Genomic DNA, 57,671 nt, shown 5'->3' on the forward strand with positions numbered 1-57,671 from the left:
CAAGCCTTCCCTTTAAACCACTATAAACCACTTTAAACCACTATAAACCATAAAGTATGATGATGCAGATTGAATCACAACTCACCCGCCTGCGCCTGCATGGCATGAGCCGCAGCTGGCAGGCCCTTTTGGAAACACGAAAGAGCCACGAGCTGAGCTTGAGCGAGGGGCTGGCACTATTATTACAGGCCGAGGAAGAAGACAGATCCGACCGGCGTTTTGAGCAGCTAAAGCGGAATGCCCGCTTCCGCTATCAGGCCTCTGTGGAGGAGCTGCGGCTGGAGGCTGCGCGGGGGCTGGACAAGGGGCTGATCCTGGGCCTGGCCACCGGGGAGTACCTGGCCAAGGCAGAGTCCGTGCTCATTAGCGGGGCCACTGGCTGCGGCAAGAGCTTCCTGGCTTCGGCGCTGGGGCACCAGGCCTGTGCCCAGGGCTACAAAGTAGCTTACTACAACGTGCAGAAGCTGCTGTTGCGCACCAAGATGGCCCGCCTGGACGGCACCATCTATAAGTTCCTGGAGAAGCTCTCCAAGACGGACCTGCTGATACTCGACGACTTTGGGCTGACGCACCTGGAGCAACAGCAGCGCCTGGATCTGATGGAGATCATCGAAGACCGCCATGCCAAGGCCTCCACCATTATTGCCAGTCAGTTACCGGTCGCCAGCTGGTATGATGTAATTGGAGAAGAAACCATAGCCGATGCCATTCTCGACCGGCTGGTGCACTCCTCTTACAGAATCGAGCTAAGAGGTGAAAGTTTAAGAAAAAAGCAGTAAAATTGTCAGTCCATCGGACGCTAAAAACAAAACCTATCTCGTGGGGTCAGTATGCCCGGATTGGGGGTCAGCATCACCGGAATATCTAGTTATCTCACAAAAAAATGCAAGTATTATGTGATGTTTTATATTTGCCGCACCTATATTAATACTGCACTAAGTAAAAATAGCCATTGACATAACCTCATTTAATAACCACCAACACAGCACTAGAATTCAGTCAACTAAAACGCCTATATAGTTAATTACTAATGGCTTATACTAGTACATAGAGATATGAAAAGAGGGTTAGTAGATAATCTTTTTAGAATTAAGGCCTTGGGTCGGCTACTGTTAAAAATACTTACACCTAAAACAAGAAAGGGCTGCAGTTTCCTGCAGCCCTTTCTTGTTTTAGGTGTTATGACTTGGCTAGCGCTTCATCAACTTAAAGGTATACTTTGTATCATTATCCAGTACATGTAGTATGTATATGCCTTTAGTTCTCACGCTTCGCATATCGACTGTAATGGAGTTGCCCGATGTCTCCTCAGTGCGCTGTTGCAGCACCTTGCCCATCGCGTCCATTAACACGACCTGTACATTGCGGGCTTCTGTACCATTGAGCGTTACGATAACGGCATCATCAAATGGGTTCGGATATACTGAAACTGTTCCATTACCTGCGTCCAAAGCCACAGCTCTGATGGGTGAGTAGGAAGTAGTACCATCAAAGTCCATTTGCTTCAGGCGGTAGTAACGGGTGCCAGACACTGCTTTTGTATCCAGGAAGTTGTAGTCCTGGCGCAGAGAAGTGGTTCCTACCTTGCTTTCCACAAAACCAATCTCCTTGAATTCTCTGCCATTGTTGGACACCTGCACTTCGAAGCCTTTGTTCTCCAACTCTGAAGCAGTAGCCCAGGTCAGGCTCACGCCTTGGGTCTGCGCTTGTGCTTTGAAGAACATAAGTTCAACCGGGAGAGGCGTGATGGACTCTGTAGTTGCTATAAATGAATTTTCAGTATAGCAATAAGATCCGTTAGGTATTAAAACACATTGGAAGACTACATCTCCGTTGGGTACTACTGCCAAATTTAATTCATATGAATTCTCTCCGATGGAAGCAAAAGCACTTCCGTTGACACTTATGGACCACTTATACTCAGCAATTAGATTATTGTCCCGCAACGCTGAGTTTAATGTAAGTGTTGCGGATTCACCTGCTTCTAAAGTTGGATATATAATTTCAGTTAAAGCATCTTGCCAATCTAGAATCTCAACTTCAGTTTCTACCCTAGCACTTTCGCAATTTGTTCCATTTACAATAGCAACATAGTATTTTCCTGCTATTGAAGTGGAATAGGTAGCGCCGTTTGCTCCTGCAATAGCTGTACCGCCTGTAGGTTGGGTATACCAGCGGTAGCTTTGGCTTGCAGTGGCTCCCGAGGCAGTTAAAGTTGCTTCATTATTTACACAGCTAATTACTTTTGTATCTCCTACCGTTGGAGCAAAAGGTGGATTTAAGGTAACTTGGATAGTTACAGGTGCACTCTCAACCGAACATTCAGAAGCGGTGTTAACTTTGGTTACTCGATAAGTTCCAGGCCTATTTGCAGTATATGTTGCTCCAGTTTGGCCGCTAATTACATTACCATCTGGATCATACCACTTATATTGCTCCCAGCTACTAAGGTTGCCAGTCGCTGACAATTGAACACTAGCGTTACAACTAGTTACAGTTCTGTTCTGAACTGTTGGAATAGAGGGGGTTATACAGGTACGTGTAACAATTAAGTCGTCCAATATCATTGAGATTGGACTAGAGTAAATCGCAAGTCTATTTACAAGCAAAGATAGGTATAGAGGCTGCTGACTAGTAACTCTAAACTTACTAGATGTAAATGTTGTATAACCTGAAGACACAGGGACATTATTATTTGAAGGATTCAAAATTCTATTTCCTCCAGTAGCATTCCTCGCAGCAGCAGCGCTAGTACCTTTTCTTATTCTGAGTCTACCATTCACTCCACTAGTTCGTGCTTTTACTGCCACTTGATATTCATATCCCTCTTGTAACGTAAGAGATGGATTCAAGTCTATAAAACCTGAATATTCGTATTGCCAGTAGATGAATATGTCAAACCCTTGCCCTTGCACTGTTAACCTTTCATTACTAATGCTTGCATTACCTACTGTGAGATTTTCAGAGCTCACATGATTATTATAAGTGCCATCAAACTTATTATCATAAATCGTCTTTGTTTGAGCTGAAGCTGCAATTATTAAGAAGTAGAATATACTTGTAAATATAAACGTAGTTAAAGATTTACCTTTCCAAGCAATTCCTAAGACTTTGTCAACTGACTGGTTTGCGATACCGGCATGAATTAAATTGTAGATGTGTTTCATATCGTATATATTAAGGTTAGAAGATTCAGGATAGTTAGTGGCTTGACCAAAGCCCGAGTAAAGGCATAGCAATCCCAGCAATACTTTTTTCTAAAGTATTTTTTTAGTGCTCTATTTAGAGAGCGCTAACCTTATAGGTATATCTTGACTAACTATGAGACAATATGTGGCATATCAGCTTATAGCACCCTTTTACCTATTAAAACATTTATAGAAATTATTTTGCCCTTGAGGTATATATGTATAATTAACTATTTACATAAAACAATATTAGTTATAACATTGATAAATACCCACACAATTATTATTATTTTTTCAATAAAAAATACATAAATTGTACTAATGATTAATACTTTTGGCATTTGCCTTAAGTATAAAGTAGTTCCTACTTAAATATAAGCTATTGGCTATCAGGGATTTATACACAAAAGGCAAGCATAGATTAAATTTCACCAGATATTCTGGGTTTTGCCACAACAATTCTGCTCGTCTTTATATACTTGAATACGCTCTTACAACACCTGAACTATCCCAAATTATGGGTACATTTTGTTAGGCTCATTACTTTAGGTATCACCTTGTAAAAGATCGAGTATAATTGCGCTATTGGTGCTTATCCGAAATCGGCATTTATTTATTTTATAATTCGGATTATTTAGTGCTCTTTTAATTATGATATGCTCTAAACTACATTCATAACTAACTATAATGCTTTGGTGTTAATAAATCATGAGCAGAAGTTATAACAAGAAAGGGCTGCAGTTTCCTGCAGCCCTTTCTTGTTTTAGGTGTTATGACTTGGCTAGCGCTTCATCAACTTAAAGGTATACTTTGTATCATTATCCAGTACATGTAGTATGTATATGCCTTTAGTTCTCACGCTTCGCATATCGACTGTAATGGAGTTGCCCGATGTCTCCTCAGTGCGCTGTTGCAGCACCTTGCCCATCGCGTCCATTAACACGACCTGTACATTGCGGGCTTCTGTACCATTGAGCGTTACGATAACGGCATCATCAAATGGGTTCGGATATACTGAAACTGTTCCATTACCTGCGTCCAAAGCCACAGCTCTGATGGGTGAGTAGGAAGTAGTACCATCAAAGTCCATTTGCTTCAGGCGGTAGTAACGGGTGCCAGACACTGCTTTTGTATCCAGGAAGTTGTAGTCCTGGCGCAGAGAAGTGGTTCCTACCTTGCTTTCCACAAAACCAATCTCCTTGAATTCTCTGCCATTGTTGGACACCTGCACTTCGAAGCCTTTGTTCTCCAACTCTGAAGCAGTAGCCCAGGTCAGGCTCACGCCTTGGGTCTGCGCTTGTGCTTTGAAGAACATAAGTTCGACTGGGAGAGGGGTGATTGGAAGATCATCAATGTAAAATGAATTTGCTTCGAAACCATTTATACCTAGATTACCAGTACTGCTGGCTAAACTTGAAAAACAGAATTTACTAGGATCTTTCACACGCACAGCAACTCTAAATCCATCGATATTTCCTTCCATCTTACCAATTTCCCAGTCTCTAGTTATTGCTCCTGTCTCCCAATTAGTGGAACCTACTCTTCGTACAAACCACTGGACACGCTCAATTTCTTCTTCTTCTGATGGAATGTTGGTTGTAAATTTAAATACCGCTGGCTCATCAAGTGCTAAAACAGGTGGCTCAATAATTTCGCCCGTGGCAATATTATTATTAGTCGCTCGTACAGCTAATTCTTCAGTATAGTTACTACATGAGTTTGAAACAGTAACTTTAATTGTTGCTCTGTAATCTGTAGAAGGATAATTAATAGTTATTTGATTTGTAGCTGCACCATTTATAATTGGGGTTGCTGTAAACCCTACTTCAGGAGTCACTGTCCAAGCATAAACTGCACCTGCAACGTTGGGCACACTATAAGTCACTCCTGTAGCTCCTCGGCACACTACAGCGTAACCATCTATATTATTAGAAATTAATTGAGGCAAAGCATTGACTGTTGCAGCCGCTGTTGTAGAACTTTCACAACGGGTAGCTATATTAACAGTACTAAATTGAATCGTCGAAGTAGCACTCGTAGGAGTGAAAGTATATGTTAATCCATCCACTATTGCTCCGTCATGATACCATCTGTAAACCATACCTGGCCGAACCACAGGAGAAAGTGTAACTGGATTTCCTAAGCAACCTTCTACCGTATATGCATTTGGAGCTGCAGGTAACTTATTACCATTACTAGGAACTTCGAAATCTCGTTTATCACTCTCGCAACTATTGTCTTCTTTTGCAATAGATACATAATAAATTACTGGGTTACCTGCTGTTTCTACTATTAATGTTGGTCCCGTATTAGATAGAGGAGTATTGCCTCTATACCATACATACTTTTCTCCTTCTCCAGCACCACTTGCATAAAAAGTTATCACTTCTTTTCCCTTAGAGTTACAATCCAAATTAGAAGAAATGCTTGGAGTTTGAAGTTTACCTCCTGTCGCAGTCACTTTAACCTTTTCACTTTCACACCCTCCACCAGGGGCTTTAATAGTTACATAAAATTCTTTTGTTTGACCTACAGCAACAGTAGTACTAAATGTATTACCTTGAGCGACTTCTATAGCTCCATTTAAATTAGAGTCATACCAATGATATGTTGCATTTGTTGGAGCTCCTGAGGCCATCATTTCTATACTGCCACCCGCACAACTATAACCATCTATTACAACAGGTTTCACACTCCCAATTCTTGCCCATACTGGTATGCGATTCGTTTCATATCCTGACACTATTCTACTAACATAGTATACTCGGTCCGAGGTCAAATTTCCTGTAGTTAAAGTGCCGTTTCTTTGTCCTTCTACAAAAGAGTTATCGTTACGATACCATCTATACCCGCCCGGTTCACCGCCTGATGCAGTAAGAGTAACTGAGCCCCTATCGCAACGTTGCCCTGATTCTGCTGTGAGAATTACACCTTCAATAGTAAATAAATTCGAAAAGCTATCTTTATTACCAGTTACTTTCCGCACACTTATATCCATACTTCCTAGTAATAATCTATTACTAGGAATTACAATGCGGATGTAATTATTTTCAACTTCAACTGGCTTAATATAGTCTGTACTATTCCCAATTCTAATACTTAATGGGTTACCATTGTTATCCTTAAAATTTGTCCCATTTATTGTTAAGGTTACATCATGACCAAACACAACACGACGTGGTATAATTTCGGAAATTGCAGGTACCTGCTGTCCCACGCTTTCCCCGCTCACTAAGAAGAAAAAGCTTAGCAACAATAATGAGAAGATTTTACTTACCGCAGCAGTTCCCGAAACTTTGGTAGATAGTCGCTGGGTGTAAGCGACCTTAGTTGGATTGTAGATGTGTTTCATAATGATAAAAAAATTAGAAGATTCAGTTTAGCGACTTGACCAATGTCTAGGTATGGACACAGTAATCCAGCATATACTTTTCACAGTATTTTTTAGAACTCTAATCCTAGAGTACTAACCGGGTAGGTATAGTTTGATAGCTATAAGGCAGTAACCATATACTGCCTTATAGCTATCACTTATTAACCATTAAAATATTCGGAAGAATTATTTTGCCCTTTAACCAAATTGGTCTAAATTATTATTACTATAAAGCAATATTAATTAGAGAACAGGGATTTTCAATACAATTATTGTTATTTTTTTTATTGAATATTTACAAATTGCACCGTAATTGAACACATCTTATCTTTTATTTCACTCTAATAGTAATGATATTTAACACCATGAATCATTCACTATCAGTGATTTATAATCAATATTGATCGAACTTGGGAATTGCACGAAATATTCAATTTAATAGTGCACGAATCCATTTTTAAATTCGATCAGCTTGCTTTCTTTATTGCACCTGAGTTTGCTATTAAACAGATCACGGACGATTCAATTATTGGGATATAACTGTACTTTCATGACTTTTGACCATCAGAAAGCATATTCCTGTACAGAATGAGTTAGTAGATTATAAGCAAATTTCTTTTAAGAAAGGGCATGATTTATATAGGCCCACATACATTAGTAAGCCACATAAAAAGCTTAAAAATCGTTGCATAAAAAAGGGCTGCAGTTTCCTACAGCCCTTCATGTATTGTTACGACTTTGCCTGCCTATCGCTTCATGAGCTTGAAGGCGGACTTCTTGCCTTTGTCGTACACGTTTAGAATGTACATTCCACTGGTGGTGATGCCCCCGATGCTCACACTAATCGAGTTGCCCGCCGTCTCTTCCACTGTTTCGAGTAGAACCTTGCCCATCGTGTCGGACAGCACGGCTCTTATTTGACGCGCTTCTGCACCCGTCAGCTTCACAGTTACTACATCATCGAATGGGTTAGGATAAGCCGATACAGTTCCGTTGTCGCCTTCCAGGGCCACCGAGCGTACAACCGAGAAGGATGAAGTACCATCAAAGTCTATTTGCTTGAGGCGGTAGTAGCGAGTGCCCGAAACTGCTTTGGTATCTATAAAGCTATACTCTTGGCGCAGGGAGGTGGTTCCTACTTTGCTCTCTACAATGCCGATAGCTGCGAAGTCTCTGGCATTAGAGGACACCTGCACCTCGAAGCCCTTGTTATCCAGTTCTGATGCCGTTGCCCAAGTCAGTTTAACTCCTTTCGTATCGCGCTGTGCTTTAAAAGATATAAGCTCGACTGGCAGGGGGACAATTGGGGGGCCTGCTATAGTGTATAGACCATTACCTAATCCTGTCTTAATAAATGTGTTGCCGCTACGGGTATAATCCGTTGATAATGCAAGACTTGATGCTTGGTCTCCATTATACATTTTGTAAACAGATATATCTTGCGTAATCTCGTGATTCAAAAACATCAAGTTTGCAATTATATTTGCTCCCGTACTACCGCTTACCTGGTAAATGCGTTTTGCACTTTCATTACCTTCAACATTTATTGGATTTACCCCAGTCGTACGAACAATAGTAATAGTTGCACTACTAGTCGAGTTATTAGCAATAACAGCTCCCATTCCAAAGTTCCCTGAACCGCCTGCAGGAATAGCTCTTACAGCCCGCACATTTCCCGTGATATAATTGTCTTTGTCTTCTGTTGTCGCAATTTTCGCTTCCTCTGCCAATGTCAATACATAAGGTATAGCTGGAGTGACAGCAGTATTATTCCCTATAGCAAGTTTACCTCCATTAACTAGTGATAAGTTTCCATTTACTGTAACATTTGTATATAATGTTGCTGCAGCAGTTCCTGTACCTATATCTCCATCTATAATGAGATTTTGAAAAGGTTGTGGAGTCGTAACAGGAGTGTTGCTACCAACAGTAAAGCTTCTAGGTGTTATCACATTAACACCTAGGCCATACCTTACAGTACTTGCAGAACCGCAAATGAAGTTTAATTTCCCAGTTTCTGTAGCGGATGTTGTAACAACTAGATTACCATTCACTGTTACGTTCATAGAGGCTTGATTACTTTGATTTGATGCGTTAAGAGTAAGAGTAGCAATTGTGAGGGTGCCATTAATAACTATACTTGGGTTTACGTTTCCTTGTGCAAAGTCCATTGATAAAGCTTTACAATGAGCAATGAAATCAATTGGCACTGTTACGATATAGCTGTTTCTAATAATTACATCATCATCAGCTCCTGGATAATGAATCCCAGCTATAAGCGGCTGACCTACTGCGGGAGCAGTGACACCCCAGGTAGATGGGCTATTCCAATCACCAGAGGCCTTATTTTGTGTTGTTGCAGTAAACGTAGCAGCAAACCCCTCCCCACTCAATAGCAGGAAAAATCCAAGCAACAAAAATAAAATGATCTTACTGCTAACCGCCGTTCCCATGGCTTTAGCATTTGGCTGCAAAGCAGCAGTTGTGTTTGAACTGTAGAAGTGTTTCATAAAAAGATAATTGTTTAGAAGATTCAGGTGATATCTGCCGTTAAAAGCAGGAAAGTTTAGGCAAAGCGATTCCAGCATGCTTGTTCAAGCAATTAATTGCATCTGCAAATTTTAAAGCCCATTTCTAATTTGTCAGAGAGCAAATGGACTTGCTACAGCTAACCAAATCTGATTAAAGCCTAGTTAAATATTCTGGAATTTTGTGTTGCCTTATAGCTACTGAGTATAAAAAAGTATTTATATAAAGCAATATTAAGAATTGCATCATAAAAACACACATTATTTATGTTAATTATTTTATTGGATTTTCACAAATTGCACCGATTCAGCGAGGTTTAATGCAGAAATACATCTTTAAATAACAAACCTAAAGTCATTAAATATTGCATATAACGATTTAAACAATTAATTATCAACTCTTTCTGCGTACGCCATAAGGACGATCTAAATTGCACTGAATATTCAATAAATTAGTGTCTAAATCCAAGGAAATTAGATTGCCATAGGCGGCGTTTTTGTAGTACACACAGCCTGCATCGAGGTTGATACGGGCATCCTGGTGTGCAACACTTTTCTTTAGGGTATGAAGGGGTGTTGGGGTATGGCCGTGCAGGAGTCTCTTGTTATGCAGCCTATTCCGGTCGATGTCATAGTGCCTGATGTTGAGCATGGCTTCTTTGTCTCTGAACAGATCATCCTGATGAAAGTCAAAGCCGGCGTGCACCAAAAAATAATCTGGTAATTCGAGGTAATAGGGGAGAGAGTCCAGGAAGTTGGCGTAGGTGGTGGGGAGTTTTTTGAAGTCATGCATTCCGAAGCTTTGGAGTACTAAACCTTTTTCCTGGTCTGACAGGTTCAGCGCCGATTCCCCTTTGGAGGCAGCTTTAAGTAGCATCTGGTCGTGGTTACCGCGCAGGCAGTGCACCTGGTATTGCTGCTTCTGTAGATGGATGATAAAGTCCAGTACACCTTTGCTGTCGGGTCCCTTGTTTACGTAGTCGCCCAGCAGGTATAGTTCGTCCGTTTTTTTGAGCTGCAACTGCTCGAGCACGAGTGCTTTAAAGGTACGGGCACAACCGTGTATATCACTGATCGCGTATCGGGCCATAGCGGGGTGCGTCTGGTCTGAATCGGTTTGAATTGACTAAAAAAATAGCACCTGTATTATGGGCAGGTGCTATTTTTAGCTGTTTTTCTGATTAGTTATACTTGTTATTGTCTAAACCGGGCTTGTCGTGGTTACGGTTCGGATTATTAACCCGCACATTGGCTCCGGTTTCATCCGCATCATCCACGGTATACTTCTTTTCCAGCTCCTCGTGCTCAGCTCTTGTGCTGTTTGGATCCACTGGCTTACCGCCAGCAGCCTTATCCTGACCACGTCCAGTAGGATTTCCTGAGTTTTCCCCTCCAGGCTGGGTATGCTTATATGATGGCATAATGTGTCCTCCTTGTATTTAAGTTAAAAATAATGAGGTATGCTACTTCGGTCTATACCTGCCAGCAGCTATACCTTGTGTAAAATTCTATGCTGTTGATCAGGTGCCGCGACCTTCGTCTTCGGTACGCATATTGTCCGGTGGTGGCGTGCCGTCGTCAGCAAAATCGTTGACGCCGGTGGCTGATGGTCCCTCAGAAGCGGTGTCGCTGCCGAAGCCCTCTTTGCCGTCGCGGTTACCGAAGCCGCCGCGCTGGTGTTCATTCTTGGGCGGATCTGCACCCGGTATGATATGCCCGGCCCGGAATTCCTGATCCGTGGTATCGTCTTCAATCACGCGTACCGGCCTGTTTTTGGCGGCTTCGCTGTGCTCTGATTCGCCTGCGTGTTTATCGTTTTCTTTGTTCTCCATAGTTATGTCTTTATCATGCCCCGCTCGGGAGCTATACCTGTTTTTACTCCAATTCGGCTGCTATGGTTTAGTTTGATTAGCTGCCCACCTGTTCGCCGCCGTTCACATGAATCACTTGCCCGGTTATATAAGAGCCATCTTCCGATGCCAGTAAAACATAAGCGGGCGCTACTTCTGATGGCTGTCCAGGGCGCTTCAGTGGAACATCCTGCCCAAACTCCTTTACTTTCTTCTCATCAAAAGAGGCAGGTATAAGAGGCGTCCAGATCGGGCCGGGCGCCACTGCATTTACGCGTATTTTCTTTTCAGCCAGGTTGGCTGACAGGGAGCGGGTAAAAGCGGTGATGGCTCCTTTGGTAGAGGCGTAGTCCATGAGGTGGTGGCTGCCGCGGTACGAGGTAACAGATGTGGAATTAACAATGGCGCTGCCCTCCTTCATATGTTCCAACGCGGCTTTTGTCATGTAGAACATCGAGAAGATGTTGGTCTGGAAAGTGCGCTGCAACTGGTCTTTCGAGATGTGTTTCAAGTCGGTTTGCTCGTGTTGCTCGGCCGCGTTGTTTACGAGTATGTCTAGCCCTCCAAGTTCCTTTACAGCTTGTTTCACTGCATTTCTGCAAAAGGTTTCATCCCCAATATCACCCGAAATGATCACTCCTTTGCGCCCTTCTTTCTCGATAAGTTGGAGCGTGTCTTTGGCATCCTTGTCTTCGTTCAAGTATATGATAGCCACATCAGCTCCTTCTCGGGCAAAATGCACAGCCACTGCACGGCCTATACCACTGTCGCCGCCTGTAATCAGCGCTTTTTTGCCTTTCAGTTTATCGCTGCCTTTGTAGTTTTCGCGTATGTACTCGGGCTGCGGCGTCATCTTGTGCTCTTTGCCCGGTTGCACTTCCTGTTCCTGAGCGGGTACTTCTTTTGGTTTGTTTGCCATAGTTTTCATAGTTTTAGTGTGATTGCAGTCCATACCTATACGCCTGCAATTTTAGCCTAGTTACTGCAACCCGATATCCTGCGTTGTAGCCGGCCGTTTATACCTTAAATATGTCACCAGATTATGTGGAGAGAAACAGACAATAAACTTACCCGCAGCTTCCAGTTCAAAGACTTCAGGACGGCGATGGCTTTTATGAATAAAGTGGCCGATGTGGCCGAGGAGCTTAACCATCACCCGTGGTGGAGCAATGTATACAACAGAGTAGAGATCGAGCTGACCACCCACGACGCCGGCAACACCGTGACAGACAAAGACCTGGAGCTGGCCCGCCGCATTGATGTGCTTTATGATAACTTGATGGTATAATTCGTCAGAAGCAGTAATAACTTGTAAGCTGGCAAAGCAGTCAGCGGTGTACAATAGACAATTAAGTAATACCTTTGCTGCATGCAGGAACCTGAAAAAACCAACCTATACCTGGTGCCGACACCCATCGGCAACCTGGAGGATATTACGCTGCGAGCTATACGCATTCTGAAGGAGGTAGACGTGATTCTGGCCGAAGATACCCGCACCAGCGGCAAGCTGCTGCAGCACTTAGGGATAGAGAAGCGCATGCACAGCCACCACCTGCACAACGAGCACAAAGCCAGTGCCCACTTGGCGGAGCGCATGAAGGCAGGCGAGGTAATGGCCCTCATTTCAGATGCCGGCACGCCAGGTATATCTGACCCGGGCTTCCTGCTCGTGCGCGAATGCCTCAAGGCGGATCTCAAAGTAGAGTGTCTTCCTGGGGCAACCGCTTTTGTGCCTGCTTTGGTCAAATCTGGCTTTAGCACCGACCGTTTTACATTTGAGGGATTCCTGCCTTTGAAAAAAGGACGGCAGACACGCCTGATCAGTTTAGCAACAGAGGAGCGCACCATGATTTTCTATGAGTCTCCGCACCGGCTGCTTAAAACGCTCACACAGTTCAAGGAGTACTTCGGAGGCGAACGCATGGCTTCTGTTTCACGTGAAATCTCAAAGATGTTTGAAGAGACCATTAACGGTACCCTAGACGAACTGATCGAAATCTTTACTACCAAAGCCATTAAAGGGGAATTTGTGCTGGTAGTTTCCGGAGCGGGAGCGAAGTAGGAACACGACTAACACAACGAACAGTATACCTGTGTTGGAAGCGCAGCAAATTTGGGGAACAGAATAGCCAGACTATTGGGCTTCGGTTTTTTAATAGATTAAAAACTTTGACAAAATCGTGGCACATGATAGAAGCGTCGCGGTAAGAAAATAACTATGAAGCTATACCTTAAAAAGCTTTCACTCATATTTACCTTGCTTCTCATTACCTTGCAGGTGCAGGCGCAATTTGAGGGCACCCGCCTGTCTCCTGAGGCTAAAATTAGTCTGATCACCTGCTCGCCGGGCGATGAGCTCTATGCCATTTTTGGGCACAGTGCCGTGCGCGTCAACGACCCCGCTACAGGTATGGACATCGTGTTCAACTACGGCACCTTCGACTTCAACGAGCCGGGCTTTTACGTCAAGTTTATCCGGGGCAAGCTCAATTACAAGCTTTCCATCGCCTACTTCCAGGATTTCGCCTACAGCTATACCTTAGACAACCGCTCTATTTACGAGCAGGAGATGAACTTTACAGAAGCGCAGAAGCATCAGTACTGGCAGTTTCTCACAAACAACTACCTGCCCCAGAACCGCTTTTACCTCTACGACTTCTTCTTCGATAACTGCGCCACCCGCATCCGGGATGGCATAGAAGCTACGTTCCCCGAGCAAGTGGCCTTCAACATCGCGCACCTGGACCAAGACATGAGTTTCCGCAATCTGATCGACCTATACCTGCCACCGCAGCCCTGGTCCGACTTTGGCATCGACCTGGCCCTTGGCGCACCGATCGACCAGAAAGCTACGCCTTACGAATACATGTTTTTGCCCGATTACCTTTCCAAGGGTTTCGCCAGCGCCACCATTCAGCAAAACGGGCAGCAGGTGCCTTTGGTAGGTGAGCCAAAAGTTATTTTCCAGAACACCCCAACGCCGGCCTCAACTGGTGGCCTGTTAAATCCGGTACTGGTGTGGTGGCTGTTTTTCGGCATTGTGCTGGCTATTACCGCACTCGACTACAAGCGCCGCAAGCGCAGCCGCATGTTTGATGTGTTCCTGTTCCTGATCACGGGTCTGCTGGGCGTGCTGCTGTTCCTGCTCTGGTTTGCTACCGACCATCAGGCAGCTGCCAACAACTTTAATTTGCTTTGGGCACTGCCTACACACATTATAGCCGCAGCTTTCCTGGCCAGACCGGTGCTGCCGGGCTGGTTGCAGAAGTACATGCTGGTAACGGCCGTGTTGGCTTTCATCACGCTGTTGTTATGGTTGGTATGGCCGCAGCAATTACATACCGCTGTTTTCCCGATTGCCTTAGCCCTCTTGGTAAGAGCCGCGTATACGGTTTGGGCTGCCAGACAGCCATGGTTATCAGCAACACGAACACTAAAATAAAAGAGCGGATATGAACTTGCAGCAACTTTGCCAGAATGCCAATATCATCGTCAAAAGAGTAGGCGCATTTATCAAGCACGAAGCAACCACCTTCGACAGGGGCAAGGTAGAACTGAAAGGCTTTAACAACCTGGTATCGTACGTAGACAAAGAAGCCGAAAAGCAACTGGTAGAGGCACTGCGCAATCTGTTGCCCGAGGCAGGCTTTATTACGGAAGAGGAAACCGACAACACCCGCGGCGAGCGTTTCAACTGGATCATCGATCCGCTGGATGGCACTACCAACTTTACCCATGGCCTGCCGCTGTACTCGGTGAGCGTGGCTCTGCTCGATGGCGATGAAGTGGTGCTGGGCATTGTGTATGAGATTAACAAAGACGAGTGCTTTTATGCAACAAAGGGCAACGGCGCGTTCTTAAACGACAGTCCCATTCAGGTTTCGCCTGCCGAAGGGCTGAAAAATTCGCTTATTGCCACTGGCTTTCCTTATTACGAGTTTGGGCTCACGCAGCAGTACCTGCAGGTGCTGGGCGCTTTTATGGGCAAATCGCATGGCGTGCGGCGGCTGGGCTCGGCTGCGCTAGATTTGGCTTATGTGGCCGTAGGTCGTTTTGAGGGTTTCTTTGAGTTTAACCTGAATGCCTGGGATGTGGCAGGAGGCGCCATTATCGTGCAGGAAGCAGGAGGTCATGTTTCTAAATTCACGGCTGGCGGTGACTATATTTTTGGCCGTGAAATTGTGGCAAGCAACAGTAACATCCATCAGGAAATGCTCGACACAATTGCCGAGCACTGGAAAGAGCCACTTCCCTAAACTTTTTGTAAATTTGTGTAGTTGATAAGAGCATATGGTACAGAACATCATCATCTTCGTGATATTCGCGGTAGCAATAGCCTACATGGTGCGGGTAATTTACCGCAGCGTTATGCCTAACAAAAATGCCGGATGCGCCAAAGGCTGTGGCGGCTGCTCCGCCATCGACCTTAGTAAAATCCAGAAGGAGCTCGAGAGGAAAGCGGTATAACCCTTTCGCTTTCCTGATCTTACTGCCTTCGGTTTGGAGGTCTTACCTGCTTCCTTAGGTATAGCCCTATACCTGTCGCCGCTTGGCAGACTCTTCCGGGCGCGTGCTCAATGGCATGAGGGCAGCTTCTGAATAATTCCAGCCACATTTTAGTATCCCTCGGCTTATTTTGCGTATAGTTCTATACCTAAATAGAATATCCCTTAAAACTATACGCTATGCAAGATAAAGTAGAAGAAAGAAGCCTCGTTAACGTGCTCAACCGACTCCGTAAAGACGGCTATACCTACGACTTTAAAGTTTCTGCCGAGAACAGGCTCTGCACCATGGAAGACAAGCACACCTTCGGGCCGGACCAGGTACGCATCGTGGACTTTTACCGCTTCGAGGGTGAAAGCGATCCGGATGATATGTCGATACTCTATGCCGTGGAAACCACCAGTGGGCTGCGCGGCACCATCTCCAACTCCTATGGCCCTTATGCCGATGCGAAAGTGGATGATTTTCTAAAACAAGTGGAAGACCTAGGCAAAGACCTTGACAAAAAAGATAAATAAAACAGAGCGGGCCGAGTAATCGGCCCGCTCTGTTTTGTACCTGTCCCGGCCATACCTTATTTATCCGACCTATCCTTTACCTGGTTTTGCAGTTGTTCCAGGTGTTCGCTCAGCTTCTCGCCACCTTTTATACCAAAGTCCAGTGTGCGAATCGGAAACGGAATCATGATGTTGTTTGCATCAAAAGCCTTTTTGATCTTAATAATAGCATCGCTCTTAGCTGATACAAAATCTACCTGCCGTGTGTAAGTAATCCAGAAGCGGGCCTTAAAATTAATGGAGCTGTCCCCGAAGGCATCGTACATCACCTCTATGTCACGCGTCTTTACACGGTTCTTCACATCCTGCAAGGCCACTATCACAATCTGCTGTACCTGCTCCAAATCCTCTCCGTACGACACGCCCACATCCAAATCGATGCGGCGTGTGCCGCCGTTCGAATAGTTGGTTACCGGGTTTTCAAAGACCATCTTGTTGGGCAATTTCACCAGTTCTCCTGAGGTTTGCCTTATATCCAGTGTGCGCAACGATACCCGCTCAATTACTCCAAAATAATCGTTGGTCTCGATCATATCGCCTACTCCAAAAGGCTTTTGTACGGCAATGATGACACCTGAAATAAAGTTGGCAGCAATGTCCTGAAAGGCGAAACCCAGTGCCAGACCGATAATACCTACACCGGCTAGTAACGAGATAACCACCTTATCGAGTTGCAGCACGCTGAGCACAAAAAAGAAGCCGACAGCCAGGAGGGCAATGTACAGAATAGTCGAAATCAGGTTGTTGAGTGCCGCGCTGTGCGATATCCGTCCTATTACTTTGTCTAGTCCGTTGCGGATAAACCGGGCAACCACCAATGTGATGATGATGAGTATAACCGCTACGGCCATGTTGGGCAGCATCAAGATCAGATGCTCACCCCAATTCTGCAGCTTGCCCAGCAAGAGATCAATTGCTTTGTTGATATCGTTCATACGAATGTGGTATCGCTTTTTAATTTAACTGAGGTGTATCGTCCTGAAATAAGTTGACACAAAAGTTGACTTATATGGAAGGAACAAGCAAGAAGGGCTTTTTACGGAAGAGCCAAAAGGACTACAGTCTGGCCTTCAAGCTGAGTGTTGTGGACCAGGTCGAGAAAGGGCTGCTGACCTACAAGCAGGCCCAGGCCAGGTACGGCATCCAGGGGCGATCGACTGTTTTGGTTTGGCTGCGTAAACACGGGCAGTTAGACTGGAAAAGCAAGCGCCCCATGAAAGAAAAGCAGCCGCCCCGCAGCAGGATCCACAAACTGGAAGCCAAAATCAAACGCTTAGAGCAGGAGAAGCTCATTCTCAACCGGGCCATCGACATTGCCGACGAGCAGTTGGGCACCGACATCCGAAAAAAGTATTTGCCCCTCTGGCAAGCAGCTTTCCGGCCAAAGGGGCAGCCAGAACCACCCGAAAGCAGATAGCCCATTCACTGGGCTACAGCCGGCAGTACCTCTACAAGCTGCGAAAGCAGGAGTCGGAAAGGGCTGCCCTCCACCACCAGCGGGTCCGGCAGCTGGTCTGTGAGCAGCGCAAGCTTTTGCCGCGCCTGGGCACCCGCAAGCTGTACTCCAAGCTGCAGCCGGCCTTCAGGAGCCTGGGCCTCAAAGTGGGCAGGGACAGGCTCTTTGGCTGCCTCAGGGAGTTTGGCCTGCTCATAAAGCCAGGCAGGCGCTACGTGCAGACCACCATGTCGCGGCACCACCTGCGCAAGTACCCCAACCTGGTCAGGGGGCTGCCGGTGACGCATCCCGAGCAGGTGTGGGCAAGCGACATCACCTACGTCAGGACCCGGCAGGGCACCTGCTACGTGAACCTGGTCACCGACGCCTTCAGCCGCCGGATCATGGGCTACGCGGCGGCGGCCAACATGGAGGCGGTGAGCATGGGCCGTGCCCTTGCCATGGCCCTCAAGGCCAAGCAGACGGCGACCGACACGATCCACCACTCGGACCGCGGGCTGCAATACTGCTCCCGGCACTACGTGGGCCTGGCCACGGAAAGGGGCCTGCGGATGAGCATGACCCAGGACTCGGACCCGTATGAGAATGCCCTGGCCGAGCGCATGAACCGCACACTCAAAGAGGAGTTCGGGCTGGGCGGCACGCTCGATAACCTCGAGCAGGTGGAGCTTTTATTGGAGCAAGCCGTAGAACTCTACAACGAGCACAGGCCGCACCTGGCCCTGAAAATGAGAACACCCCAGCAGGTACACCAAGAAAAAATCCCGGCCTGCCTAAACAAACCGGGACCTTGTTAAATCTGTCAACCTATTTCAGGACGATTCAAGGTATAGCTCAGGCCCATACCCTGGTGCCTTCGGTACAGTTGCGGCACATCTCTATTTCCTCCCGAGATTGTAACAGACTTTTACGGAATTGGTTATAACCCGGACTGCGCCATACCTGCCGGAAGCTTTGTGTTTTCACGTCTCCCATTCGGTACTCGGCATCTTTGTCGAAACAGCAGGGCACCACCAGACCATCCCAGGTGATCACACAGGAGTGCCACATCTTCCAGCACTGGTTGAGCAGCTTGTTTTTGATGGAAAAACTGCCGTCGCCGTTGTTTCTATACCTGGAGTAGTAGTCGATGGTAGGTATAAGCGGGGAGCCCTGCTCATAATCGTAAATCTGGGCGGTTTTAAACACCACTTCGTCTACACCCAGTTCGTCAGCCAGCGCCTGCACTTCCGAAATCTGATGCTCGTTGGGTTTTACCACCAAAAACTGAAACATGATATGAGGCGTGCGCGACTTCAATTCTCTTTTCCACTTCACAACCTGCCGTGTTCCTTCCAGCACTTTGTCGAGTTTGCCTCCCACGCGGTAAGATGCATACGTTTCCTGCGTGGTGCCATCAATCGACACGATCAGGCGGTCCAGGCCCGACTCAACGGTCTTGCGTGCGGTGTCGCTGTCGAGGAAGTGGGCGTTGGTGGAAGTAGCGGTATAGATGCCCCGGTCTGATGCGTACTTCACTAACTCCAGAAAACTCTTATGCAGGTATGGCTCACCCTGAAAGTAGAAAATCAGGTATAGCAGGCGCTTGTGCAGCTGATCAATAGTCTCTTTAAACAAATCATTCTGCAGCATACCGGTGGGTCTGGTGAAGGAGCGAAGACCGCTGGGGCACTCGGGGCAGCGCAGGTTGCAGGAGGTAGTCGGTTCAAACGAAATGCTGATCGGGTCGCCCCAGTGCACTGCCTTGCGCGACATGCGTGCATACCAATAGCTACCCGCCACCTGCAGGGCATTCAGCAGGCGCAGTGGCGTCAGTTTCGACAAAAAATTGAACTTATCAGAAAGGTGGAGCTTCATGTACAGGTATGCAAAAAAAGGGCAGCCCAAAGGCTGCCCTCTAAATTATGCTATCTGGCGCTAACGGCCAAAAGTGCGCGCTGTTTAGTATCGGAAGAGCGCTTTCACGCTGCCACCATCTTCGCTCACCTCAGCCAATCCATTGTAGCTGCTCACGTATACCTTACCGCCCTGCGCCAGCGTCTTGATGGCCGCCAGGTTGATCAGGTCGTCATCGCCGCGCTGGTAGTCTTTGTGCACTTCGGCCACGGCACTCTTGGCATCGTAGCGCCCCCAAACCGGGCTGCTTGGCGTAATAAACAGTGTATCGACGCGGCCATGCACCGCTTCGGCGGCTACCGTGGCAATGTCTTCGGACGTTACGCCGGTGCCCGCCACGTTTTCGTAGCGGCTAAGCGAGTCGGTGTGACTTTGCTGCATCAGCGGTTTCATCACTTCCAGTGCCTTCTCGTGTATCGTCTGAGGACTCATACCTGCAGCGCTCTCGTTCAGGTTGATGTGTTGCGGTACGATGTGCTTATACTTGCTGAACTTGCGGAACAGAGCGCAATAGTGGTCTACCCCGGCCAGAACAAGTGGCTCTGTGGCGTTGTGCAGAATTTCCTGCAGACTGTTGTCTATTTCGTGAATAAACTCAATTACCTCGTCATGCTCTTCGTCGCCTTTGCTGGCACCTGCCCCGTGCACAATGTTAGAGCCGTTTACAGTTGTAGTGGAGTTATGGAAATCCTGGTCTTTGCCTTTGAGTGTGAACTTGAGCGCCTCGTTCATACTCTCCGGCGCAAAGGCGCTGATGTCTATCTGGCGGATGCGTTCAATGGTGGCTTCAAAAAAGCCGATGCGCTCGCGGTAAAGCGACAAGATAAAGAAGCGTCCGTTCTGACTTAGGATCGGCAGGACCGGTGTGAAATAGAACTGGTCGAGTACATATACCACGTCCGGCATGGTGGTCGGCAAGGTATAGTGCGCCGAGAAACCCTTGGTGATGAATACGGCCAGTCCTTCAGCCTGGTGTCGCCAGAATCCGGTGTCGTTCATAAGTTCCTCGGCTGGTTGCAGGTAAGCGTTAATTTCCGTCTCCGGTACATCGTGTCTGGCCAGCAGAGCGCGAGCTTCTTTCAGTTTGTTTTTAAACAGCGTCTGGTCCTGACCATTCAGGGTTTCGTGTCCGGCTCGGTGTGTAGGTATGTAAATGGAGATGCAAAGTGCGCCTTTCGTGTTGTTCTGCACATTGAGCAACTTCTCAATGTCACTTTTGTTGATTAATGCCATATTTTCTAGCGGTTAAATGAATAAGGATATCTCAAACAATTAAATACTGTGGAAGCCCTACCGTACCGATAGGGGGTTAGGCTTTAATTACGCACTAAACAAATACACGGTTATTGATGACTCTGCAAACAGAGGCATTGTCACTAAAACAAAGCCGCCCATGCTGGTGAAACATGGGCGGCTCAGGTATAAGCTATAGGTATAGAAATTATTTGCGGGAGGCTCTGCTGCTCATCACATGCTGCAGGATTTCCTTTTCAACTTCCCGGTCTATGGGCCGGCGGGGCTTTGTGCTCAGAATCGTGCCATTATCGTCTATCAGGAAGTAAGCCGGCACATCTTTAAGGCCATACCTTTTGGCCAGTTCATGGCCCTGCCCCTTCAGGTATAGCTGCACGCCTCTTAAGCCCCTCGATTTCACCACACTGCGCCAGGCTTGTTCGTTTTCATCCACTCCTATATTTATGAGGACCACATCGTGATGTTGTAGCTTTCGGGCCAACTCCTGCGCGTGCGGCTGCTCCACCATGCACAAACCGCAGTCGGTGCGCCAGAAACTCAGGTATACAACCTTGCCTCTAAAATCGCTGAGCGACACCAGTTCCCCGTTTATGTCCTTCAGGCTGAAGTCGGGCGCAGTGCTGCCTATACCTAAACCCGGGTGGCTTTCGTACTGGCGCTGCAACGCGGTGTGCACATGAGCTATACCTTTGTTTTGGCTAAAGTCCTGCAGCATGGCAGGCAGGTGCAGCACGTTGCCTTGTTGCAACGACTGGCGAATGAGATGCGCCTGTGCCATCACGCGCGCCTGGCCCTGCAAGGTATAGCTCACCTCATAGTATGCTTTTTTATAATAATGTATATCGCTCAGCTCCAGCCGGGCCTGCTGCCCTATGTACCGGATGTAGTTGCGCAGAAATGTCGGAAAGCTGATGGCCTCTAACGTTGCGGGTTGTTCCATGTCCAGGTAATCCAGAAAGTCGAAATATTCAGGAGAGGGTTGAAGCTGCACCGGAAGCCGCATCAGCTCGCGCATGTCAAAAAAAGTGAGGCGGTCGTTGGCGTAACTGTATTCAATCTCAGCCAGTATCAGTTGCCGGAAATGCTCGCTCACCGGTTTCGCTTTTATTTTCTTCTCAAAGATGGCTAGCTGATCTTCTTTGCGGTAATCCAGAAACTGCAGAAACTCTTTCTCGGATAGCTTTACATTGTCGGGCAGGGTCTGGTAGTCTTCCTCCTCATCGAAGCGATAGGTATGCAGTGCCAGGTAGTTGTTTTCATTCGCGCCCTCTCCACTGTATTTCAGCGACTTGAGCATTTTACCGGCTACAAATGTCACCTGCATCTCAAAACCCGGCTCCAGGTATAGCGGCACTGATTCGTTGCCGTATACCAACTCCATCGTCATGGGTTTGCTAACCGGTACCTCAAGCCTGAATTGCCCTTTACTTACCTTGGTAAATGAGCGCTGTTCTTCCGGAAATAATAAAGAGGGGAGCGAGGCGATAAAGATGTTATCCTCCTGGCCCTTTTGAACTTTGCCCGTAATGGTAACGGTGCCCTGAGCCAACAGGTAATGTGTTGCCAGCATACATGCCAGCAATAGGATGAACATTCGTTTCATAGGTACGGTGGGTAGAGGTGTCTTATAAAATCTAATTTTGGGTTCAATTAGCTGCCTGTTCAACCTTACTGTCCTTAGCAAAGAAGACAACAGCTAACGCACTCAACATTAATTATATAGTTTATATTCCCAATTCCCAATACTACCTTTTAAATTATACGAAAGATAGAACTACTTCCCGCTAAAAGCACAATTCTAACCAAAGAGCGAAGCAAACACTTCTTCTAATCGTCCAAAAGGATGCACATTAATGGAGAATTTGCTCAGGTCCACTCCCTTCTTGTTGTATTTTGAAATATAGATATCCTGGAAGCCCAGCTTCTCAGCTTCGGTAATGCGGCTCTCGATACGGTTAACGGCTCTCACCTCCCCCCCAAGGCCTACTTCCGCTGCAAAACAGGAGGTGCTAGGTATAGCAATGTCTTCAAAAGATGAGAGGATGGAGGCGCAAACAGCCAGGTCGAGGGCAGGGTCTTCTACCTTCAGGCCACCGGCAATGTTCAGGAACACGTCCTGTGCACCCAGTCTATACCCGCCGCGCTTCTCCAGCACAGCCAGCAACATGTTCAGGCGCTTCCCATCAAAACCGGTGCTGGTACGCTGTGGCGTGCCATACGTAGCAGGCGTTACCAGGCTTTGCACTTCAATCAGCAATGGCCGGTTGCCCTCTAATGTAGCGCCGATGGCTATCCCACTGAATGAATCCTCACGCTGTGAGATCAGGATCTCGGATGGGTTGCTCACTTCGCGCAGGCCGGTTCCCAGCATTTCGTAAATGCCCAGCTCGGAGGTAGAGCCGAAGCGGTTCTTGGAGGTGCGCAGGATGCGGTAGGTCATGTGGCGGTCGCCTTCAAAAGTCAAGACCGTGTCCACCATATGCTCCAGTATCTTTGGCCCGGCCAGGTTACCTTCTTTGGTGATGTGGCCGATCAAGAAAACGGGCGTACCGCTCTCTTTGGCAAACTTCAGCAACTCCGCCGTACACTCCCGTACCTGACTTACACTGCCGGCTCCAGCCTCTATAAAGGATGAGTGCAGTGTTTGGATGGAGTCGATGATGAGTACCTGCGGGCGCAACTGCTCTATTTGCTTGAAGATATTCTGGGTGCCGGTTTCGGTCAGGATGAAGCAGTCGGAGGTCTGGGCATTGAGGCGCTCGGCCCGCATCTTGATCTGGTGTTCGCTTTCCTCACCACTCACGTACAGCACCCGCAGCCCTGTCAGGCTCAGGGCGATCTGCAGCATCAGGGTAGACTTGCCTATACCTGGCTCACCGCCAATAAGCACCATAGAGCCGGGCACAATACCGCCGCCCAGCACCCGGTTCAGTTCCTGGTCCACGGTCTGGATGCGCTGCTGCTCCTGGTAGTTGATGTCAGCGATAGGCTTGGGCTTATTGGCTACCTGCGCCGAACTACTGGTGTTGCCTACTTTCCAGACGCTGGTGGGGGTGAGCTCTTCGCGCTGCACTACTTCCTCCACGTAAGTATTCCACTCGCCACAGGCGGGGCACTTGCCAATCCATTTGGCCGATTGCGCACCGCAGTTCTGACAAAAATATGATGTTTTGATCTTAGCCATTCTGCTTTATACCTCTACAACCCTAATAGTCAGGGCCGATTGTGTTCTTAAATTGATTAAAAAAGGAAACTATACCTGCTACGGTTTTACCGCTTCCTGCACCGGCGCCTGCTTAAAGTATACCCTGAAGATGGTACCCTGACCAAGCTCACTTTCCACTTCTATGCGGCCGCCATTGTTTTCAATAATCCGCTTCACAATATACAGGCCTATACCTGTGCCTTCTACGTGATTGTGCAGGCGTTTAAACATGTTAAATAGCTTCTGCTCCTGCCCTTTTTTGATGCCGAGCCCGTTATCCTGCACGCTCAGTACTACATAGTCGCCTTCCGGGTAGGTGCTGATATGCACTTCCGGCCTTAGATCCGGCTTCCGGTACTTGAGTGCATTCGACACCAGGTTGTAGATGATACTGCGCAGATTTTTGCGGGCATACAGCAGGTCCTTCACCTGAAAATCAAACTGCACATTCGCATTGGATTCCTTTGCAAGCGCATCGATATCCAGCATCACATCCTGCAACACATGCTCAAACACCAGCGGCTCTACTTTGGCGTGCAGTCCTTTCTGCACCTTGGTGATCTCAGCCAGATCGGCGATCGTTTGCTTCAGCTTGTCGATAGCCTCTGCCAGCATGTCAAGCAACTGTTTATCTTCGCTCTCCAGCTTGCCTTCCAGTATGTCGCGCAATAAGTTAGACAGGCCCTCCATGTTGGCAATAGGAGACTTCAGGTCATGCGAAGCTGTGTAGACGAAGTTATCCAGGTCGTTGTTGGTGCGCAGCAGCTCCATGTTTTTGAGGCTTAGCTCCTCGTTGGTCGACACTAGTTTGGTGCGGGCCTTTACCAGTTCTGTCACTTCCACCGCAAAAATGAGGACCGCCTCCGGTTTACCTTTGGCATCCATGAGCGGTTGTATCACGATGTTGAAGTAGTTCTGAGTCAGGCTACCGTTGTTGTGGCGGTCGATCATCAATGACACTTCTTTTCCTACATAAGGCAAACCGCTCTCAAACACTTTGTTCACCTCTTCGAATATGCCCTGATGCTCCAGTTCGGCATGGGCCTCGCGTAGTGTTTTGCCTACCAGCAGGCGGTTGCCGAACAGCTTGCGGTAAAGTGGGTTAGCCAACAGGTACTGCTCGTCTGAAGCACGCACCAGCCCTACCAGCGCCGGCACCTCAAGGAACAGCTTCTGCAACAGCTCGGCATTCTGCTTCACTTTGCGGTCCGCCTCTTTGATATCCGTAATATCGATTATCGAGCTGATATGCCCCAGGAAGTCTCCATCGGCGCCGACACGCGGCGTACAGGTAGCCACCATCCAGCGATACTGCCCATCATGGCGACGCATGCGGATCTCTATCCTGAAACCGCTTTCTGAGGCAAGTGCATTGTTATACTGCTCTTCAAAACTTGGCAGGTCCTGCGGGTGGATGATCTGCTGCCATCCAAAGTTGATGCTGTCTTCGAAGCTGCGCCCGGTAAAGTCAAGCCACTGCCGGTTCACGTACACGCTCTGCTTCCAGATGTCGAGGATGCTGATGATCACAGGGGCATTGTCGGCCATGGTCCGGAAGCGGGCTTCACTCTCGATAATGGCTTGCTGAGCTCTCTTCTCTTCTGTGATATCCCGCACTTCAACGATAGTGGCCGTCGGCAGTCCGTTTTCGATGATCGGGTGGGCGGAAACTGTAACGCTGAAGAATTCCCCGTTTTTGCGAATGAACACATCCTCACTGGAGCGTATGGCACTGTTTGTTGGCAATGCCTTCTCAAGCGGACATTCCGTTATGGGGTATGGCGTGCCGTCCGGATGGGTATGGTGAATCATGTTGTGGAGCGGCTTGCGCCTGATCTCCTCCAGCGTAAAGCCCGTCATTTCTTCCGCTGCGGGGTTCATAAAGGTACAGTACCCGTTGGCGTCCATCATAAACAGCGCGGCCGTGGCATTGTCAGTGATTGTCTGTTTGAGGCTGTTGGAGCGCCGCGTATTGATGAGCGACCAGATGATGAAGAACATCAGCAAACTGATGATGGTACCGCCCAACAGAATGAAATAGGGAAGCTCGGTATCGGCAGAGCGCGCAAACGAAGGCTTCGCAGAAAAGTAGATGCGCCAGGTATTGTTGCCGATGCTAAGCGTGTTCAGCATGTCAAGCTCGCGCTTTTTGGCAGCATGATAATGCAGTTCACTGTCCGTGCTGTAAAGCAGGGCATCCTTGTTCAAGCCAGTGCCATCGTATACCTCAATATCAAGGTCGTTATAAGTACTTCCCCAGGTGGCCATCATCAGGTCTTTGGCCCGAAAGGGGCTGTAAACAAAGCCTTCAATCAGGCGCTGACGCTCCTGAATGGCTTCTGGCTCAGCATTGTTTTCATAAATGGGCAAGTAGATCAGAAAGCCGGACTGCTCGTCCACGCCTGTTTCCTGTACCAGCCTTACCTTGCCCGACAGGGCTGGCTTGCGTGTATCACGGGCCATCTGCATAGCAGAGCGCCGCACCGGGTCGCTGAACATGTCGTAGCCGATGGCCCGGCGGTTGCGTTTGTCGAGCGGCTCCAGGTAAATAATAGATGTGTAGATAGGCCGGGGAGTGTCCGGACGAATAGCATACTCTGTGAAGCCTTCTTTTTGAAAGCGGTTGATATGGGCAGGTAGTTCTCCAGGCTTTACAAACTGGGCATAGCCCACACCCTGTATGCCAGGATAATTTTCCTCTAGTTTCAGTGTGTTGTAGTATTGCGCCCAGTCCTCGCGGGTTATCGTGTCAGAAGCTACAAAAAGCGCCTTGGCGCCCACCAAAATCTGGATATAATCGCGCATGCGCAGTTCCAGTGCCTGTGTAGCCTGTACCGCTTTGAGTTCGAAGAGTTTTTCGTTTCGCTCCAGCGCCTTCTTTTTGGTCTCTGCATAAATAAAGAGTGTTAATAGAAAAATAAGCAGAAAAGACGAAATAGCGATAAGATACTCCCGGACAAACGCTACCAGTTTGGAAAGTTTCATAGATGGAATGAACAGGCTATTCGAAAACACGGGCCTTGCGCAAAATAACGGCCGACAGTAGCACTTAGTTCAATGGTTAGGTCATCAAAAATAACTAATTTATTGTATCAGCTGCAACATTTAAGAAGCTTATAATCCACCGTCACGGCAATGCGAGCCCGCTCCGGTACAATATTTCAATTACCCTTAATTAAAGGGATAATGCTTATTAACAGCCGGATATTGGGCTTTGCGTGTTAATTTTACGTCAAACACTATTTTACCATGATAGATATTCTGAAAAGCCTGCTGTTGAGTTTCGTAGCTGTGGCTATAATGTTGCCTGTGCTACGTTATGCGCTGCGCCAGCTTTCGCCAGCAGGGCAGCAGGCGCCGTTAAGTGAAGGCGAGGCCCGCTATATGCAAAAGAAAGAGTGGCAACTAACCATTGCCTATTTTGTTTTTGCTACAGTGCTGTCCGTGTTCTTCTCGGGCGCGCTGGCGATGCTCTCCAGCATCCTGCACATGTCCTCTGAACAAATGTTTGTGATGACACCGAACTTCAAAGCCTTCTTTGCGCCGGGTTTATTGCTGGGCCTGACTCTAGCGCTGCTGCCACTCCGTCTTTCACAAAGTACGCTACTTAACCAGGACTACGACATGTACAAGCAGTATCTGCACCAGCAGGAGGGGCTTCATTCTACCCGTCTCTACAGCATTCTGTTTGGTATCATGCTGGCCTTTTCGCTGGTTGTACTTTGGTTTGCTATGCGCTGGCACGTGAATGTAGACGAAAACCAGGTACAGGTTACTAACCTGCTCAACCAGGAGCGTACCTACCCGCACAGCGCGATCGAGAGTATTCACTACATGGGGGTAGAAGGAGAGTATTTTATCACCTTCGAAGACCAGACCACCCTGAACACATCTTACCTTAAGCCTATTTCGTTGGATATGATAGCCCTTATGTCCGACCGCTCGGGCAAGCGCGTTATCCGATAAATTTGCAGGTATAGCCTATACCTGGATTATACCTGCAAAGCGGCCTTAAAAGAATATTTTTCGTAGTTTTGCCGGAGTTAAACTGATCCTTTAAACCTAAGTATAAACGATATGCAAGTTCGCGTAGAGAAAGACACGATGGGCCCGATCGAGGTGCCTGCCGACAAATACTGGGGCGCGCAGACACAGCGCTCAAAAGAAAACTTCACCATCGGTGGTCAGCAGATGCCGAAAGAGGTAATTGAGGCCTTCGCTATCCTAAAAAAATCGGCAGCGCAGGCTAATGCCGAAGTGGGTGTGCTGGCACAGGATAAAGCAGACATCATCTCGCAGGTATGCGACGAGATCCTGGCAGGCAAGCTCGACGACCAATTCCCGCTGGTGGTATGGCAGACAGGCTCAGGCACACAGTCGAACATGAACGTGAACGAAGTGGTAGCTAACCGTGCGCACGTGGTGCTGGGCGGCAACCTGATGGACGAGAAAAAGAAGATTCACCCAAACGATGATGTAAACAAGTCGCAGTCGTCTAATGATACCTTCCCGACGGCCATGCACATTGCCGCTTACAAAAAAGTGGTGGAGCACACGCTGCCTATGGTAAAGAAGCTGCACGACACCCTGCAGGCGAAGTCAGAGGAGTTTATGGATGTGGTGAAGATCGGTCGTACGCACCTGATGGACGCCACACCACTGACACTGGGCCAGGAGCTTTCCGGCTACGTGAAGCAACTGGAGTATGGTATGAAGGCACTGAACAACACGCTGGATCACCTGAAAGACCTTGCGCTGGGTGGTTCTGCTGTAGGTACCGGCCTGAATACACCAGCTGGCTACGCTGAACTGGTAGCTGAGAAGATTTCTAAATACGCTGGTCACGAATTCCGCACGGCTCCTAACAAATTCGAGGCATTGGCCGCACACGATGCCATGGTAGAAACATCTGGCGCCTTGAAGCAACTGGCTGTGTCGCTGATGAAAATCGCCAACGACATTCGCTTGCTGGCTTCTGGTCCGCGCTCAGGTATAGCCGAGATTCTTATACCTGAAAATGAGCCGGGCTCTTCGATCATGCCTGGTAAGGTAAACCCAACACAGGCAGAAGCTATGACCATGGTATGTGCCCAGGTAATTGGCAACGACGTAGCTATCTCTGTTGGCGGCATGAACGGCCATTTCGAGCTGAACGTGTTCAAGCCGGTGATGATCTACAACCTGCTGATGAGCGCCCAACTGATCGGCGACGCCTGCGACTCGTTTGACAAGCACTGCGCCGTAGGTATAGAACCGAACACGGCCCGCATTAAAGAGAACCTCGAGAACTCCCTGATGCTGGTAACAGCCCTGAACCCGCATATCGGTTACGATAATGCTGCCAAAATCGCGAAGAAAGCTCATAAAGAAGGCACCACACTTCGCCAGGCAGCCATCGCACTCGAATTGCTGACAAACGAGCAGTACGACGAATGGGTAAAACCAGAAGATATGATCGGCAGCTTGAAAAAGTAGGCCGACTTAACACTCAACATACACTATTGCAAAAGGCAGCCTCTACAGGGCTGCCTTTTTTTTGCTTATAAAGAACAACTCAGTTGCCCATAAAGAATAGTTTACCAAAAAGCCTCCCTGCTGCTTCTTTCAGCCCCTCTTTTCAAAAAAATCACATTTTTGATGCAATTTTTTTAAACAGTTCCGGAATAAGCCACGTATCCCAATCAACAAGCTTCAAACAATCATATCATCTCCTAGCATTGCCTAAACAGCTATTTGGTCAGCCGGACCTTATCACAAAAGGTATGCCTTTACGCGACATTCATTTAAACGAATTTCAATATATAATGCAATTCATATACTTATACCTATGATGAGTCCATGGGCTGTATATCCTTATTTTTTCACCCTAGCATAATTTTCTATGAAAACATTCAGTACAAAAACATTTGCTTTTGCCTTCGCATCCCTTTTTCTTTTTTCCTGTGAGCGCAACGAGGAGCGCGACATAGCTGAGCCTATGGCCCTTACCCAAAACGATAACCTAATTGGCTACGATCCGACAACCTGCAACCTGGTACAGTCTTTTGGTGAAGGTACTCTGCCACGCGCAGCTGATGTAATTGAAGAAGACGGAGCTGTGATGATTGTAAAAGCTCAGAAAAGAGGGCATAACGGCAAATATCTGCAAGAGACGCAAGCTCTTTTACTCGACGCGCACGATCCGGCAACTGATCTCGTGAACAGAATGGATGCCAGTATGCTGGCGATGACTAGTCTGCTCACAGTAGGGGATGGCTCCGGTCAGAACGCTAATCGCCAGGGCGGCCGCCTAATACTGGACTTCTCACCGGTAAACACTGTTACCATGAAGACGATGGTTTTCACTGATATTGCCGCTGAAGACAAAGGCTCCAAGGTAGAACTCTACAGCCGCAACGGGCAGCTGCTGGAAAGTAAGGAAATCCCAACCGGAGAGAAAAACTCAACCGTTATCGTGTCTTTTAACAATATACCTGCCGTAGCCAAGGCCATCGTGACATTCGGCGATGAGCGTAGCAAAGTAGGCTCAGGTGCTGTTGCCCGTCTGCAGCTGTGTGTGGAGGGTCCACAGCGCTACGATGACGCCCGCTACCAGGATGTGCACACCTTGTGGCTGGAGTATACCGGACAGCGACCTGCCAATGTCACTGTTAAATCGGTGCAGGAAAAGGACAGCGGCAACGTGGTTTTTGAAGCGAAAGGTATGAAGCCAGGTACTCTATTTAAGATCGCAGCTACAGAGGCTAATTCTTTGGGTGAGTCCCTTGAGATAAAAACCCAACGCGGCGAAAAGCAGCTTATACCTGTAAAAGCAGACCCAACTGCATCCTTGAAGAAAGAGTATGGCAGCTTCCGGGTAATAGAGGCCCGTTGCGGTAGTTATCCGCTTAAGTTAGAAGAGTAAGATTGGAAATACATAAACAGGAAAGCAGCTCTGAGAAGGGCTGCTTTTTTTGTTTGCAACAGGTACTAAATCTGTCCATCCCAAATCATTTAGGGTAACCCATCGTATTAAAGGTAATTTTATTTTCAATAATATTTGAAAGTTATGAAATAACCAGTATCATTGTGTCATGGAATACAGCGAAGCAAAGGAGCGTTACATTGAAGCATGGGGCAGCCTGGGGTCAAGCTGGGGGGTTAACCGCACGATGGCACAAATACACGCGCTTTTGATGATTGCGACCGAGCCGCTCTCTACTGAGGAGATCATGGAGGATCTCAAGATTTCCAGGGGCAATGCCAACATGAACATCCGGGCACTGCTCGACTGGGGACTAGCCAAAAAAGTGCTGAAACCAGGTGAGCGCAAAGAGTATTTCGCTACAGACAAAGACCCGATGGTGTTGGCGACCCAAGTGGCCAAGGAACGCAAGAAGCGAGAACTTGACCCGATCATTAGATTACTGGATGAGGTGTCGGCTGTGCAGGGCGAGGGCAAAGAGATGCAGGAATTTAAGAAAGTGACGACCAATCTGAAGGGCTTTGCCAAACAGGCCGACTCTGTGATTAACACTTTTATACAGTCTAACTCGAACTGGTTCTTCAAGATCCTGGGCAAGATTACGCGCTAAATTTTTTTGATGATATGTTTCAATAATTATTGAAAATACTGAATCATTATGAAGGAAGACCTGACCATCCTCGCTTATTCAATTTACCTCCCGATAGGAGTGTTTGTGACATACTGGGTAGGGAAGAATCTGTACAAAAACGGCAGGCTATACCTGCAGCAGATCTTTCAGCAGAACGAACAGCTGATCGACCCCCTCAACAAGGTGCTGCTCACGGGCTACTACCTGCTCAATGTGGGCTATGTGTTTGTGCTGATGGTACAACAGTTGCCGATCTATACCTATGAGCAGCTGATTGAAGTACTGAGCAGCCGGGTCGGTATCATTTTAGTCTCACTGGGTGGCATTCACCTCTTCAACCTCACCGTGTTATACCTTATCAGCCGGAAAAATCAAATCACAAATAAACTATAAACCATAAACAGACAAAGCCATGGAAAATACACTAATGGTAAAAGGGTACCTGATCTATCTGCCAATCGCCTTGCTGATGACCGTGCTGGTTGCCCGTACGCTCTTCAAAAACAGCCAGATTTTTATGCTGGACATTTTCAACGGCCGTGAGGAAATCGCCATGGCCACCAACAGGCTTTTCGAGATCGGTTTCTACTTAATGAACATAGGGGCAGCCTTGCTCATTCTTAAGATGAATGGAATCTTCATGCCGCAAGACCTGATCGAGGCACTCAGCCACAAATTAGGAGGCTTCTCTATCTACCTCGGCATTATGCTTTTCCTTAATCTATACCTGTTCTTCCGGGGTAAACGCAAGGCGACTGAAAAAGTACAGGTCAGCGAAGTAAAAGCCTAAGCATTTTAAGTCTGGAGCAGCTCCGGTAGGGGCTGCTTTCCTTTAAGCCATTGCCAATAAACTTATACCTGTAGCATAGCTAAAGCCATCGAAAAATGAACAAGAGAAGTTTACGCACCACACTCATCGCAATTGGGGTACCCACAGCTTACGCCCTCGTTCTGAGGCTCCTGTTTGGGGTTGAGACGTGGGAGAAGTTGTTTTCTGTCATGACGGTTACTTTCCTGTTTTGCCTGCCAACGATTGTCGGCGCACTGACCGTATACCTGTCCGACGCAAGCAAAACGAGGAAAACCAGCTATAGAATACTCGCTCCCTGGATACCGGTCTTCCTGTTCTTTGTGATTACGCTCGTGTTGTCGTTAGAAGGCTGGGCATGCTGGCTGATGATACTGCCTGTATTTTTGATTGCTGCTTCGCTTGGTGGCTTATTAGGGGGCTACCTGAAAGTACGAAACACGAACAACAAACTCAGCATCTCTATCCTTGTGCTGCTTCCCCTGCTGCTGTCTCCACTTGAGAGCATGATCGATTCTATACCTGGTACCTACAAAGCTTATACCTATATCGACATTGATGCACCGGCGGACAAGATCTGGCGCAACGTGACCAGGGTAACGGAGATCCCGGAAGCTGAAGACACCGGCTACCTCACCAGAGCACTCGGTTTCCCGAGGCCTGTGAAAGCGGAGCTGAATTATGAAGGCGTGGGCGCTTACCGGAAAGCAATCTTCACCAATGGCCTTGTCTTTCATGAAACGGTAACGGAATACCAGGACCAGCAGAAAATGGTGTTCAACATCAAAGCACATCCACACGAAATCCCGTCTACCACACTGGACGAGCACGTGGTTATAGGAGGAGACTATTTTGATGTGCTCAGCGGGACGTACGAACTTGAGAAGTTGCCCAACGGCATGCACCGCCTGCACTTGTACAGCTATTTTAAGATGAACACGACTTTTAACTTTTATGCTGGACTATGGGGAAAATGGATCATGGTGGACATTCAGAATAGTATTTTGAAAATTGAGAAGCAGCGCTCGGAGCGTATGTAGTTAAGCAGCTTTTCCTAACGGCAACCAGAAATAGGGCTTAGCTTTGCAGTAGTGTAAAATACTATCCCATTACAGCTGATCCATCATGGAGCACATCAGACTAACCGATACATCACATCATCGCTTCAATGAAGCCTGGGAACTGTACGAGCAGGCTTTCCCACTAGAGGAGCGCCGCCCTTTACACTGGCAACTCGATATTATGCCTTATGCCAATTACCATTTCGAGCTCTTGCTGCAGGAGGATGCACTGGTAGGTATACTGCTGTGGTGGAGCTTTGAGGAAATACGCTTTGTAGAACACTTTGCCACAGCTCCGGCTTTGCGTGGCAGGGGTTATGGTAAACTTATATTGGAGTCCTTTACCAGCCGCAATACGAGGCCTGTGCTTTTAGAAGTGGAGCCTCCGCACGAAGAAATGCAGCAGCGCCGTGTTCGTTTTTATGAGAAAAGCGGCTTCACTCTGAATCATCACTTTTACCAACAGCCCCCTTACCACCCGGGGCAAGAGCCGCTTACCTTGCTGCTCATGTCTCACCCCGCTACCATCTCTGCCGAAGCCGTAGCGCACTTTGTAAGTCATCGGCTCCCGCTTATTTACCGGTTAACGGAGTAAATTAGACCCATCTTGCCGCTTTTGGTGACGCACCTGCTCTAGTATCATTAACTTACTCCATACAGCAGCATAACCATCTGCCACCTCCATAAGTATGCTTAGTAATGCTATACCCAAAAAAATACCTATGGACAAACTAAAAAACAAAGTTGCCTTGATCACCGGATCCGACTCAGGTATAGGACAGGCTACCGCAATAGAATATGCAAAACAAGGAGCTGACATAGTGGTTACTTACCATACTGACAAGGAAGGCGCTGAAGAAACGCTGCGTAATGTGAAAGATCAGGGTCGGAAAGGGATGGTGCTTCAGGTAGATATCAGTGACGAGCAAGCTGTGGAAAAGCTATTTGAACAGGCCCTGAAAGAGTTCGGCTCCATCGATATACTTGTGAATAACGCAGCGGTAAACGGCTCTGGCATCAACGTAGCCGACATGGACACCGAAGTTTTCGACAGAACGATGAAGACAAATTTGTACGGTACCTTCTTCTGCTCCCGCACATTTATCAGGCATCGCAAACAGCAGGGCGGCAGGGGCAAGATCGTCAATGTCTCGTCGGTGCACGAGGAGATCGTGTCGGCGGGCACGGCAGACTACTGCGCTTCGAAGGCCGGTGTGCGAAACCTTACCCGTACCCTTGCCTTGGAACTGGCGGAAGACGGCATCAACGTGAACAACATCTGCCCCGGCATGATCCTGACACCCATGAACCAGGAGGCGGTAGACGACAAGGAAGCCCGTCAGGAAAGCGAGCAGAACATACCAATGAAGCGGGCTGGCAAACCAGAGGAAATCGCCAAAGTGGCGCTATTCCTGGCTTCTTCAGACTCGGACTATGTTACCGGCTCGAGCTACTTTATGGACGGGGGCTTGTCGCAGTACATGGGGCAGGGGGCGTAGCCTAACCTTATACCTCAGTCATCCTGTCATACAATGCCTTTGCGGTGCGTTATTTGTATACCTTCGTATACACAACTTATAGTACAATTAAGCTTATGAAAATCGCGAAAGAACCATCTGAATATAACCAACTGACACCAGACGAAGAGCGCATTATTGTGCGCAAGGGCACCGAATATCCGGGCACTGGTGAGTATAACAGCTTTAAAGGAGAGGGCGTATACCTGTGCCGCCGCTGCAATGCGCCGCTCTATACCTCCGAGTACAAGTTTGAGTCAAACTGCGGCTGGCCGAGCTTTGATGATGAGATAACTGGCGCCGTAAAGCGTATACCCGACCCGGACGGACACCGCACCGAGATCGTGTGTGCCAACTGCGGTGGTCACCTGGGCCACGTATTCGAAGGGGAATACCTCACGCCGAAAAACATACGCCACTGCGTCAATTCCCTTTCTATGAAATTTGTACCGGTCGAAGATCTGGAAAAGTAAACTACAGGTATAGCAGCAGGCAAATGTTCAAGCACAGGCAACAGGTATCGGCCGGAGGTCGTGCACATCAAACTGGCTCTTACGTCTGTACCTGTTGCGGAAATGCTTTGTTTGAGGCTAGCAAGAAATTTGAGGTCGGATCAGGCTTCCCAAGCTTCTGGGCGCAGATTAGTGACCATGTTATCCACAGGGTGCTTAGCACTTACGACCGGGAGCGTACGCAGCTTTTGTGCAGCGCATGCGGTCAGCACTTAGGGCACCTCTTCGAAGATGTACGCACTCCCACACAAGTTCGCTACTGTATCAATCAGGCAGCTATCCGTTTTGCATAGTAGCAAGGCGAGGCTGCCTCTTAACTTTATACCTATATCTTCAGTATATCATAGCAAAAGCTGAATATTCTCACCCTGATATATGCTATCATGAGCCGCCCCTCCTTTATCAGAACCCGCTTTAATAGTTTCCGGTTTGCTTTCAATGGCCTGGCAGCCGTATTCCGCTCCGAGCCCAACATGCACCTGCACGTGCTGGCCAGCCTGGTTGTACTGGTTATGGCCTATCGCTTTGAAGTTACCCGGGTAGAGTGGTGCCTGCTTATTCTTTGCATCGGTATGGTGTGGGTGGCCGAAGTCTTCAACACCTCCATCGAAACGCTTACTGACCTGGTGTCGCCGGAGCATAACATCCTGGCAGGCAAAACAAAAGACCTGGCTGCCGGTGCCGTGCTAATGGCTGCTATTACTGCCGTAGCTGTCGGCTTGTTCATCTTCATACCTTATTGGGTCGAGTACGTAAACACTGAATTGTAATTGCCGCAGAAGGCAGGTACAGGTATAATGCCGTGCTAGAATCGGTGTTTAGCCATAAATGTCCTACCTTTGCGCCTCGGCTGAAAAACGAACCGCTATGACTGCACCAAAACTACCTGCGTGGGCGCCTGTATGCTTGCTGATGATCGCTTCTGTTGGTTGCCAGACAGCAGACAGTCCTGCTACCACCAAAGTAGAACAGGAAAAAGCTGGACCGACTGGCTGGTTAAGTGAACTTATCCGGGAGTTGGAGCAGGAAGACGTTGCCAATCCGCCAGCCAAGGTATACCGCTATACCTATAAGGGGCAGGAAGTTTACTATCTGACAAGCCGTTGCTGCGATATCCCCTCTAAGGTATACGACACAGACGGCAACCTGCTGTGCGAGCCCGAAGGCGGTATAACAGGCCAGGGCGACGGTCGCTGCACGGATTTTTTGGACGCAAGGACAGACGAGACCTTAATTTGGGAAGATAAAAGAGAATAGATTAAAGATGACTGGAAACGACGTATTAAAAAACCTTTCGGAATATAACATCTGGGCCAACCAGACAATGCTACACGTATTCGACTCGCTGCCCGAGCTGCCAGCTAATTCGGGGCGCTTGTTCAGCCACGCCCTTAATGCGCAAGCCATCTGGATCGCCCGCATCACCGGCACCGAAAGTCCCGTGAAGGTATGGCAGGAGCACACGCTCGAGGAACTGCACAAGCTGCACCAGTACGCCTCATACAAAATAGCCGAACTGGTTTCTAATTCCGATGAGGACGAATTTAATCGCCTGATCGATTACACCAACAGCCAGGGCCACAAGTATAGCACGCGCGTACTCGACATCCTGACTCACGCCTTTAACCATGCCACTTACCACCGCGCCCAGGTAGCCACTGACCTGCGCAAGTGCGGCCACAACCCACCCAACACCGACTACGTGACGTATGTGCGTGAGCTGATGGGACAGGTATACTAATTGGTTGACAAAGGCTTTTAAACAAAAGAAAATAAGACTTTAAATGAAAAGGAAGCTCTTCACAATGAAGAGCTCCCTTTTTGTTGGCTTCAGAGATGAGACAAGCCAGGTATAGCTTGTCTCAAAAACTTATTTTGTTGGCAAATTAACCGTACCCAGGTCTTTAATTTGATCCTGTGATACGCTGATGTTTGTCAGAGTCGTGTCGTTTGCAGCACCTGCGGTATAGAACTTCACCGAGTACGTACCAGCTTTCACACCTTTGATCAGGAAGTCGCCGTTATCATTGGCAAACCCTCCTATTGTATCATTTTCAGCAGAAATCACATAAATACCCGGCTTAGCCTCAGCTGGCGTTACGCTGCCTTTTATACCACCCGCTATTGCCTGGGTAATGGTGCGAACCACTGGCTTCAGGTTATACTGTCCATTGCCTCTGGCTACAACCGACTTGGCTGCATCAAAGTCCAGCAACACCACATAGGTCACATCTTCGCGCAGGTCGGCGTTCAGCTGCAACTTTACGCCCGAAGTTTGTCCACTTGGAGTTTTCAGGCTCTTCCCCTCACCATTCTTAAGCTTAAGTGAGTTGTTCTCTCCAAGCACCAACCTGATCTGGGAAATTGTACCTGCAGGCAAGTTGGCAGAAGCAAGCAGCGTATCGCGCCCATTGGCAAAGTCAAGCAGGTTGTATATACCTGGGTTGATCTCGTCAAGCGTTTGCCAGCCGCTTTCGCTGTCGGTATCCTCTTTGTGGATCTGTACAGAGCGGATGTCCACGTTCACCTCCTCATAGTCGCCTGGCGCGTCTGTCATACGCACTTCCATACGAGCAGTACCACTGCCGTCGGATTCGCTGTCGCATGAGCTGAACCAGACAAGGCCACTCATCAGAAAAGGAATCAGGAATTTAGTTCTCATAGAAATTGGATTAAGTTTAAACCATTTCGGTGCTAAATAGCAACCATTATACGATTGAACGAGATAAAGTTGCACAAAAGTATATAGCTATAAAAAAATATAGGCCGCTTAGCTATGCAAAGCGGCCTATTTAGATTTACGGAAGCCCGAGCATTACTCCTGCACTTTCGTAGTATCAGGCTGGGCAGGTGGGGTAGCTGGCTTCGACTTAGGTTTCAGGAAGTCCGTTATCTTATCAGTTGCCTTCTTTTTGATCTGTTGCTCAGCCTCCTGACGCTTTTTCTCCAACTCTTGGCGAGCTTTCTCTTCGGCTTCCTGACGGCGACGATCAAGTTCGTTGCGCACACTATCCTGCACCTGCTGCTTCTTTTGCTCCAGTTGCATTTTAGCATTATCTACTTTGCTCTTCACCACATTTTCCACCAGATCTTTCACCTGTCCCTTGGCACTACCACCAGCCAGCGCTACGCGCGGATCAGACAGTGTACCGCCAATATTCAGGTTAAGGGTAATGCGGTCCGACGTTTTCAGGGCCTCGTTGCCAATCAGGCTGCCCAATCGGGTATTCAGCTCACGTCCTATCTTGCCGGCTGGCACATTGAGCGCAGTAACATAGTCAATGTTGCCATTCACGTTGTTAGAGCCGCCTACGGTCATTTCCATATCGCCTATTTTCAGGTCAAACGGGCGTATCACCAGGCTGCCGTCTATGATCTGGGCATCGATACGCTTGTTCTGGATCACAAAGTTCTGAAGTTCTTCAAAATGAGTCAGCCTGCTGATCTGGTCCACAATCTTTACATCGCGCACGGCGGCTTTCACCACATCAATTATACCTGAGCCGTCCAGTGTGCTGAAAATCGGTGTCATATCCTGGCCAATCTCTCCGGCAAAGTTGAATTTGGTAGAGAACGTGCCATCAAGCAAACCAGCGATAGGAGCAACCGCTTTGATAGTATTAAAGGCGTTGAAGGCTTCTTTAAAGCTCAGGTTCTGCACATCCAGCTTCATATCAAAGAGCGGCTGTTTCAGGCTTTGGGTATTGTAGCTACCGCTGGCCACGAAGGCACCACCCAGCGTGTTAAATTTCACAGACTCCAGTCGAGCCACTTTGTCCTTCACAAGTACACGGCCACCCACATTGTTGAGCTTCAGGTTATCGTAAAGCACCTGCTTGGCATCCACGTTCAGCGTGATGTCCAGATTTTCCGGAACTTCCACCACACCCTCGGCTTCCGTTTTGGCATCTGTTGTCTGTCCGGTGTTTTCGTCCACCATCCACTCGTTCACATTAAAGGTGTTGGAGCTCAGGTTAAAGTTACCGCGCAGCGACTGGTTCTCGGCCATGGCATAGCCTATGTAGTTCGACACCGAACCGTTGGCCCTAAAGTCGCTTTGGCCCAGGAAGCCATTCATATTATTGAGTTGGATGCGCTCGTTGTTGAATACAGCATCGGCACTGCTGATCTTTATACCTTGCGGCAGGTCGGTGCTCACAAAATTCAGGTTTTTGATACCCATGGTACCGTTGGCCGTCACGTTGCTATACTTCTCTGCTTCTATATCCGACATCTTGCCTTTAGCTGCCACGTTGGCGTTAATGCGGCCGGTTACGGTCATACCTTCCTGCGGGAAAATTTTAGTGAGCTTTTCCAGGTCGAGTATACCTTTAATCTGCCCATCGAATGCAGGACTCGCTATACCTTGCACCAGCATACGACCTTCCAGCGGCTCTCCGTCCAAGGTCATGTTAAAGCGCTCTACATTGATGCGGGTGTCGTCGGTGTTGCCTGTTTTGTTGAGAATGTTCACCAAGGCGTTCAGATTTTGGATGGGAGCGGGGAAGTCAGCTGACTTCACGTAGCCATTGGTCAGGCGCATGTCGGCGTCTATTACCGGCATGCTCTTTTCGCTGTAGGTGCCTTTTGCGTCGGCGTCTACTCTCAGGAGACCACGCAGCGTCATCCCTTCCACGGGAAACACTTTGGTTACTTCATCTAGGTCGATACTGGCTCTCACGTTACCGTCTACCTGCATCACTTCTATACCTTTCACAAGCACGCGGGCATCAATTGGGTTTTTGCCCATATCCATGTGGAACTTGCGCACATCTACCACCGTGTTTTCCATGTCGCCATCCGGATTGTCGATGCGCATGTCTACGTTGATGTTACGGGCAGCCTGCGGCAGGTCAGGGTACTTGAACATACCTTCTGATACTTTCAGCTCCGTGCCGAAGCCCGGCATCAGGGTATCGTTAAAGCGACCTTTCACATAACCATCAAAACTCAGGTTACCTTCAGTCTTGATGTCCTTGAAATCGTTTTTGAACATACCTGGCACCACGGAGAGCACACTTCTGAAATCGGTATCAGCAGCCTTAAAGGTCAGGTCGAGGTCAATGTCGTCTTCCGGCATGAGAATGGTACCGGCAAACTGCACCGGCAGTTCGTTGATGCGGATGTTGTTATCTTTAAAGGTAAAGAGGAACTTGTCGAGGTCCATCGCCATGGTCACATCGGCGTCCAGTAAAGCGTTTTCAATGTAATTCACCCCATCATAAGTCATCACAAAGCGGTCGGCCGTAGTCTGCGATTTCATGTCGAACACACTTTTCTCAAAGTCACCGCTACCGGTGTGCTGCACATTGTAAGCCGCCAACCCGAAAGGTATGCTCAGGTCGTCGTAAAAAAGCGTACCGTTGTTGATATCCCATTGCTTGATCGCCATACGGAAGTCGCTGGCTGCTGTGTCGGCTTCGGCAGTAGTGGTAGTATCAGTAATAAAGATGTCCCAGTTTGCCTTACCGCTTTTGAGCACGAGCAGACGAATCGTCGGGTCATCGAGTTTGATGTTGTTAATCTTAACCCGGTTGCCAGTAATGACACTCATCAGGTCAAGGCCCATCCGGAAAGAAGGCACATTGGCCAGCGTGTCGGTTGCAAAAGAATCCTGCCCAACGACAAGCAGATTCTCCACGCCCAGCGACATATTCGGGAAATCTCTGAAAAGCGAAAGGCTTACGTCGTCTGTCGCGTACACAACAGATGCATTGATATTCTTGGCGATCTCTTTGTCCAGGGCTTCTTTAATTTTATCTTTGAAGAGCATAGGCACCAGCGCGGCGGCGGCCAGCAGCACTGCCAGAAAGACAAAAAAACCGATAACTACTTTTTTCATATAGGTGGTTGCGTTTATTAAAAGCTAAACTAGATATTTTTATAGCCAAAACCATGCAGAATTTATACAAGCTCAAAACTATAACCGTTTTAGGGCTTACGGAGGTATGTGCATAGCCCGAATAAAATATTGTCTCCTTTTTACTCTATACCTGCTGAGCGCTGGTTTAGCGGTGGCACAGGATGCACATTTTACGCAGCAGTACGCCAACCGGCTATACCTGAACCCTGCCTTCAGCGGACTCGGACGAGACTGGAGTGTAGCCGTAGCGCACCGCAACCAGTGGCCTTCGCTTAACGGGTCTTTTGTCACCAACCAGTTTTCGGCCGATTACCGTTTCGGGGAAACCAAAAGTGCAATTGGAGTAGTATTGCAGCAAGACCGCGCCGGTATTGGCGGATTACAAAAACTACAGGCCTCCCTGGCTTATGGCTACCATACCCGTTTTACGGACAACCTGGCGTTTTCAGCCGGCCTTCAAACTACTATTGCCTCGCTGCGTGTCAATTACAACAACCTGGTGTTTGGCGACCAACTCTCCGACTACGGACAAACTGCCCTTACTTCTGCTGAAGCCAATCAATTTGACCCAACCAGTTATGTTAGTTTTGCCGTAGGGAGCATCTTGTACAATAACAATTTCTGGGCTGGGCTCAACGTATTGCACCTCAATCAGCCTTCTTATGGTTTTGATGAGACCACCCAACTACCTTTGCGATTCGTGGCAAACGCCGGGTATAAGTTTTATCTCAGTACTGGTTTAACGCGAAATAATGCGGAGTTTAGCATAAGCCCGGCACTGAATTTTACTCACCAGCAAAATTTTAACCGTGTTGATTTCGCCTTGTATACTATCTATTCTCCTTTGGCGTTAGGAGTAATATATAAAGGAGTTCCTGTAACAGGAGCCGACCAGGATCAAAGCTTAGGTATAATCGCAGGAGTAAGTCTTAGCAGGCTCCGTATTGGCTTCAGCCACGACGTGGGAGTGAAGGGATTTGGCAGGCAGGCGGGAGGGGCAAATGAAATTTCGCTCGTTTTTGAACAACTTAACTTAAATAATTTGTTCACCCCCCGACGATTGTCCAAAATAAACCATAACATTGTTTGTCCGGCATTCTGAATTTAGTTATAATTGCACGTTAAATTACATTAAAAGAACCTTATCATTAGTAGGTCCTAATCTATGAAGCTTATTAAGTATGTATCAGCCGTTGTAGTAGGAGGGGCTCTCCTTGCATCATGCGGAAGAGGAGGCGGCTATCCAACTAGCACTGACCCAGGCGATTTCAGTTCGGCTACGGGTATAGAATACAACGAGGACGAAACTGCGTTTCAGGTAAACGATTACGAAGATTTCCCGCAAGCGCCAGGTCTTGTATTTATTGAAGGTGGCCGTACCACGCTGGGCTCTATGGAGGAGGACATTGCCATGACCCGTGACAATATTGAGCGCACGGTAACAGTAGCTTCGTTTTACATGGACGAAACTGAGGTGGCTAACATCCACTGGCTGGAATACCTGCACTACCTGAAGCGTGACTCTATACCTGAGGTATACGTAGCCGCTCTTCCGGACACAACTGTGTGGTCTCGTCAGCTTTCTTTTAACGACCCTTACGTAACGTATTACCTGCGTTACCCTGGTTTCCGTTTCTTCCCGGTAGTAGGTGTTAGCTGGTTACAGGCTAATGACTATTGCACTTGGCGTACAGCTAAGGTAAACGAAAACCTGGCCAAAGAAGCAGGTGGTGGCAACGAGAGAAGAGGTCTTTTCGGTAGAAACCGTACACAGGAAACAACTGAAGCAACAGCCCTCTCCATCGAGTCTGGCTATGTGCTGCCGAACTACCGTCTCCCAACAGAGGCTGAGTGGGAGTATGCTGCACAGGCTTTGATCGGTACGCAATACAACGAAGACGAAAACCAGAACAACAGAAGACTTTATCCTTGGGATGGTCATCAGTTGCGTAACCCGCACGGCAAGAAAATGGGTCAGTTCCTGGCTAACTTCAAGCGTGGCCGCGGTGACTATGCCGGTATTGCTGGTTCACTCAACGACGGTGCTATGATCACGGATTACATCTACGCTTATCCGCCGAACGATTTCGGTCTGTATAACATGGCTGGTAACGTAAACGAGTGGGTGCAGGATGTATACCGTCCGCTTTCATTCCAGGATGTAGAAGACCTGAACCCGTTCCGTAGAGATGGCTACCAGGACGAAGCTGAAAACTATGACACAGCTGAAGGCTTCCACTCCCTGATCAGCAACGAAGTGCGCGTTTTCAAAGGAGGTTCATGGAAGGACGTAGCTTACTGGCTATCTCCGGGAACCAGAAGATTTATGGCTCAGGATTCATCTACAGCAACTATCGGTTTCCGTTGCGCGATGATCAATGCCGGATCTAACAGATAAGAACTAACAGTTAATACTATATTTTAAAGGGCCCGGGGTTTACCCGGGCTTTTTGCATTTATACCTAGGCTGCTGCAATAGTAGTCACACTTACTTCGCTGAAGCCACTCTGCAACAGTGCATAGGCACAAGCTTCCAATGTCGCACCTGTTGTTAATACGTCATCAACCAAAAGCACACGCTTGCCGCTTACTTCATCCGCCTGTTTTAAAACAAATACCTGCTCTACGTTTTGCTACCGGTCAAGGCGACTTTTCTTTGTCTGGGTGTCAGAGTCAATTGCCCGCTCCAGCACTTTGCTACTCCAAGCTATTTGCAGGGCTTCTGCTAAACCTTTGGCAAAACCATCTGACTGGTTGTAGCCCCGGCGCCGAAGTTTCAACCGGTGAAGCGGCACAGGTAGAACCAGATCAAAATGTGCTGCATACCCATGTTCAGCCAACAGTGTACCATATCGCCTGCCCAAGTGTTCTCCGAGTTCCTGTGCTCCTTTGTATTTAAGTTTGTGAAGTACACGCTGTACTCGCCCTTTGGATCTGAAATGCAGATAAGAAAACGCAAACCTGACTGGTACCTTCCCCCAGAACCGCTGTTGCAGGTAGTTCAGCTCAGTAGCTCCCGGCAGATGCAGGTCGGTATAAGGAAGTTTCACGTTGCACTCTGTGCAGATATAGCGCTCACCCCGGGCCAGTGGCTGGTCGCATGCATTGCAAATTTCGGGGAAAAGCAGGGACAGAAAATCCTGTAACATAGCGGTGCTGGCGTGATTAAGGTATTCTTGATAATTTAGATTAACTTTATCTCTTATACTTTTAAAAGCATAAAACAGTCACAGCACACACAACAATGAGTCAGATAGAAGAATTCAACGAATACCGTACGCGCATGAACGAACGCATCATGTCGTACGATAACAAAGTAATCAAGCGCTTTTTTAACCTCGACACCAACACCTACGCAGAGGGTGCCCTTGATGTAAAAACCAAGGAAATGCTCGGCTTAGTAGCATCCATGGTGCTACGTTGCGACGATTGCATTAAGTATCACCTGGGCAAATGCTTTGACGAAGGTGTTTCGGATGAGCAGGTGTTTGAGGTGTTTTCCATAGCAAACCTAGTAGGAGGCTCCATCGTGATCCCGCACTTCCGCCGCGCAGTCGAGTACTGGGAGGAACTTAAAGCCCAGCAAAGTGCTTCGTAAATAAAGTTTTCCAAGTGCTGGTCTGTTCACTTGTTGCTGCTCTTTGTGATCCTTACGCTATTGAGATCAACAATTTAACAATTCAGCCATTTAACAATTAACTGATATGGCCGACGAATCATCTAACCTGGAGCACAGATGGACCAATCTGCGGGCTTCTATGATGAAGACTTTCGGAAAAAAGCCTGACTTGAATGCGATCCTCTTTCTGATAGGTATACAGGAATTGGGCAGAGGCATCTCGGAATTTACTAAAGAAGAAAAACAGGACCTGATGCACATTGCTACCTGCAAGGTATTCAGTCTGTCGGGTTTCTACGAATTAGAACGGGTCGACGAAGAAGGTTGGCCCCATTACCGCTCTGCTAAACCTATACCTTTCACCAATCTGAAAGAGCAGGAACGAATGCTGAAATGGCACATCCTGGAGTACTTTGACAGAGCTGACGAAATTTAACATCTCAAAACAATTATTAAATCTATGCTGGCAGCATGTCTTTCCTTATAGTTAAAGGGTAGGCATGCTGCCTGTGCATGGAAGTGAAACAGTTCGTATGAAGGTTATTACATATAACGTAAACGGCATTCGTGCCGCTATTTCCAAAGGATTTCAGGATTGGGTGAAAGCTGCCAGTCCGGATGTACTCTGCCTGCAGGAGATCAAGGCCTGCGAAGATAAATTTGACCGGGCCATTTTTGAGGACATGGGCTATAACGTATACCTGCACCCAGCTGTGAAAAAAGGGTATAGCGGAGTGGCAATCCTCAGCAAAGTGAAACCCAAGCATGTGGAGATAGGTTGCGGCATGGAATGCTACGACAATGAGGGGCGCGTGATCCGGGCAGACTTCGACGATTATTCAGTGATGAGCGTATACATGCCTTCCGGATCCAGCGGTGATGAGCGTCAGGGCTTCAAGATGCAGTGGCTCGAAGATTTCTATGGCTACATTGGCGACCTGAAACAAACACTGCCAGGTATAGTCATTAGTGGCGACTATAATATTTGTCATCAGGCAATCGACATTCACAACCCGAAATCTAACGCCAACAGCTCCGGCTTTTTGCCTGAAGAGCGCAACTGGATGACCAAATTTATTGAGAGTGGCTTTGTGGACAGCTTCCGCCATTTTAACAAGGAGCCGCATAACTACAGTTGGTGGAGCTACAGGGCAGGGGCACGGGCCAAGAACCTGGGCTGGCGTATCGATTACAACATGGTGACTGGCAATTTGCAGGATCGTATGCAACGGGCAGCCATCTTGCCTGAGGCCAAACACTCTGATCACTGCCCGGTTTTATTGGATATTATATAGTAGCACGCTTCGCACGTATACTAAATCGACTGTGCCGGCAGTTTTATTGTAAAGGCTTTAGGAGATTCTCTTAAATTTCTATATTTTAAAGACTTATACCTCTAAGGTTAATCATTACCTGTAAGCATGGGTTAGTACCGGTTAAATAATCAGGCAGATGAATCAGCACGATGCGATGGACAAGCTGTTATACCAGCTGCAGGCCTTTAAGAAAAAGTTCTACCTCAACTTATTGTTACGGGGGAGCATTTTTGCTATAGGCCTGCTGATGTCCATATACATCGTGTACAGTTTACTGGAGTACATCTTTTATTTCCCGGTGTTTGTGCGGGCCTTTTTGCTGTTTTCATTTGTCGCCCTCACTATTTACGCCCTCGTTCGCTGGATCATTCTTCCGCTTTCAGCCTTAACCAACCTCCGGAAACTACTCTCCGACGAGCAGGCCGCCGCCAGAGTGGGGGACCACTATCCCGAAATAAAAGACAAACTACTGAATGCCATTCAGCTAAAAGACCTTGACAGGACCAATGAGCTTATTGCCGCCAGTATAGCCCAACGCTCATCCCAGCTTGTCAACTATCCTTTTGAAGAAGCTATTACCTATCGCGAGAACAAGCCACTTCTCAAATACATTGCGCTTCCAGCTGTTGTCATGCTCCTGATCGCTTTGCTATACCCTACGATTTTTGTACAGGGCACAGAGCGCATCATCAATTATAAGAAGCACTATACCCCACTGGCTCCTTTCCGATTTGTGGTGGAGAATGAGTCGCTCCAGACTTACAGAGGAGAAGACTTCGAGCTCAAAGTGGAGCTGGAGGGCAAGACTATACCTAGTGAGGTATACATTCACTATAACGGCAGACGCCAGCGGCTGCAGAAGAGCGGCAATGGCTATACCTATACCTTTAAGCAATTGCAGCGCCCAGTGGAGTTTCAGCTGGAAGGCTCCGGCTTTATGTCTGACGACTACAAGCTGCACCTGCTCTCCCGGCCAAACTTGAAAAACTTCCACATGGAAGTGGCTTATCCCGTTTATCTGAAACGGAAGCCGGAGTTAATACAAAATACGGGTAATGCCACTATACCTGCCGGCAGTACCATCACCTGGAACTTCGATGCTACCGAAACGGATCGTGTTGAAATCAATTTACAAAACCCCTCTGAAACGCTTGTAGCTAAATCTAAGGCAAACTTATTCACAGCCAGCAAGCAGTTTAACGAAAGCCAGAACTACGGAGTTGATCTACGAAATGCACATAGCAGCAACAAAGAAGAGATCAATTACCAGATCACCACTATACCTGACCGCCACCCGCAGATCACTTTGGAGCAGTATCACGATTCTGCTCTTTACCGCTTTGTGGTGCTTGCCGGCGAAATTTCAGACGACTATGGCCTGACCCGATTAGTGCTGAACTATAAAGTAACCAACGATAAAAACCCTCAGGCCAGGTATAAGAGCTTGACAATAGGACTGAACCGACAGCAACTCAACCAAACCTATTACCACCAATGGAACACAGCCAGTCTGCAGCTCAATCCCGGCGACAAGCTGGAATACTTTGTGCAGGTATGGGACAACGACGGCCTGAAAGGTCCGAAGAGCGCTCGTACCCGCTCTTTCGAGCTGCGGGTGCCCAGTCGCCGTGACATGGAACAAGAGCTCATTAGCAATGCGCAGTCGGTAGAGAGTCAACTCAGCAAATCGTTGGAAAAGAGCACAAAGCTGAAGGAGGAGCTCGCCCAGTCTGAAGAAAAAGTAAAAACGAAGCGTGACCTAAACTGGCAGGACAAAAAGCAGCTGGAAGACCTGGCGGAGAAGCGCAAGCAACTGGAGCAGGACATCTCTTCCATGAAAGAGTTGTTCGATGAGCTCAATAAGAAGCAGAATATGCTCTCGGAACAGGACAAGCAACTAGCCGAAAAGGCGCAGGAACTGAAAAAACTGATGGATAGCTTACTCGACGAGGAAACCAAAAAGCTGTATGAAGAACTGGAAAAACTGCTGCAGGAACAAAGTCCGAAAGACTCCGAACTACAAAAGCTGCTGAGCAAACTCGACAACCGTGAGCGCAACCTGGAGCGCGAACTGGAAAGGGCATTAGAACTATTCAAACTGCTTCAGTTTGAGCAGAAGCTCGATAACGTGACCAACAAGCTGGAAGAAATGGCCAAAGAGCAGGAAGAACTGGCCGACAAAACTGCTCAGAAACAGGAAGACAACAAACAACTGCAGCAGGAGCAGGAGGGTATACAGAATGAGTTCGAGCAGCTGAAGCAGGACATGAAGGACCTGAAAGAACTCAACGACAAGCTCCAGAACCCAAATCAGATGGACGAGCAGCAAATGCAGCAAGAACAGCAGCAGATAGAGCAAGACATGCAACAGGGACAGCAGCAGCTTGATAAGAACCAGAACAAAAAAGCCAGCGAGTCGCAGCAGAAGGCAGGGGAGAAGATGAAGCAGATGGCGCAGCAAATGGAACAAATGCAGAACAGTATGAGTATGCAGGGCATGGAACAGAACCTCGACAACCTGCGCGACATTCTGGAAAACCTGATCAAGCTTTCTTTTGACCAGGAGGGACTCATGAAATCATTCCGGGGCGTCAACCAAAGCGATCCTCGTTTCATCTCCTTGTCACAGCAGCAGCTCTCTCTCCGTGATAATGCCAAAGTAATCGAGGACAGCCTTTTTGCTCTCGCCAAGAAAGTGTTCCAACTTGAGTCTTTTGTGACCCGCGAAGTAGCGCAGATGAACGAGAGTATGGACAACAGCATGAAGGAGATCCGCGACCGAAACGTTGGCCGCGCCACTGCCCAGCAGCAATTGGCCATGACTTCTATGAACAATTTAGCCCTGATGCTCAACGATGCGTTGAAGCAAATGCAACAGGCTATGCAGCAAATGCAGGGTAGTATGGCCAGTAAACAGAAGGGCAGTAAGCCTCAGCCAGGCGATTTTGGTCAAATGCAGGATGCTTTGAACAAAAAAATCGAAGAATTGAAAAAAGGTGGCAAGTCGGGTAAGGCACTGTCTGAAGAATTAGCTAAATTAGCTGCGGAGCAGGAGGCTTTGCGCAATGCCTTGAAGGAAATGGAGAAGCAGGGACAAAAACCTGGTGAAAAGGGCGGCAGCGGTGAGATAGGAAATATCAGTAAGATGATGGAACAAAGCGAGGCTGATCTCGTTAATAAACGTTTGACTGAGCAGACCATCATGCGGCAGCGCGAGATACTTACTCGTTTGCTGGAGGCAGAGAAATCTATGAAGGAGCGGGAACTAGACAACAAACGAGAGGCTAAAAGCGCTCAGGACCTAGCCAGAAAGGTTCCTCCTTCCTTTGAAAAGTATTTAAGAACAAAAGAAAAGCAAACGGAATTACTGCAGACCGTACCGCCGGCTCTAACGCCTTACTATAAGCAAAAGGTAAGCGAGTATTTCCAGCATATGAGTAACTAATACGCACCTTAGCATCACTAACAAGTTATATGAATCAGGTTAAAATTCAGATTCCTTCCTTAATCGAGAACATCCGGGTTATAGAGAGCTTCATAGACAATTCAAAGGAAGAATTCGAGTTTGAAGACGACGTGTATGGCAACATCATGGTAGCCGTTACCGAGTCTGTAAACAATGCCATCCGCCATGGCAATAAATTCGACAAGGAAAAACTAGTATACCTTACACTACAGGTAGAGAACAACCAGCTTCTTTTTGAAATCGAGGACGAAGGTCCTGGCTTTGATTATGACACTTTGCCAGATCCTACCGCTCCTGAAAACCTGGAGAACCCTGGAGGTCGCGGTATCTTTTTGATGCGCAACCTGTGTGACGAGGTTAATTTCCTGGACAACGGTAAAAAAGTACAACTCATATTTAACATCACTTCCTTACAGAATGGATCTTCCAATTGAGTTCTTCAGCGAGGACATTGACTTCTCGCTGGAAAACCCAGAGCAGATTTCCGTCTGGATCGCAGACATCGTAGAGCAGCACAAGCATGAATTAGTAAGTCTGACTTACATTTTCTGTTCTGATGATTACTTGCACCAGATCAATGTAGAGTATCTCGATCATGATACCCTCACAGACATTATCACCTTCGACAATGCCGATATAGAAGGCACTATCGAAGGTGATGTTTTTATAAGCATAGACCGTGTGCGCGATAATGCCACTACGCATGGTACCTCTTTCCAAGACGAACTTCACCGCGTCCTCATCCATGGTGTTCTTCACTTGCTAGGTTTCAAGGATAAAACCCCTGAGCAGGAAGTAGCTATGCGCAAACTCGAAGATTCTTCCTTATCTTTGCGGAAATTTTAATCGCAATCAAGGGAATTACCAACCTCCCTTTGATGTTTCACGTGAAACATCTCTAAATCCTGAATACATGTTTCCAGAATACGATATCATAGTTGTAGGCGCGGGCCATGCAGGCTGTGAAGCCGCCGCTGCTGCCGCCAAAATGGGCTCCATGGTCCTGTTGGCAACCATGAACATGAACACCATTGCTCAAATGTCTTGCAACCCAGCCATGGGTGGCGTGGCAAAAGGACAAATTGTGCGCGAAGTAGATGCACTGGGAGGTATGAGCGGCATCATTACTGATGAGACCATGATCCAGTTCCGCATGCTCAATAAGTCTAAAGGTCCTGCTATGTGGAGCCCACGCGCGCAGAGCGACCGCATGCGATTTGCCGAAGCCTGGCGCCTGACACTGGAGCAGACAGAGAATGTAGACTTCTGGCAGGAGATGGTAACAGGTATAGAAGTAGAGGATGGAAAAGCCGTGGGAGTCCGTACCAGCCTGGGGATAACTATACGAGGAAAGGCCGTTATCTTAACGAATGGCACGTTTCTGAATGGTATTATCCACATCGGTGAGAAGCAAATGGGTGGCGGCCGCTCTGCAGAGAAATCGGCTAAAGGTATAACGGAGCAACTGATCCAGTTAGGTTTTGAAGCAGGCCGTATGAAGACCGGGACTCCTCCGCGTGTTGATGGCCGCTCGCTAGACTATAGCCGCATGGAAGAGCAGTTCGGCGACGAGAACCCTTCAAAATTCTCTTATACCGAAACAACACCGTTAGCAAAACAACGCAGCTGCTTTATTACCTATACCAATTCTGACGTACACGAGATACTTAAGACTGGCTTCGAGAAGTCACCTATGTTCCAGGGTCGCATCCAGGGCTTAGGGCCTCGTTACTGCCCATCTATTGAAGACAAGATCAATCGCTTTGCCGATCGTAACCGACACCAGATATTTGTAGAGCCGGAAGGATGGAACACGGTAGAGGTATACGTAAATGGTTTCTCCAGCTCATTACCTGAAGATGTGCAGATAAAAGCGCTTCGTAAGATCGTGGGATTCGAGAATGCCAAGATGTTCCGGCCAGGCTATGCCATCGAGTATGATTTCTTTCCACCGACACAGCTTAACCTGACACTGGAAACAAAACTTGTGCAGAACCTATACTTCGCAGGACAGATAAATGGCACAACAGGGTATGAGGAAGCAGCTTGTCAGGGATTGATGGCAGGAATAAATGCCCACAACAAGATAAACGAAAAAGCACCGTTTATACTGAAGCGATCCGAGGCTTACATTGGTGTATTAATTGATGACCTAGTGAACAAAGGTACCGATGAGCCTTACCGCATGTTTACATCAAGGGCAGAGCATCGTATCTTGCTACGTCAAGACAATGCTGATATTCGCCTGACTAAGCTTGGCTATGAGCTTGGATTGGCTGACGAAAAACGCCTGGCAACTGTGGATAAGAAGATTACTGAATCTGCAGATATCATTGCTTATTTGAATAACAAGGCGATTGAGCCAGGAGATATCAACAGCATGCTGGAGCAAATGGGCTCAGCTCCAATTGTAGAGAAGCAGCGCGCTGGCCAACTGATCAAGCGACCAAACATTGAGATAAAGCATATTGCTGAAGCCGTGCCGGTCGTAGCTGAATACCTGAGCAAATTCAAAGCTGATAGTATAGAGCAGGCTGAAATTGCTGTGAAATACGAGAGCTACATCGCAAAGGAGCACAACATGGCTGCCAAGATGGGCGAACTCGAGAACTATAATATCAAAGAAAAAATAGACTACCGCAACATACCTGCCTTGTCAGCAGAAGCACGTGAGAAATTGCTGCGCATACAGCCTGAAACAATCGGGCAGGCATCGCGCATCAGTGGCGTCTCACCGGCTGACATATCGGTACTAATGGTATACCTTGGAAAATAAATGAGCTACGAAAGACTGGAGCATTGCCCGATATGTGGCAAGGAGGATTTTAAAAATTTTCTGGTAGTAACAGACAACGCGGTCTCGAAAGAGAGCTTCGTGATCGTGGAATGCGAGAACTGCTCATTCAAGTTTACGAACCCGCGTCCAGACGCAGCCAGTATTGATAAGTATTACGAATCTGAGGAATACATATCGCACAGTAACATTAAGACAGGCATTATCAACAGAGCCTATCATGTGGTCCGCTCCATTACAACGAAGCAAAAAGTAGAGCTAATCAACAGATATGCATCGGCTAAAGGTGCTATACTGGACTATGGCTGCGGAACAGGTGTATTTCTGAATGCCTGCAAACAGGATGGCTGGGACGTAAGAGGGGTGGAGCCAAATGCTCGTGCACGCGAGGAAGCATCGACACTGACAGGAGAGTTGATTGCCAAAGGACACGACGAGATCTCAGGCGAAAAGTTCGACATCATTACCATGTGGCATGTGCTCGAGCATATACATGCCTTAAACGAGACTTTAGCAGAGCTCATCAACCTTTTGCAGGAAGACGGCACTTTGATTATAGCTGTACCAAATGCTGATTCGCATGATGCGCAGCAATACAAAGCAGACTGGGCAGCCTACGATGTGCCGCGACACCTGTACCATTTCACACAGCCAACCATGAAGCGCTTACTCAAGAAACATAAGATGAAACTGGAAGAAGTGCTTCCCATGAAATTTGATGCCTACTATGTGAGCATGCTGAGCGAGAAGCAGAAAGAGGGAAAGACAAAGGTCATCAGTAGTGTAGTGAATGGGTTTAAATCAAATAGCTATGCAGAGAAAAACGGCAATGATTATTCAAGCCTGATCTTTGTAGCAAAAAGAAAATAAGCACCCTGAATGAGTGTTAATAAATAAGAACAAGGCAAGCGAAAGTTTGCCTGTTTTTCATTTAAACGAACAGTAGATGAAAATTATCAACAGTATTTTTCTCGCCGCCTCCCTAGTCGTATTCACATCCTGCGCAAGCATAAACAACCCGGAGGGGGGACCAAAAGATGAGGATGCACCTGAACTAATCGACAGTAATCCCAAGCCGCAGGAACTACAGGTCAGCACCAGCACGATCACTCTGGATTTTAATGAAGAGGTGCAGCCAAACAACTTACAGAAGGAATTACTGATCACACCTTTCACCGATAACAAGTACCAGATAAGAGCGAGCAAGACCAGGTTAGAACTGGTTTTTGAAAAGCCCTTAGAGGAAAATACGACCTATACCTTGAACTTCAGAAAAGGTATACAGGATATCACGGAAAAGAACATAGCGGAAGGACTGGTGTTAACATTTAGTACGGGTACATTTATCGACTCAAGTAGAGTAAGCGGGCAGGTGGTCAGGCTACTGACACAGCAACCCGAAAAGGAAGCCGTGGTAGCTTTATACCCGACTAACGATACACTGAGCATCCGTAAAAGCAGACCATACTACCAGACACAGGCCAATGCAAGCGGAGAGTTTGTGTTTGAAAACATAAAGGATGGCGAATACAGAATTTATGCGCTGACAGATAAGAACAATAACTCGCTATATGATAACGAGGAGGAGTGGATAGCCTATAGAGCAGAACCGATACGCATAACTAGTGAAGAACAGGAAATAATTTTGCAGACCGTACGAATAGATACAAAACGCCCGATCCTGCAGCGCCGTGAAAGGTATAATGACCGCTTTGTAGCGAACTATAATGAGGGTATAGAAAGCTTCACTGCCACACCAGTTGACTCACCCAAAGATAGCTTGATCCATAAAATATCGCCGGATGGAAAGATCGTGGATTTGTTTGGAGACAATCGTTTCACCGGTGGAAGAGCTGTATTAACTGCGCTTGACTCGGCAGCAAACCGCACGGTAGATACGGTACAGATTGCATTTGAAGGAAAGAGAGCACAACGTGTAATCGGAGCTAGAATAAAAACAAATGGAAATGGCAGCAACAGCACGATAAGTGAAGGACAGGAGGTAACAATTGAATTGGAGACACCGGTCAGAATTCAGACAAAAGAACCAATTCGTTTGCTGGCTGACAGTGTAGAAGTAGCCAGGCTGACATATCCGGATCAAGTGAAACTAGATCGCTCAGCCACAGAAATAAGTTTCACAATGCCGCGCTGGACCAACTCTAACCGGGAGGCTGCTATTCTATTAGACAGCGCCGGTATTGTGCCGGTACAGGGAGAACAGTTTAGTAAACCGGCCATGCAGATAACAATAGCAGAAGCACGCGGAGCCGGGAGTTTAAGAGGGGCTGTAAAAACAGAGCAAACCAATTACATTGTTCAGTTAGTGGACAGTCAATACAAAGTCAGGAACCAGGTACGTAATACCAAAACATTTAATTTTAAGAACATAGAGCCAGGCACCTATTTTATCCGGGTAATTCTGGATGCCAATAACAATGGCAAATGGGATGGAGGAGATCCGGAGCTGATCAAAGAACCGGAACAGGTATACCTTCATGACAAACCATTAGAAATCCGGGCGAACTGGGATATGGAAGAGAACATCGCATTTTAAAAGAAAAAAGGAAGCTGATTAAGCAGGAGTGGTCGGAAGATAAAATCTTCCGGCCATTTTTTGTTTCGGGGCTATTTTTTCACTTCCTTGACCTCTCTGCTTCTTTTTTTTGTTGTCTTTATAGGCTAACTGATCAAGATGATGCGCCTATTCAAAGACCACCGGATGAGTGTGAGCCAGTTGCTGGCCCTTATCCCCGAGCAATACCTGGAGCAACTCGCTCTTCAAAACCGGGTAGACCGCTATGCCAAGGTACTCCATGGGCGCAAGATGTTCTACCTGCTGCTCTATGGGATGCTGGAAAACGAGCGGCTCAGTCAGCGGAGCCTGGAAGACACCTTCAACGACCCGCTCTTCAAGCAGCTCTTTCACCTGGAGGCTGGGGAAAGCGTCCGACGGAGCTCTATATCAGAGCGTCTATCTCAAATAGATGCCCACTACTTCAGCCAGATCTATGAATGCATCTATGAGCAGTATGCCCGCCTGTATTCAGCGCGTGAGCGGCAAAAGCACCTGTTGATCCGGGTCGACAGCACCCTGGTCAGTGATACAGCCGGCAAGCTGCAAAGCAGCATCGGGCATACAAGCGGCAAGAAGGCAGTCAAATACACCATGGCCTTCGATAGGGTGCTGCCCTGCAGCGCCCAGGCTTTCAGCGGGCGTAGCTATAACAGTGAAGCGGTCGCCCTGCCCCACCTGGTCTGGCAGCATGTCCGGCAGGAGGCGGGCCATCAGAACCTGTATGTGCTGGTCAGAACCTGTATGTGCTGGACCGGGGCCTGCAATCGGGCAAAAGCCTGGAGGCCTTTGCCGCGCAGCAGGTGCCCTTTGTCTGCCGGCTGAAGGAAAAGCGCAAGTATGAGCTCAGGTCCAACCTGCTTGGGGAAGACCAGCAGACAGATCTGGGAGAAGGAGTGCTGCTGAGCGATGAGCTGGTCAGGCTTTAGTGCGGGGAGCGCATCCAAAACAAGAAAGGCAATGTCCACTACCGGGAAAGCCTGCTGGAGCAGGATTTGCGCCTGCTCATCGTGGAAAGCAAGCAAGACCCGGGGCAGCGCTACTGGCTGCTGACCAATGCCCTGCAGCTGTCCGCAGAAGAGGTAGCCAGGGCTTACCGGCAAAGGTGGGACATGGAAGTCTTCTTTCGCTTCCTCAAGCAGGAGCTGCACCTGAGCCATTTAGTTTCGCTCAACCAGAACGGCATCCAGGTGATGCTTTACATGACCCTGATTGTGGCCATGCTGCTGCTTATCTACAAACACGCCAACGCCATCGGCTATAAAACAGCCAAACGCCGGTTTGCCATGGAAGTCAGAAACCTGGCCATAGCCATCATCGTGGCAGCGTGCGGGGGGACCTGGACAAACTCTTCAAAACATAAAAAAGTGGTCGGAATTTCTTCCGACCACTCCTGCTGATTAAGCTTCCTTTTTTATGCCCAGATAAGTCATAGCACATAAAAGTGCAGTGGATAAATTCTACATGAAAGCGCTACAGATACTTTAGAGCATATAAAACTAAAGAATATCAACATTAGGGTATAAGGCTGTATGCCTCAATGAAAGGCAGAAAATGCTTTTGAATAGAAACATAAAACTCTGACGGTAACAGCACCTCGATTAACTAAATGGGTAGAGAGAGAATAATAAGTTCTTAATACGGCTAGAATTAATAGGTGCTGCCAAGGTATAGCAGCACTGGAATAACCCAAAAAATCCCCCAGGTATAAAGAACCTAAGGGTCATGCAAAAGATCGAGGAAGCAAGCCCTGCCTAAAATGATCACGCACAGGTCGAGTTCATATCTGACAACCATCTCACAATACTTACTCCTCATCGAAAGAACAACAGTTAAGCCAATAATCCCTGGATTTAAAAGAATCAAGTATACAATCAAAGATGCAGATCCTAAACCTGCTTCACAATCCCACCGAAAGAATACAACTTGATCAATTCAGCACATTCAAAAAAATCATTTCAAAAGAACTAGCAGTGCAGGTATAGATGAGTGCAGCCAGTAAACCTAACCGTTAATTAGCTGTATGTAAAAAGTCACTAATAGCTTTAGCAGCAAGGCGTGGAACAAGCGATTAGAATAAACTGAACATACCGCGCAAATAAAATCAACATGCTCCCGTAAGAGCTAAAACCGAATGCTGGCGCTATAGAAAAGAGGCTCTTTTCTGAAATTAGAAAACATGTTTAGAAATCCACAAAATACGTGGGCAAAAGTGTGGACAAATGTGGAGCAAATCTGATAACTCAATACACCACTGTTCCACAGGTTTAGCAAAAGGGGTGTGGAACACCTAAAAAGTGGAAAGCGGTTGACAAAGAGATGCCGTAAAATGGCTTTTCCACGGTAGCACCGGAGTGTGAAAAAAGAAATGCACACAAAATGGGCAAAAGTGGAAAACCGAGTTAAGTGATTGGAAGATAAAAACTAACCAAAAAATAAAGTGTGGGAAGTTAGGTGCACAGAGCAGGTATATAAAATGAAAATGAGGACAAGTCCGGATGTTCCACAGTTATAAACTTATGAACAGCCTTAATAATGAAAAAAGATTTATTTAAAGATTTATCTAATTAAAATTAATAAGGTCAGGGATAATGTGGAAAGCTGGATAAATCAGCTCAAAAAGAAAGAAAAAGAGTGCTGAAAACCCGGGGAGAAAAGGCGCGGCAAAAAAGCAAAAAAATAAAATCTCTATATTTATAGGGAGAAAAAGAGAACGCTAACACAAAACTATG

At 47.6% G+C, this 57,671-nt stretch carries 53 protein-coding genes and 1 pseudogene (1 of these 54 running past the window's edge); 37 read left to right on the forward strand and 17 right to left on the reverse strand.

Features of this window, described 5'->3' with window-relative positions; translation table 11 throughout:
• Positions 1-56: 56 nt before the first annotated feature.
• Positions 57-779: an IS21-like element helper ATPase IstB gene (istB, locus tag K3G39_RS10395; protein WP_220626110.1), complete on the forward strand. Its 723-nt coding sequence runs from the start codon at positions 57-59 to the stop codon at positions 777-779.
• 411 nt (positions 780-1,190) lie between these two features.
• Here istB and K3G39_RS10400 read toward each other — a convergent pair whose 3' ends face one another.
• The 7 genes from K3G39_RS10400 to K3G39_RS10430 all read right to left on the reverse strand — a co-directional run bounded on the left by K3G39_RS10400 (position 1,191) and on the right by K3G39_RS10430 (position 11,867).
• Positions 1,191-3,167, reverse strand: a complete 1,977-nt coding sequence (locus tag K3G39_RS10400; protein ID WP_220626111.1) for a T9SS type A sorting domain-containing protein — start codon at positions 3,165-3,167, stop codon at positions 1,191-1,193.
• An 802-nt stretch (positions 3,168-3,969) separates the two neighbouring features.
• Positions 3,970-6,540 carry a T9SS type A sorting domain-containing protein gene (locus tag K3G39_RS10405; protein WP_220626112.1) on the reverse strand — a complete coding sequence of 857 codons (2,571 nt, stop codon included), beginning with the start codon at positions 6,538-6,540 and terminating at the stop codon, positions 3,970-3,972.
• A gap of 767 nt (positions 6,541-7,307) precedes the next feature.
• The gene (locus tag K3G39_RS20835; protein ID WP_255594234.1) at positions 7,308-9,071 is read right to left on the reverse strand and encodes a T9SS type A sorting domain-containing protein; all 1,764 of its coding nucleotides are present in this window, start codon (positions 9,069-9,071) and stop codon (positions 7,308-7,310) included.
• 412 nt (positions 9,072-9,483) lie between these two features.
• Complete coding sequence (locus tag K3G39_RS10415; RefSeq protein WP_220626113.1) at positions 9,484-10,179, reverse strand: metallophosphoesterase family protein; 696 nt, start codon at positions 10,177-10,179, stop codon at positions 9,484-9,486.
• A gap of 91 nt (positions 10,180-10,270) precedes the next feature.
• On the reverse strand, positions 10,271-10,510 hold the full coding sequence (locus K3G39_RS10420; RefSeq protein ID WP_220626114.1) for a hypothetical protein: 240 nt from the start codon (positions 10,508-10,510) through the stop codon (positions 10,271-10,273).
• A gap of 99 nt (positions 10,511-10,609) precedes the next feature.
• The gene (locus K3G39_RS10425) at positions 10,610-10,921 is read right to left on the reverse strand and encodes a hypothetical protein (protein WP_220626115.1); all 312 of its coding nucleotides are present in this window, start codon (positions 10,919-10,921) and stop codon (positions 10,610-10,612) included.
• 76 nt (positions 10,922-10,997) lie between these two features.
• The gene (locus tag K3G39_RS10430) at positions 10,998-11,867 is read right to left on the reverse strand and encodes an SDR family oxidoreductase (protein WP_220626116.1); all 870 of its coding nucleotides are present in this window, start codon (positions 11,865-11,867) and stop codon (positions 10,998-11,000) included.
• Between the two features lie 114 nt (positions 11,868-11,981).
• Between K3G39_RS10430 and K3G39_RS10435 the strand changes: the two genes are divergently transcribed.
• The 6 genes from K3G39_RS10435 (at position 11,982) to K3G39_RS10460 (ending at position 15,963) form a co-directional block, all read left to right on the forward strand.
• Complete coding sequence (locus tag K3G39_RS10435; protein ID WP_220626117.1) at positions 11,982-12,227, forward strand: 4a-hydroxytetrahydrobiopterin dehydratase; 246 nt, start codon at positions 11,982-11,984, stop codon at positions 12,225-12,227.
• An 81-nt stretch (positions 12,228-12,308) separates the two neighbouring features.
• Entirely contained in the window at positions 12,309-13,001 is a 693-nt protein-coding gene (gene rsmI, locus K3G39_RS10440; protein WP_220626118.1) for a 16S rRNA (cytidine(1402)-2'-O)-methyltransferase, read from the forward strand.
• A 156-nt stretch (positions 13,002-13,157) separates the two neighbouring features.
• Positions 13,158-14,381 carry a DUF4105 domain-containing protein gene (locus K3G39_RS10445; protein ID WP_220626119.1) on the forward strand — a complete coding sequence of 408 codons (1,224 nt, stop codon included), beginning with the start codon at positions 13,158-13,160 and terminating at the stop codon, positions 14,379-14,381.
• A 10-nt stretch (positions 14,382-14,391) separates the two neighbouring features.
• Positions 14,392-15,195 carry an inositol monophosphatase family protein gene (locus tag K3G39_RS10450; protein ID WP_220626120.1) on the forward strand — a complete coding sequence of 268 codons (804 nt, stop codon included), beginning with the start codon at positions 14,392-14,394 and terminating at the stop codon, positions 15,193-15,195.
• 34 nt (positions 15,196-15,229) lie between these two features.
• Positions 15,230-15,406 carry a FeoB-associated Cys-rich membrane protein gene (locus K3G39_RS10455; protein WP_220626121.1) on the forward strand — a complete coding sequence of 59 codons (177 nt, stop codon included), beginning with the start codon at positions 15,230-15,232 and terminating at the stop codon, positions 15,404-15,406.
• A gap of 218 nt (positions 15,407-15,624) precedes the next feature.
• Positions 15,625-15,963 (forward strand): hypothetical protein, encoded by a 339-nt coding sequence (locus K3G39_RS10460; RefSeq protein ID WP_220626122.1) that lies wholly within the window; start codon positions 15,625-15,627, stop codon positions 15,961-15,963.
• Between the two features lie 56 nt (positions 15,964-16,019).
• Here the strand turns inward: K3G39_RS10460 and K3G39_RS10465 are convergent, their stop codons facing one another.
• A complete protein-coding gene (locus tag K3G39_RS10465) occupies positions 16,020-16,937 on the reverse strand; it encodes a mechanosensitive ion channel family protein (RefSeq protein WP_220626123.1) in 918 nt (305 codons plus the stop codon).
• Positions 16,938-17,011: 74 nt separating this feature from the next.
• Here K3G39_RS10465 and K3G39_RS20840 point away from each other — a divergent pair, with 74 nt between their 5' ends.
• Together K3G39_RS20840 and K3G39_RS10470 are read left to right on the forward strand one after the other, a co-directional pair.
• Positions 17,012-17,419 (forward strand): hypothetical protein, encoded by a 408-nt coding sequence (locus K3G39_RS20840; RefSeq protein ID WP_255594235.1) that lies wholly within the window; start codon positions 17,012-17,014, stop codon positions 17,417-17,419.
• Positions 17,420-17,457: 38 nt separating this feature from the next.
• Positions 17,458-18,255, forward strand: a complete 798-nt coding sequence (locus K3G39_RS10470; RefSeq protein WP_255594245.1) for an IS3 family transposase — start codon at positions 17,458-17,460, stop codon at positions 18,253-18,255.
• Between the two features lie 37 nt (positions 18,256-18,292).
• Here K3G39_RS10470 and K3G39_RS10475 read toward each other — a convergent pair whose 3' ends face one another.
• The 5 genes from K3G39_RS10475 to K3G39_RS10495 all read right to left on the reverse strand — a co-directional run bounded on the left by K3G39_RS10475 (position 18,293) and on the right by K3G39_RS10495 (position 26,798).
• Positions 18,293-19,315 carry an SPASM domain-containing protein gene (locus tag K3G39_RS10475; RefSeq protein WP_220626124.1) on the reverse strand — a complete coding sequence of 341 codons (1,023 nt, stop codon included), beginning with the start codon at positions 19,313-19,315 and terminating at the stop codon, positions 18,293-18,295.
• An 84-nt stretch (positions 19,316-19,399) separates the two neighbouring features.
• On the reverse strand, positions 19,400-20,587 hold the full coding sequence (locus K3G39_RS10480; protein WP_220626125.1) for a hypothetical protein: 1,188 nt from the start codon (positions 20,585-20,587) through the stop codon (positions 19,400-19,402).
• A 208-nt stretch (positions 20,588-20,795) separates the two neighbouring features.
• Positions 20,796-22,211, reverse strand: coding sequence for a TlpA disulfide reductase family protein (locus K3G39_RS10485; RefSeq protein WP_255594236.1), 1,416 nt, complete (start codon positions 22,209-22,211; stop codon positions 20,796-20,798).
• Positions 22,212-22,406: 195 nt separating this feature from the next.
• The gene (gene radA / locus K3G39_RS10490; RefSeq protein WP_220626126.1) at positions 22,407-23,792 is read right to left on the reverse strand and encodes a DNA repair protein RadA; all 1,386 of its coding nucleotides are present in this window, start codon (positions 23,790-23,792) and stop codon (positions 22,407-22,409) included.
• A gap of 78 nt (positions 23,793-23,870) precedes the next feature.
• Complete coding sequence (locus tag K3G39_RS10495; protein WP_220626127.1) at positions 23,871-26,798, reverse strand: CHASE domain-containing protein; 2,928 nt, start codon at positions 26,796-26,798, stop codon at positions 23,871-23,873.
• Positions 26,799-27,062: 264 nt separating this feature from the next.
• Here K3G39_RS10495 and K3G39_RS10500 point away from each other — a divergent pair, with 264 nt between their 5' ends.
• The 14 genes from K3G39_RS10500 (at position 27,063) to K3G39_RS10565 (ending at position 37,047) form a co-directional block, all read left to right on the forward strand.
• On the forward strand, positions 27,063-27,779 hold the full coding sequence (locus tag K3G39_RS10500) for a hypothetical protein (RefSeq protein ID WP_220626128.1): 717 nt from the start codon (positions 27,063-27,065) through the stop codon (positions 27,777-27,779).
• Between the two features lie 111 nt (positions 27,780-27,890).
• Positions 27,891-29,288, forward strand: coding sequence for a class II fumarate hydratase (gene fumC, locus K3G39_RS10505; RefSeq protein ID WP_220626129.1), 1,398 nt, complete (start codon positions 27,891-27,893; stop codon positions 29,286-29,288).
• A 406-nt stretch (positions 29,289-29,694) separates the two neighbouring features.
• Positions 29,695-30,717, forward strand: coding sequence for a hypothetical protein (locus tag K3G39_RS10510; RefSeq protein ID WP_220626130.1), 1,023 nt, complete (start codon positions 29,695-29,697; stop codon positions 30,715-30,717).
• Positions 30,718-30,886: 169 nt separating this feature from the next.
• On the forward strand, positions 30,887-31,387 hold the full coding sequence (locus K3G39_RS10515) for a GbsR/MarR family transcriptional regulator (RefSeq protein WP_220626131.1): 501 nt from the start codon (positions 30,887-30,889) through the stop codon (positions 31,385-31,387).
• Positions 31,388-31,435: 48 nt separating this feature from the next.
• Positions 31,436-31,801, forward strand: a complete 366-nt coding sequence (locus K3G39_RS10520; RefSeq protein ID WP_220626132.1) for a hypothetical protein — start codon at positions 31,436-31,438, stop codon at positions 31,799-31,801.
• Between the two features lie 19 nt (positions 31,802-31,820).
• Positions 31,821-32,198 carry a hypothetical protein gene (locus K3G39_RS10525; RefSeq protein WP_220626133.1) on the forward strand — a complete coding sequence of 126 codons (378 nt, stop codon included), beginning with the start codon at positions 31,821-31,823 and terminating at the stop codon, positions 32,196-32,198.
• 95 nt (positions 32,199-32,293) lie between these two features.
• Positions 32,294-33,256 carry a hypothetical protein gene (locus K3G39_RS10530; RefSeq protein WP_220626134.1) on the forward strand — a complete coding sequence of 321 codons (963 nt, stop codon included), beginning with the start codon at positions 32,294-32,296 and terminating at the stop codon, positions 33,254-33,256.
• An 85-nt stretch (positions 33,257-33,341) separates the two neighbouring features.
• Positions 33,342-33,872: a GNAT family N-acetyltransferase gene (locus K3G39_RS10535; protein WP_220626135.1), complete on the forward strand. Its 531-nt coding sequence runs from the start codon at positions 33,342-33,344 to the stop codon at positions 33,870-33,872.
• 127 nt (positions 33,873-33,999) lie between these two features.
• A complete protein-coding gene (locus tag K3G39_RS10540; protein ID WP_220626136.1) occupies positions 34,000-34,776 on the forward strand; it encodes an SDR family NAD(P)-dependent oxidoreductase in 777 nt (258 codons plus the stop codon).
• A gap of 95 nt (positions 34,777-34,871) precedes the next feature.
• The gene (locus K3G39_RS10545) at positions 34,872-35,267 is read left to right on the forward strand and encodes a methionine-R-sulfoxide reductase (protein WP_220626137.1); all 396 of its coding nucleotides are present in this window, start codon (positions 34,872-34,874) and stop codon (positions 35,265-35,267) included.
• Positions 35,268-35,290: 23 nt separating this feature from the next.
• Positions 35,291-35,599, forward strand: a complete 309-nt coding sequence (locus tag K3G39_RS10550; RefSeq protein WP_220626138.1) for a peptide-methionine (R)-S-oxide reductase — start codon at positions 35,291-35,293, stop codon at positions 35,597-35,599.
• A gap of 90 nt (positions 35,600-35,689) precedes the next feature.
• Positions 35,690-36,076 (forward strand): diacylglycerol kinase family protein, encoded by a 387-nt coding sequence (locus K3G39_RS10555; RefSeq protein ID WP_220626139.1) that lies wholly within the window; start codon positions 35,690-35,692, stop codon positions 36,074-36,076.
• 97 nt (positions 36,077-36,173) lie between these two features.
• On the forward strand, positions 36,174-36,563 hold the full coding sequence (locus K3G39_RS10560) for a hypothetical protein (RefSeq protein ID WP_220626140.1): 390 nt from the start codon (positions 36,174-36,176) through the stop codon (positions 36,561-36,563).
• Between the two features lie 7 nt (positions 36,564-36,570).
• On the forward strand, positions 36,571-37,047 hold the full coding sequence (locus K3G39_RS10565) for a DinB family protein (protein ID WP_220626141.1): 477 nt from the start codon (positions 36,571-36,573) through the stop codon (positions 37,045-37,047).
• A 129-nt stretch (positions 37,048-37,176) separates the two neighbouring features.
• On the opposite strand, the gene K3G39_RS10570 is transcribed toward K3G39_RS10565, so the two are convergent.
• Together K3G39_RS10570 and K3G39_RS10575 are read right to left on the reverse strand one after the other, a co-directional pair.
• A complete protein-coding gene (locus tag K3G39_RS10570) occupies positions 37,177-37,968 on the reverse strand; it encodes a DUF4382 domain-containing protein (protein ID WP_220626142.1) in 792 nt (263 codons plus the stop codon).
• A gap of 153 nt (positions 37,969-38,121) precedes the next feature.
• Entirely contained in the window at positions 38,122-41,148 is a 3,027-nt protein-coding gene (locus tag K3G39_RS10575) for an AsmA-like C-terminal region-containing protein (protein WP_220626143.1), read from the reverse strand.
• A 106-nt stretch (positions 41,149-41,254) separates the two neighbouring features.
• On the opposite strand from K3G39_RS10575, the gene K3G39_RS10580 reads away from it, so the two are divergent.
• Both K3G39_RS10580 and gldJ read left to right on the forward strand, forming a co-directional pair.
• A complete protein-coding gene (locus K3G39_RS10580) occupies positions 41,255-42,271 on the forward strand; it encodes a PorP/SprF family type IX secretion system membrane protein (RefSeq protein ID WP_220626144.1) in 1,017 nt (338 codons plus the stop codon).
• A gap of 63 nt (positions 42,272-42,334) precedes the next feature.
• Positions 42,335-43,567 carry a gliding motility lipoprotein GldJ gene (gene gldJ / locus K3G39_RS10585; RefSeq protein ID WP_220626145.1) on the forward strand — a complete coding sequence of 411 codons (1,233 nt, stop codon included), beginning with the start codon at positions 42,335-42,337 and terminating at the stop codon, positions 43,565-43,567.
• Between the two features lie 64 nt (positions 43,568-43,631).
• On the opposite strand, the pseudogene K3G39_RS20845 reads toward gldJ, so the two are convergent.
• Positions 43,632-43,760 (reverse strand): annotated as a pseudogene (locus K3G39_RS20845) (ComF family protein); the annotation flags it as partial.
• A gap of 42 nt (positions 43,761-43,802) precedes the next feature.
• The gene (locus K3G39_RS10590) at positions 43,803-44,318 is read right to left on the reverse strand and encodes a ComF family protein (RefSeq protein WP_255594237.1); all 516 of its coding nucleotides are present in this window, start codon (positions 44,316-44,318) and stop codon (positions 43,803-43,805) included.
• A gap of 95 nt (positions 44,319-44,413) precedes the next feature.
• Here K3G39_RS10590 and K3G39_RS10595 point away from each other — a divergent pair, with 95 nt between their 5' ends.
• The 12 genes from K3G39_RS10595 to K3G39_RS10645 form a co-directional block, all read left to right on the forward strand.
• Positions 44,414-44,767, forward strand: coding sequence for a carboxymuconolactone decarboxylase family protein (locus tag K3G39_RS10595; RefSeq protein ID WP_220626146.1), 354 nt, complete (start codon positions 44,414-44,416; stop codon positions 44,765-44,767).
• A gap of 106 nt (positions 44,768-44,873) precedes the next feature.
• Positions 44,874-45,224, forward strand: a complete 351-nt coding sequence (locus K3G39_RS10600) for a hypothetical protein (protein ID WP_220626147.1) — start codon at positions 44,874-44,876, stop codon at positions 45,222-45,224.
• Positions 45,225-45,321: 97 nt separating this feature from the next.
• On the forward strand, positions 45,322-46,083 hold the full coding sequence (locus K3G39_RS10605) for an exodeoxyribonuclease III (RefSeq protein ID WP_220626148.1): 762 nt from the start codon (positions 45,322-45,324) through the stop codon (positions 46,081-46,083).
• A 157-nt stretch (positions 46,084-46,240) separates the two neighbouring features.
• Positions 46,241-49,549 carry a DUF4175 family protein gene (locus tag K3G39_RS10610; RefSeq protein WP_220626149.1) on the forward strand — a complete coding sequence of 1,103 codons (3,309 nt, stop codon included), beginning with the start codon at positions 46,241-46,243 and terminating at the stop codon, positions 49,547-49,549.
• A gap of 29 nt (positions 49,550-49,578) precedes the next feature.
• Positions 49,579-50,004 (forward strand): ATP-binding protein, encoded by a 426-nt coding sequence (locus K3G39_RS10615; protein WP_101444487.1) that lies wholly within the window; start codon positions 49,579-49,581, stop codon positions 50,002-50,004.
• Positions 49,988-50,416, forward strand: a complete 429-nt coding sequence (gene ybeY, locus K3G39_RS10620; protein ID WP_220626150.1) for an rRNA maturation RNase YbeY — start codon at positions 49,988-49,990, stop codon at positions 50,414-50,416. The genes K3G39_RS10615 and ybeY overlap by 17 nt, the downstream gene beginning before the upstream one ends.
• 67 nt (positions 50,417-50,483) lie before the next feature.
• A complete protein-coding gene (gene mnmG / locus K3G39_RS10625; RefSeq protein WP_220626151.1) occupies positions 50,484-52,346 on the forward strand; it encodes a tRNA uridine-5-carboxymethylaminomethyl(34) synthesis enzyme MnmG in 1,863 nt (620 codons plus the stop codon).
• The gene (locus tag K3G39_RS10630; RefSeq protein WP_220626152.1) at positions 52,347-53,234 is read left to right on the forward strand and encodes a bifunctional 2-polyprenyl-6-hydroxyphenol methylase/3-demethylubiquinol 3-O-methyltransferase UbiG; all 888 of its coding nucleotides are present in this window, start codon (positions 52,347-52,349) and stop codon (positions 53,232-53,234) included.
• A gap of 76 nt (positions 53,235-53,310) precedes the next feature.
• Positions 53,311-54,921 (forward strand): Ig-like domain-containing protein, encoded by a 1,611-nt coding sequence (locus tag K3G39_RS10635; RefSeq protein WP_220626153.1) that lies wholly within the window; start codon positions 53,311-53,313, stop codon positions 54,919-54,921.
• A gap of 138 nt (positions 54,922-55,059) precedes the next feature.
• Positions 55,060-55,764, forward strand: a complete 705-nt coding sequence (locus K3G39_RS20850; protein WP_255594238.1) for a hypothetical protein — start codon at positions 55,060-55,062, stop codon at positions 55,762-55,764.
• Positions 55,765-55,934: 170 nt separating this feature from the next.
• On the forward strand, positions 55,935-56,339 hold the full coding sequence (locus K3G39_RS20855; RefSeq protein ID WP_255594239.1) for a transposase: 405 nt from the start codon (positions 55,935-55,937) through the stop codon (positions 56,337-56,339).
• 1,329 nt (positions 56,340-57,668) lie between these two features.
• Positions 57,669-57,671, forward strand: partial view of a cation:proton antiporter gene (locus K3G39_RS10645; protein ID WP_220626154.1) — the start only. It continues 2,076 nt past the right edge of the window; 3 of the gene's 2,079 nt are visible here — the first part of the coding sequence; the start codon lies at positions 57,669-57,671; the stop codon falls past the right edge of the window.

The sequence above is a fragment of the Pontibacter sp. HSC-14F20 genome, assembly GCF_019599265.1.
In the GTDB taxonomy this organism is placed as follows: Bacteria; Bacteroidota; Bacteroidia; order Cytophagales; family Hymenobacteraceae; genus Pontibacter.

Bases quoted from the DNA above. Each gene is read 5' to 3' on its own strand.
- rsmI (WP_220626118.1), top strand. From the start codon at position 12,309: ATGCAGGAACCTGAAAAAACCAACCTATACCTGGTGCCGACACCCATC.
- K3G39_RS10615 (WP_101444487.1), top strand. From the start codon at position 49,579: ATGAATCAGGTTAAAATTCAGATTCCTTCCTTAATCGAGAACATCCGG.
- ybeY (WP_220626150.1), top strand. From the start codon at position 49,988: ATGGATCTTCCAATTGAGTTCTTCAGCGAGGACATTGACTTCTCGCTG.
- K3G39_RS10495 (WP_220626127.1), bottom strand. From the start codon at position 26,798: ATGAAACTTTCCAAACTGGTAGCGTTTGTCCGGGAGTATCTTATCGCT.
- K3G39_RS10435 (WP_220626117.1), top strand. From the start codon at position 11,982: ATGTGGAGAGAAACAGACAATAAACTTACCCGCAGCTTCCAGTTCAAA.
- K3G39_RS10610 (WP_220626149.1), top strand. From the start codon at position 46,241: ATGAATCAGCACGATGCGATGGACAAGCTGTTATACCAGCTGCAGGCC.
- K3G39_RS10460 (WP_220626122.1), top strand. From the start codon at position 15,625: ATGCAAGATAAAGTAGAAGAAAGAAGCCTCGTTAACGTGCTCAACCGA.
- K3G39_RS10430 (WP_220626116.1), bottom strand. From the start codon at position 11,867: ATGAAAACTATGGCAAACAAACCAAAAGAAGTACCCGCTCAGGAACAG.
- K3G39_RS10630 (WP_220626152.1), top strand. From the start codon at position 52,347: ATGAGCTACGAAAGACTGGAGCATTGCCCGATATGTGGCAAGGAGGAT.
- K3G39_RS10400 (WP_220626111.1), bottom strand. From the start codon at position 3,167: ATGAAACACATCTACAATTTAATTCATGCCGGTATCGCAAACCAGTCA.
- K3G39_RS20850 (WP_255594238.1), top strand. From the start codon at position 55,060: ATGATGCGCCTATTCAAAGACCACCGGATGAGTGTGAGCCAGTTGCTG.
- K3G39_RS10565 (WP_220626141.1), top strand. From the start codon at position 36,571: ATGACTGGAAACGACGTATTAAAAAACCTTTCGGAATATAACATCTGG.
- K3G39_RS10555 (WP_220626139.1), top strand. From the start codon at position 35,690: ATGAGCCGCCCCTCCTTTATCAGAACCCGCTTTAATAGTTTCCGGTTT.
- K3G39_RS10550 (WP_220626138.1), top strand. From the start codon at position 35,291: ATGTTCAAGCACAGGCAACAGGTATCGGCCGGAGGTCGTGCACATCAA.
- K3G39_RS10465 (WP_220626123.1), bottom strand. From the start codon at position 16,937: ATGAACGATATCAACAAAGCAATTGATCTCTTGCTGGGCAAGCTGCAG.
- K3G39_RS10420 (WP_220626114.1), bottom strand. From the start codon at position 10,510: ATGCCATCATATAAGCATACCCAGCCTGGAGGGGAAAACTCAGGAAAT.
- K3G39_RS10510 (WP_220626130.1), top strand. From the start codon at position 29,695: ATGAAAACATTCAGTACAAAAACATTTGCTTTTGCCTTCGCATCCCTT.
- K3G39_RS10540 (WP_220626136.1), top strand. From the start codon at position 34,000: ATGGACAAACTAAAAAACAAAGTTGCCTTGATCACCGGATCCGACTCA.
- K3G39_RS10595 (WP_220626146.1), top strand. From the start codon at position 44,414: ATGAGTCAGATAGAAGAATTCAACGAATACCGTACGCGCATGAACGAA.
- K3G39_RS10485 (WP_255594236.1), bottom strand. From the start codon at position 22,211: ATGAAACGAATGTTCATCCTATTGCTGGCATGTATGCTGGCAACACAT.
- K3G39_RS10575 (WP_220626143.1), bottom strand. From the start codon at position 41,148: ATGAAAAAAGTAGTTATCGGTTTTTTTGTCTTTCTGGCAGTGCTGCTG.
- K3G39_RS10515 (WP_220626131.1), top strand. From the start codon at position 30,887: ATGGAATACAGCGAAGCAAAGGAGCGTTACATTGAAGCATGGGGCAGC.
- gldJ (WP_220626145.1), top strand. From the start codon at position 42,335: ATGAAGCTTATTAAGTATGTATCAGCCGTTGTAGTAGGAGGGGCTCTC.
- K3G39_RS10570 (WP_220626142.1), bottom strand. From the start codon at position 37,968: ATGAGAACTAAATTCCTGATTCCTTTTCTGATGAGTGGCCTTGTCTGG.
- K3G39_RS10635 (WP_220626153.1), top strand. From the start codon at position 53,311: ATGAAAATTATCAACAGTATTTTTCTCGCCGCCTCCCTAGTCGTATTC.
- K3G39_RS10535 (WP_220626135.1), top strand. From the start codon at position 33,342: ATGGAGCACATCAGACTAACCGATACATCACATCATCGCTTCAATGAA.
- K3G39_RS10580 (WP_220626144.1), top strand. From the start codon at position 41,255: ATGTGCATAGCCCGAATAAAATATTGTCTCCTTTTTACTCTATACCTG.
- fumC (WP_220626129.1), top strand. From the start codon at position 27,891: ATGCAAGTTCGCGTAGAGAAAGACACGATGGGCCCGATCGAGGTGCCT.
- mnmG (WP_220626151.1), top strand. From the start codon at position 50,484: ATGTTTCCAGAATACGATATCATAGTTGTAGGCGCGGGCCATGCAGGC.
- K3G39_RS10405 (WP_220626112.1), bottom strand. From the start codon at position 6,540: ATGAAACACATCTACAATCCAACTAAGGTCGCTTACACCCAGCGACTA.
- K3G39_RS10455 (WP_220626121.1), top strand. From the start codon at position 15,230: ATGGTACAGAACATCATCATCTTCGTGATATTCGCGGTAGCAATAGCC.
- K3G39_RS20840 (WP_255594235.1), top strand. From the start codon at position 17,012: ATGGAAGGAACAAGCAAGAAGGGCTTTTTACGGAAGAGCCAAAAGGAC.
- K3G39_RS10500 (WP_220626128.1), top strand. From the start codon at position 27,063: ATGATAGATATTCTGAAAAGCCTGCTGTTGAGTTTCGTAGCTGTGGCT.
- K3G39_RS10480 (WP_220626125.1), bottom strand. From the start codon at position 20,587: ATGGCATTAATCAACAAAAGTGACATTGAGAAGTTGCTCAATGTGCAG.
- K3G39_RS10590 (WP_255594237.1), bottom strand. From the start codon at position 44,318: ATGTTACAGGATTTTCTGTCCCTGCTTTTCCCCGAAATTTGCAATGCA.
- K3G39_RS10425 (WP_220626115.1), bottom strand. From the start codon at position 10,921: ATGGAGAACAAAGAAAACGATAAACACGCAGGCGAATCAGAGCACAGC.
- K3G39_RS10450 (WP_220626120.1), top strand. From the start codon at position 14,392: ATGAACTTGCAGCAACTTTGCCAGAATGCCAATATCATCGTCAAAAGA.
- K3G39_RS20835 (WP_255594234.1), bottom strand. From the start codon at position 9,071: ATGAAACACTTCTACAGTTCAAACACAACTGCTGCTTTGCAGCCAAAT.
- K3G39_RS10560 (WP_220626140.1), top strand. From the start codon at position 36,174: ATGACTGCACCAAAACTACCTGCGTGGGCGCCTGTATGCTTGCTGATG.
- K3G39_RS10445 (WP_220626119.1), top strand. From the start codon at position 13,158: ATGAAGCTATACCTTAAAAAGCTTTCACTCATATTTACCTTGCTTCTC.
- radA (WP_220626126.1), bottom strand. From the start codon at position 23,792: ATGGCTAAGATCAAAACATCATATTTTTGTCAGAACTGCGGTGCGCAA.
- K3G39_RS10600 (WP_220626147.1), top strand. From the start codon at position 44,874: ATGGCCGACGAATCATCTAACCTGGAGCACAGATGGACCAATCTGCGG.
- istB (WP_220626110.1), top strand. From the start codon at position 57: ATGATGATGCAGATTGAATCACAACTCACCCGCCTGCGCCTGCATGGC.
- K3G39_RS10475 (WP_220626124.1), bottom strand. From the start codon at position 19,315: ATGAAGCTCCACCTTTCTGATAAGTTCAATTTTTTGTCGAAACTGACG.
- K3G39_RS10525 (WP_220626133.1), top strand. From the start codon at position 31,821: ATGGAAAATACACTAATGGTAAAAGGGTACCTGATCTATCTGCCAATC.
- K3G39_RS10520 (WP_220626132.1), top strand. From the start codon at position 31,436: ATGAAGGAAGACCTGACCATCCTCGCTTATTCAATTTACCTCCCGATA.
- K3G39_RS10415 (WP_220626113.1), bottom strand. From the start codon at position 10,179: ATGGCCCGATACGCGATCAGTGATATACACGGTTGTGCCCGTACCTTT.
- K3G39_RS10545 (WP_220626137.1), top strand. From the start codon at position 34,872: ATGAAAATCGCGAAAGAACCATCTGAATATAACCAACTGACACCAGAC.
- K3G39_RS10605 (WP_220626148.1), top strand. From the start codon at position 45,322: ATGAAGGTTATTACATATAACGTAAACGGCATTCGTGCCGCTATTTCC.
- K3G39_RS10530 (WP_220626134.1), top strand. From the start codon at position 32,294: ATGAACAAGAGAAGTTTACGCACCACACTCATCGCAATTGGGGTACCC.